The organism is Thalassospira sp. UBA848 (assembly GCF_002295455.1).
GTDB lineage: Bacteria > Pseudomonadota > Alphaproteobacteria > Rhodospirillales > Thalassospiraceae > Thalassospira.
The window spans coordinates 1-57,151 of sequence record NZ_DBGS01000116.1; the positions used below are offsets into that span (position 1 = coordinate 1).

The window sequence follows — 57,151 nt, forward strand, 5'->3', positions numbered from 1 at the left end:
GCCGATCCCAACCGCGATCAAAGCTATTTCCTGTTCACCACCACCCAGGAACAGCTCGATTTTCTGCGCTTCCCGCTGGGTCATTTGATGAGCAAGGCGGAAACCCGTGCCTTGGCCGCCAAATATGGTCTTGAAGTTGCCGATAAACCCGACAGTCAGGACATCTGCTTTGTCCCGGATGGCAAATATGCCCGTCTGGTCGAAAAGCTCCGTCCCGAAGCCGGTGAGCCGGGCGAGATCGTTGATCTTGATGGCAATGTGCTGGGCGATCATCGTGGCCTGATCCATTACACGGTCGGGCAGCGCCGTGGGCTTAACATCGGCGGCACGGCCGAACCGCTTTATGTCGTCAAACTCTCGCCGGAAAAACGTCAGGTCATTGTTGGCCCGAAGGCCGCACTTGCCAAGAAACTGGTTTATGTCCGCGAACTGAACTGGCTTGATGGCGACCAGATTGATGAAAACGGGGTAGAGGTCGAAGTCAAACTGCGCTCGGCCATGCAGCCGACCACAGCGACGATCTTCCCCGAAGCCGCTGGCGAAGCCCGCATTGAACTGCATGATGCCCAGTTTGGCATCGCACCGGGGCAGGCTGGTGTCTTCTATCAGGGCGAACGCGTTCTCGGCGGTGGCTGGATCACCCGCGAAGAGCTGATAGGCAACACAGCCAGTGCTGCCTGATCCATCACGCCTGATGACCAAATAAGGCGGGCGAGGGCAGATGTTCCTCGCCCGCTGGTTTTACGGGAATGTTTTTTGACAAAATCGTCAAAAAGGCGCTTGACGGGGACGGCTCCCTGACTTAAAAACCGCCTCGTTCCGCACCGTACGGAACACCATAAAATTGCTTGTGGCGGAGTAGCTCAGCTGGTTAGAGCAGCGGAATCATAATCCGCGTGTCGGGGGTTCAAGTCCCTCCTCCGCTACCAATTAAACAAGCCCTGCATCCATGATGCAGGGCTTGTTTCATTTCTACGCGCAGGATCGGGCTTGCCCCCGTGGGTTCGCGAGAAAGCGAAGCACGCAGCTTTCGAGAGACATCGCACCCCGTGCGATGGTCCGCCGGGCTCCGCCCAAGGATAAAAAGCAGCCCAAAGGCTGGTTTTTACAATTCCCGAATTAGCAACTAGTGAGTCCGCAGGCTTCGCCAAGTTTTTTTTGCGATGCAATTGTGGACTGCACTTTTTTGCGACCTAAAATTATGCTTCTCTGAAATACATCATATTATGAGTTGTAAGTTTTTAGGAAACCCAAATGCGGATTAGTAGCATCACCATTGAAAACTATCGCGCGGTGCAGCGACAAAAAGTAGAGCTTGGTGATCTGACAGCTTTTGTCGGAGCTAACGGAGCTGGAAAATCAACGGTGCTAAAAGCTCTTGACTTGTTCTACGCCACGAAAGCTCCGGCGATTGCACCAGACGATTTTTTCAATAGGAATACAAACAAGCCGATCTCAAAAACTGTGGAGTATCGAGATTTTTCTGCAGACGAGCAGCGCGAGTTTCAGTCAAAGATAAAAGACGGTAAAATGGCTGTTACTAGGATGTTCTTCTCCTCAGACTCAGATCGGCACGGTCTTTATCAAACTTCGTCTCTTCAGCACCGAGGGTTTGATGAAGTCAGAAAATCTGGAAAGGTTGGCGACAAAAGGAGCGCTTACAACGCGTTGCTAAACGATAGTCGGTATGCAGGTTCCTTAGAGCGTGCTTCAACTGCCGCAGACATCGAAGCCCAACTGGTTGGGTGGGAGTTGTCGAACCCTCAGGCTTGCGAGATGGGATTAGATGGAGGGAGTTTCTTTGGCTTGAAAGCGGTCGCCCAGAACAAGCTGACCCAACGAAGTAAGTGGATTTATATCCCTGCAGTTAAGGATGCTTCTTCTGAGACAGGAACAGCTAAGGGCTCCGCAATTGGCCAGTTAGTTGACTTGGTGGTGCGGTCAAAATTTGAAGGACGTAAAGAATATCGGGAATTTAGAGCTAGGTTTGAAGAACAGTATGCTGAGCTAACTAGTGTAGAAAATAACCCTGGGTTGGTGCGGTTGCAAGATGATCTCAGTTTGCACTTAAAGAGCTTTTATCCAACTGCGAATCTTGGCCTTGAACTGGGGTTCGGCTCCAGTTTGCAGCTTCCACCACCTGTGCATAATCTATCTATAAGTGACGAAGGCTTTGAAACATCGGTGGACCGCATGGGGCACGGATTGCAGCGTGCGCTGGTCATGGCCTTGGCTCAACAACTTGCTTTGACTCCGGAACAAGTAATGGATGAGGATGCAAGTGAAGAGGTGCGTCCAGATGATGAGCAAACGTTAATTCTGGCAATTGAAGAACCTGAAATTTATCAACATCCAGCAAAGCAGAGGCACTTCTATAAGGTGCTTCAAAACCTCTCACAGAATGGTGTTTCTGGCACTGGTTCGAAGGTTCAAGTGCTCTACACCACCCATTCTCCGCTTCTACTATCGGTTGAGCGCTTCGACGAGATCAGAATTGTAAAAAGAGACAACAACGCAGATGACGTAAGTTGTTCAGTGTCGTCTTCTTCGTCGGCTGATGACGTGTGCAAGATAATGAAGCACGCCAAGAATGAGGATTCCGTGATTGACGAGAGTTTTGTGCGAAAAGTTAAGAGTTCTCTTCATACTATGGAAGGGTATGTTTCGGAGGGGTTCTTTGCCAGAGCTGTTGTTTTAGTTGAGGGCAAGAGCGATCAAGCAATCTTGGAGGTTGTGGCCCAGAAGTTTGGAAAGGACTTAGGCGCCAAGGATATTTCGATTTTAAGTTTGGGTAGCAAGGGTAATTTCCTAAAAACCGCAGCAGTTTTCCAGGCTTTCTCAATACCAATTTTTCTTCTTTGGGATGGAGATGGCGGCGATCAAGAGAACGCAAATTTACTGCGGTTCTCTGGAGTTCCAGAACATCTTATTGATGTGAACGAAGAGAGGGTCTCTGAATTCTATGCTTGTTTTCGAGGGGACCTTGAAAAGCAAGTTAGCTCTCAATTGGGCGAGGAAAAATATGCTGCATACAAGCAAGAGGCTTTCGAATTCTTTGACGTTAAGGCAAGAGAGGCAATGAAGCGGCCAGCTGTTGCGAATTGGATTTTTGATAAAGCTTACAGCGATGGTGCATCATTCCCATTTGTAGAAGAAATCGTGAATAAAATTTACGAGTTGGTTTAATCATTGTCTCAGTGCTTGGCTAATAGGATTCTGTGATGCCTTATTTCAACTCCTCTGCGATTAATAGAGCTGAGTATGATCAAAAGACCTTGGTTCTTACCATTTGGTTTGTAGAGAGCGGCGGACCTTACTCCTATGACAATGTTCCTCCAGAAGTTTTTGAAGGTTTGTGTAACGCCTACTCGAAGGGGCGGTATTATAATGAATTCATAAGAGATAGGTTTTAACTCAACAGTCACGTTAGTTTTTCCGCATAACTAACTAGTTTTAGCCTTGGCCAGCCATAGCCTGCAACGCCCGCCAAATCTCACCCTTAACCCGGCCCATCGTCTGATCACGCCGTCTGATGGCGAAGACTTCTGTATGACGCGGGCGGAAACCTTCGATGTTAAGCGCAACAAGCTCGCCGTTTTTAAGTTCTTCCGCGATCATGTGTTCGGGCAGGCCGCCCCAGCCGTGGCCATTCATGATGACTGATTTCTTGGTGGCGAAATCCGAGACGGTCCAGCGTCGTCCACCGGCAAGCACATCGCGCGACTGATCGTAATCCGGGCCACCGGTGCCCGAGACAATGACCTGAACATAGCTTTGCATTTCCATGCGCGATCGCATGCCGCTGCGCCCGGCCACGGGGAAGCTGCGGTGGGCGACAGGGCGGATGACGACTGCGCCGACAGGCGTGGTTTCGACGTGGTCGATGTCGACCCCCTCCAACCCCGCGATGATCAGATCGGCTTCCCCCTTCATCAACCGGGCCAGCGGGCCGCCCATCATTTCGGTGGCAACCGCGATGTGGGTATTGGGGAATTTATCGCCGATTTCACCGAGAATTTTAAGGATCGGTTCGAGTGACATGGTTGCGGTCAGCGCAATGCGCACCAGCGGTTCCTGTGTGCTGCGCAGTTCCTGTGCCGTGGCCTGAAGCTTGTGAAATTGATCAAGTACGCGGGTGGCTTCACGCAGGAACACTTCGCCTTCTGATGACAGGCGGGGGCGGTAGTCTTCGCGCGAAAAGATGGCAAAGCCCAGCTCGTCTTCCAGTTTGCGCACCTGATGGCTGATGGCCGATTGCGCCTTGTTCAGGCGATCCGCGGCCCCGCGAAAGGTGCCGGTACTGACAACCGCGTCAACGGCGATGAGTTGTTCGAGGTTCATGTATGCCCCAAGATGATCTGATTTATAGATCATTACTATGAAAAGTCGATATTATCAATTGCTCGTCTGGTTTGGCATTAAGGCATCATAGATCAAACCAAAGGAGCTACCCATGAAACTCTATTACTTGCCCGGTGCCTGTTCGCTTGCCAGCCACATCATGTTGCATGAAGTGGGGGCGAAGTTTGACATCGAAAGCGTTGATGTTGCGCAAGGCCTGACCGAAACCGGCCGCACATATCGCGAAATCAGCCCGAATGGCTATGTCCCCGCCCTTGAGATCGAAACGGGGGATACCCTGACCGAAGGTGTCGCGATCTTGCAATACATCGCTGATACCCACCCGTACAGTGCCTTTTCGCCAAAGCCCGGTTCGGTTGCACGCGCGCGCCTGCAACAGTTTCTGAACTTTGCGGCGGCGGAATTGCATAAATCCTGGGGCCCGCTTTTCACCGATGGGTCGAGCGCGGCGGAACAGCTTGCGGCCAAGCAAAGGGTCGGAACCAAGTTCGATTATCTTGAAAGCGTATTGGCAGATGGCCGCGAATACCTTGTTGAAAACCGGTTCTCGGTGGCTGATGCCTATACCTTTGTTCTGGCGAACTGGGCGAATTTCAAGGAAATCGATCTGGGCAACTGGCCGAACCTTGCGACGTTTGTTGCGCGCATTCAGGCCCGCCCGGCAACGCTGGCTGCGATGAAGGCCGAAGGGCTTGTGTGATGAAATCATCTGATGAATTGCAGATCGACGCGTTGATGGAGCGCTATTTCGAAGGGCTTTATCACTCTGACAGTGCAGTCCTGCGCACCGTGTTCCACCCGGAACTTGCCTATGTCAATGCGACGGATGGCAATCACGAGTTCATGGACCTTGAGACGTACATGACGCGGATCGATAACCGTGACCCCCCGGCCAAACGCGGTGATCCCCGCCGCGAAAGCGTTGACCGGGTATCCCTGACGGGCCACCAGATGGGCCTGATCGAAGCCCGCATGACCATGATGGGCCGGGATTATCAAGACCTGCTGACACTGATCCATACCGATGACGGATGGCAGGTGATCACCAAGGTTTTCGCATATCGCGCAAAGGAGGACTGAGCAATGCCGTACGTCAATATCAAGGTCACCCGTGAAGGCGGGCCGGATGGAACCGGCCCAACACCGGAAGAAAAAGTGCAACTGATCAAGGGCGTAACTGATCTGCTTCAGAACGTCCTGAACAAGTCACCTGCGACAACTTTTGTTGTGATTGACGAGGTGTCTCTGGACGACTGGGGTATATCGGGCCGGTCCGTCCGAGATATCCGGTCAACCCAAAGCTAGCTCTGCATACCCTTAGCCCGCCTCAATGAAGAATCCCTGCACCATGGGATACAGGGATTCTTTTTCGTCTCGGACATTTTTAAAACTGTCAGCGTGACGCTCTATTTTGTGACGCTGGCCCTGCCAAGGACTTCATTATTGATGCACGATGCGTAAATCCAATCAGAGTCTGTCACGCCCAACTTGTTACACAGCGCCTGAGACGATGGATTATCAAGGCGCACACCTGTCATAAACCCTCTTGCTGCCTCTTTTTCCCACATATGGATGATTGCCATGGCGCCAAGAATTAGTCCGATTTTCTCACCGCGTCTGTCCCTGCGTGTGGCCAGCATTCCCCAAAACACATCGTTTGGTCTGGGGCCAGAGGCGTGATGCATGACAAATGACGATGCACTTGCAACAGGGACGCCAACCGAATCAATTGCTGCGAAGTTTATGCCGCGTCTGGCTTGACCACGCATGATGAACCCCGGAACGGGCATTACATCACAGGATTGGCAAAGTGCTGCAACATCAGCGACCAGTGCTGTCGGGGACGTTTCGTCAAGTGCGACAATCGATAGGTCATCTGGCAGGGTATGTTTATCAAGGATTTGACGGCTGGCATCATAAGCTGCTTTGCCACCCCAGTAGTGTTCATGGCGGTCGCTGGAAAAACCGCGCGCTTTCAGTTCAGAAAACAGACTGTCGACCTCGGACTTAGGGAAGTAATAGGCAACAGAAGCACCAAGAAGGCTTGCGATAGAGGTCAGCACATCGGCGGTATCATTCTGTGGATCAGAAAGGGAAATTGTTCGGCCGTAATACGCAAATCTTGGATTGTCCTGCATGAATGTCCAAAGGGCAGCACTCCTCTTCATCAGAGCGATGCTGCTTTCTGTCCCAAAAAACTCCTGATGATTATCCAACTTTGTTCCTTTGCATGGTTTGCCGAATTCGAACCGATTTCCGGGTTCGTTTAGCTGATAAAGGTTGCGTGGATTACTGCCACATCTGGTTAGATAGGGACGGTGTCATGCCCGGACAATATACCATCGTTCATGCCGATGCTGGTTCAGTCTGCTAAGATCGCAAGCCTAGTGGTGATCGAAACACGTGGGTTGTCTGGTGTAATGCCCGACGCTATAGGTCATAACCCTTTGGGAGGTTATTGCTTAAACAGGCACGGGTCGAAAGGAGCTCGATGAAACAGTATGTTGTAAAGAAATCAGAAATTGATGCGTTTGACGGCACGGCAAAGACCCATTTCCTCAATGAAAATGCAAAGCGCACAAACAAGTCCTTGGGCGATATGACCGGCCTGACCGGGCTTGGCTTTCATATCATCGACGTCCCGCCGGGCTGTTGGTCGACCGAGTATCACGTCCACCATTTCGAGGACGAATGCACCTATGTTCTTTCCGGGACAGGCACGGTTATAATCGGCGACGAAACCCATCCTATCGAAGCAGGCGATTTCATCGGCTATCGCAAGGGCGGACTGCCCCATACCATGAAGAATACAGGCCAAGACGTGCTTCGCTGCATTGTCGCCGGTGAAAGGCTTGACCACGACGTTGCGGATTACCCGAACAAAAAGAAGCGGATTTACCGTAATGCCGGTCAGAAGTGGGACCTTGTCGATCACGACGCCATTGCCAATCCGCAGGCCGGTAAGAAATAGACCTGACCCGTGCATAGGTTGCGCGGCTTGGTGCGGATCGCGGGCTTGAGATTGCGCTGATATCCTCCGCCCGGTTTTCCCTATCACCACTTTGATCAACTGGACTGGCATTTGGCTGATAAGGTAACGTAATACTAGCGTTTCTGACGAGAACCGGGAGTGGAACATGTCGGGCGGGCAAGATCAGACGCGTCGTCGGTCACTATTGCCATTTGCCTATTCGCTACAGGCATTGGTGCGCGGGCGACTTTGGTTGCAAGTTTTGGTCGGCATGGTGCTGGGAGTGGGGACCGGTCTGCTGATCGGTCCGACAACCGGGCTGCTGTCGCGCGAAACGGCATCGGTAGTGGGCAACTGGCTGGCCTTTCCCGGACATCTTTTCCTTGCGCTTATCCAGATGATCGTCATCCCGCTGGTGTTTTCATCGATCATTCGTGGCCTGTGTTCGTCGGATGATATTGATCAATTGCGCAGGCTTGGGGTTCGGGCGGTGCTGTTCTTTGTGCTGACGACCGCGATTGCTGTGACCATCGGGGTTGCCCTGGCCTTGTTTATCCGCCCCGGCGATTACGTGGATGCCACCAACCTTGGTCTGGCCAGTGCGATCGGGGCCCCGGCCGAGGCCGCTGGCAGCGGGCAGGCACGGCTACTTGATTTGCCGGCACATGTTTTAACGCTTCTGCCGTCCAATCCGCTGTCCTCGATGGTTGAAAGCAACATGCTGCAGATTGTTATATTTGCCAGCATTTTTGGTGTGGCGCTTGTCGTGATGCAACGCGACAAAGCCCGCCCGGTGCTTGATCTGCTGGCGAGCTTGCAGGAAGTCTGTTTGACCATCGTGAAATGGGCCATGTGGCTGGCGCCGCTTGCCGTCTTTGGTCTGATGGCGCGTCTGACTGCCGATACCGGGCCACAGGCATTGTTGGGTATGCTGGTCTATGTGGCGACGGTGCTGCTGGGCCTGGGGCTGATGCTTGGGATGTTGCTTGTGGTTGCGCGCATATACGGCGGTTTGCCACCACGCGTATTTATCGGTGCGGCCAAGGATGTCATGTTGCTGGCCTTTTCGACCTCAAGTTCGGCCGCTGTGATGCCGCTGTCGATCAAAACGGCCGAAGGGCCGCTCAAGGTCAAAAAACATATCAGCCAGTTTGTCATTCCGCTTGGTGCAACAATCAACATGAACGGCACGGCCTTGTATCAAGGCGTTGCTGCGATTTTCATCGCCCAGGTTTTTGGTGTCGAAATTGGCTCTGCCGGGTTGGTTCTGATTGTGCTGACGTCTGTGGGGGCGTCGATTGGTTCGCCGGCGACGCCCGGGGTCGGGATCGTCATCCTGTCGACCATTCTGGTGTCGATCGGTGTTCCGGCATCGGGGATCGCCCTGATCATGGGGGTGGACCGGCTTCTGGATATGAGCCGCACGGTGATCAATGTTTGCGGGGATCTGGTCGCCTGTATCGTGCTTGATCGCATGGATCAGACCGACACCGAAGTTACCGATGACCCGGCAGAACCATCCCGGGCAGAGGCCGAAACCACTTGATCGGCAGCGTGAAGGCGAGGAGCGACTTTCTGTGATCTTTGTTCCAAGTCATGGACAGAGACCCACTAAAGGCGAGATTGTTCCAAAGGTTAGATTCCAATTATACATTGGTATGTATATATTCAGCGTGACAAATTTACCCGGGAAAACCACGCCTGCCGATGACCTATGTCGACTATCTTTCCATTATGTTTGCGTTCGTTGCCGTTGGCGCATTGGCATATTCCGTCCATTCGCGCCGGCAGGCGCGGACGACGCTCAATGTATTCGATACCCTGATGGCGAACATTTCGGACGGTGTCGTGACGTTGGGCGCAGATGGATCGGTTCAGGCGCTGAACGCCGCAGCGGCAGAGATGTTTGATCAGCCGGAGGGCGCGGTTTCCGGGCTTCGTCTTACCGATCTTTTGCCTGATGGGCCTGAAAATACTGATAAAACGCAGGCAACCGAATACCGAAGCAACGCGATGCGCTCGAACGGGACGACTTTCCCGGTTGAGGTAAAGCGCCTCGTGCTCCGGGGTCAGAATGAACGTGTGCTGATCGTCCGTGATCTCTCACGTGTGCGACCGGACGCGCATGAGGAAGAGCAACGCTTCCAGCAAAGCCAGTATTTCGCGCGCATCGGGACTTGGGACTGGCGCGTGGATACCGACGAACTTTACTGGTCCGACGCCATTTACGGCATGTTCGGCTATAAACCGGGCGAGGTAACGCCGACCTATTCCCTGTTCTGTGATGCCGTACATCCCGACGACAAGGAACGTGTCCGCGAAGGTGAAATCCGCTGCATTGAAACCGGCCAGAACCATGACGAGGAATACCGCGTTGTCTGGCCGAACGGCACCATTCGATGGCTGCGCGAAACCGGCAACGTCATCAAGGATGAGGCCGGGGAAACCATCAAAATGATGGGCGTTGTGCGCGACATTACCGAGGAACGCGAAGAGGTCGATCAAATCCGCGACCTTGCGTTCCATGATCCACTCACCCGCTTGCCCAACCGGATCATCTTCGAGGACAGGCTCTCAAGGGCGATTGAGCGTGCAAACCGTCATCAAAAACAGGTTGCCGTTGTCTTTATCGATCTGGACGGTTTCAAGCTGATCAATGACGAACTTGGCCACGCTGCCGGAGACCGTGTTTTGGTCAATACCGGGCAGCGTCTGGTCAATGCTGTTCGGGCAACTGATACTGTTGCGCGCATCGGCGGTGATGAATTCACCATCATCCTTGAGGATCTGGATAACGACGCCGAGGTGCATGGTGTCGCCAAGAAGATCATTGGTACAGTGTCCACGCCGATGGAGCTCGGGGACGGCACGTATCATGTGGGGGCGAGCCTTGGTATTGCGATCTATCCCGAACATGCCCGAACGCTTGATACCCTGATCCATATCGCTGATCAGGCGATGTATGCCGCCAAGGCGACGGGAACGAACCTTTATCGTATCGGTTGGGAGATGGCAGACTGATGGCCGAGATGATCGAAATACGCCCCGCGACGGGTGCCGACCGGGATGCCTGGGCCGGCCTGTTTCGCGACTATATGGTGTTTTATGGCTGCGCGGTCTCTGAAACCGCACTTGATACGACATGGGGCTGGATCATCGAGCCTGACGGACCAATGGACTGCCTTTTGGCTCTCAGGGACGGTCAGGTGATCGGATTTGCCCAATACCGCGCCGTGCCGGAAACCCTGACGGGTAGCTGGTTCGGCCAACTTGACGATCTATACGTCACACCAGAAGCCCGAAGCCACGGAGTGGCTCAGGCCCTGATGCAGCGGCTGGGCGAAACTGCCCGCGATCGCGGCTGGTTCAAACTTGCCTGGATCACGGCAGAAGACAACGCGACAGCACGGCGGCTTTACGATCAGATCGGCAAGGCTTCTAACTGGGTGGTTTATGAGAAGCCAATTGAGGGCTAAGGTCTGAAAGGTCGCTATCCTCTCTTCCTTGGTATCAGTCGACCATCGATCATCGCCAGTCCTGCCCCAATCACCGTCATGCCGATGATATGTTGCATCATCAGTGTTTCCCCGAGAAAGCCAACACCCAACAGAATCGCACTGACCGGAATCAGGAAGGTCACAAGCAGAAGGTTGCTTGCCCCGGCACGCTTGAGGATGGCGAAGTAAAGGATATAGGCCAGCGCAGTGCTGAGTGTTGCAAAGCCGAGCACGGCAAGGATGGTGCTGGTGGTGGGAACGGGCAGTTGCCAGGGCTGATCAACGATGATTGAAAGTGGCAGGAGCATCAGGCTCGAAGCACTCGTCATCCCGGCTGCCGTCAGGATCGGCGGGGTGGTGGAAAAACGTCTGCCAAACACCCCGGCACAGCCATAGCTGAAGGCGGCAAGCAAAACGGCACCCGGCGCAAGCAGACCTATCGTGTTGCCAGATGTCGGAAGGCCGAAAATCACAACCACACCGCCAAACCCAATCAGCACGCCGATAGCTTTGCGCGCCGTCAGTTTTTCCGTATCTGTCGCAATGTGGGCAATCAGCAGGGTGAAAAGCGGGGTCGTGGCATTCAGGATGGCGGCAAGGCTGCTGGTGATTTGTGTCTGACTCCAGACAATCAGGCAAAAGGGCACAAGGTTATTAAGCCCGCCCATCACGGCAACGCCCGCCCAGAATTTCGGATTACGCGGTATGGCAATATCGCGCAACACCACCACCCACCACAGAACCATGGTCGCAATCGACACCCGACACAGCACAAGCGTCAGCGGCGGCAGATCGACAAGCGCGATTTTGGTAAAGAAAAACGACCCACCCCACAGGACCGATAGCGAAATCAGCATCAACCAGCTGATGCGGTCCATCGGTTGGGCAGGTGGTTGCTTGGGATGTAAGCCGCCTGCGGTAGAGAGGTTTCTTGGCCCATCAATACCACGATGTTTCGGGCGTGAAGCCAGTTCCATATCAAGCGATATCAAACGTGTGGTGTTTTCATGGGGCAGCATCGCGGGCTCCGTCGATCTGTTGGTGACCAACGAAGATTAGGAGGATTGGCTTTTTGCTGCTCGCCAGTTTCGGACTTTGACGAAAACGCCTGACTAGGGGCGCTTAAGATCGTTGTCACGTGCTTGGTATTGTTTGATAATTGAACAGGTTCAGGCGCCGTTAAAGAATTGCGGATTATTTTAGCATTCTTGTTGGCACGTCGTTTTCCATTGCTCAGGTGAGGTTTTAGGTGGTCAGTCCTTATGAAAATCTGGGAGACGAACGCTTCTGGCGGACCGGTGTCGCCAAGGAAAATCCGCGTAAGGTCAAGAACATACACCGACCACGTTGGGCAATATCCGAGACCGACACCATCGTCACGATGGGGAGCTGTTTTGCGCAGCATATCGCGACAGTTTTGCGCGAGCGCGGCCTTAATGTGCCATTCTTTGATACGACCGATAATATTAAATCGAAAACGTATTCTGCGAACTACGGGAACATTTATACGGTCAGCCAAGCCTTGCTGCTGATCGAAGAGGTGTCTGGTAAACGGCCCGTCATGGAAGAGTATTGGGCGCTCAAGGACGGTTATGTGGATGCAGTACGTCCGAATGTCTTCGAGCAACCAGTAAAGAGCAGAGATGAACTATCCGGTCTCCGCATGAAGCACCTTGCCGCTGTCAGGAGTGCTATCAATGAACTGGATATTTTGGTCTTTACACTCGGCCTTACTGAAGCATGGATTTTAAAGAATTCGGGCAGAACCCTGCCTGTTGCTCCAGGTGTTGTAGCTGGGGATTTTGATCCAGCATTACACACGTTCCACAACTTTACATATGATGAGATACTCTCAGATCTGAATGCGCTATGTAACGAAATCAAATCGCTACGTGGTGGCAAGGAATTCAAGCTGATACTGACTGTGTCACCTGTACCACTTACCGCGACATATGAAGATCAGCATGTCCTGAAATCGACGACCTATTCCAAGGCGGTTTTACGTGTTGTTGCCGAAGAATTTGTCCGCAAAAACATGTTTGCGGATTATTTCCCTTCTTTTGAACTCGTCAACAATCCTGCGGCAATGGCGAACTATTTCGAGGCGAATATGCGCTCGGTTCGGGCTGAGGCAGTCGACATTGTGATGTCGCATTTCCTCGCGGCGTATCTTCCGGCCAAAGAGGCACCAAAAGCAGAAAGTACAGACGTCGTTCCCGAACAGGCGAGGTCGATGGATGCCGATTGCGAAGAGGAGATGATTGAAGGTTACAAGGCTGAAAAGAACATCAATGCGTTCGTTCATGCCGATATGACGGTAATGTTTGGCGACAGCCATTTAACGTCGACATATAAAAATATGTTGGAGCGCCCGGAAGCCGAAGGGTTTGCTTTTGCGCCCATCCGGCTGTTGGCCAACAACCCTAATCAGGAACTTGGTGTACACGGTTTAAGAACGTTCATCTTCAAGAAAGAACATTCGAATTTCGAGGATTTCTTTGTGCAGAATCCGCGAGACCTCGTTGTCGTAGGGATGGGATTCTTTGGCGACAATATTGTTCGTGCGCATGGGGATATGCGCCCCGAGGTGGAGCAGCGTGCTAGAGAAGAGCTAACCCCTCAGTTGCCTCAGGTGACAGAGGTCACGCAAGAGTTGGTCCGTTTTTATGCCCTAAAGCTTCAGAATCAGATTAACTTCGCTGCCCGCCTGGAGAAGTTTACCAGTTATGAGCGCATCTTTTGGATTGTTTCCCCTGATATGCCGGAAACGACTGGACGTTTTCGGTTGGGGGACGCGTTCGTGGATGGCGGATCCTACAGGGTCCACAAGTCTGCCTATAAAATTGCATTCGATATGTGGGCGGACAAACTTGTGCGGACGAAATTTATCCAGCACCCATGGGATCAGCTATGTGCAGATAACGGGTTTACCAAGGATGATTACTTCATGGGCCCTCCTGGCAATATCCATTGTGCTCCTTCCTTCTATGATTCAACTCTAGATGAGTTAAGGCGTTTGCAGAAAGCCTGATCGGTGCATTCTAGTCGGAAGCTTAGCTTAAACCTAAGCGAGAACAGATCGTACAGGGGATTAACCCTATTCCGCCGCAATGGTTTTATTCCTCACACCAATGAATTTCGGAAGCTTTGCGAAAATCGTGATGTTGCCGAGCAACACCATCGCAAGCCCGGTTGCCCCGATCGGTGTCCACACATAGCCTTCAAGGAAGGTCGAGACCGTCAGCGCCACAACAGGGAACAGCACGGTGACATAGGCCGCTCGTCCGGCTCCGACGCGGTTGACCAGGGCGAGATAGGCGATGAAGGCCACGACCGAGCCCGGAATGGCGAGATACAGTAAGCCACCGATATAAAGCGGATCGGTTGGCAGGATCGGCGTCTGGCCGCGGAGCATGGCAAAGATGAACAACAATACCGTGCCATAAATCATGCCGCGCGCAACCGCATCGCGGTTGGGAATGCCCATGGCATGGAGTTTGACCGAAACCATGTTGCCGCAGCTAAAGACCGCTGTGCCGCACAGGGCGAATATCATTCCGGTAATCGCGTGTGGATTGTGAGACAGGGCATAGATCTGATTGGCAAACAGACACGCAATCCCGCCCAAACCAAAGGCTGCGCCAAAAACAAAGCGCAAGCCCGGGCGATTGCCGTAAAAGGCCCAGTTTCCCAGCGCATTGAAGATGGTCGAGGTGGTGAAGATGACCGCAACGATGCCGCTGGCGATATAGCCGGTTGCCGAATACATCAGGATAAAGTTGATGCCAAACAACCCGCAACCCAGAAGCACGATCCACGGATGCGCGCGCCATGGCACCGGGCGCCATTTACGGGTCAGCAACAAGAAACCGCACAGAACCGCGGCCGCTAGCGCAAAGCGATAGAAGATGGAAATTTCGACCGGGATCGGACCGATCTGAAGTTTGATCGCATACCAGGTAAATCCCCAGCAGGCGGTGACGATCACGAATAAAAGGGCTGTCATCATCGGGGCTTTCAAAACAGCACGTGCAAAGGCAGTGGTGGCACGAAGGGTTGCGCGAACCGGTCACGCGGGTTGGTGGCGCGCGGGGACCAATCAGGGAACGAATATTCAGGGGCATATCCGCAAACCGGTAATAGGCCACAATGAGCCTCGCGTGGCTTTCACGTTCTTGCGCTGTTTTTCATATTCTTGCGGGCGAGTTTGCCTCGCCAATAAAAAACGGGGCGGATACCGCAAGGTATCCGCCCCGTTCGATTTGAAGTGTCTGTTTAGGAAGACCGTGTCATTGCCGTTGATCGGTTGGTGGCCTCGGGGATCAGCCCCTTTGGCGCAAACCGCATCACGGTCAACAGGATCGCCCCCATCATCAGGTAACGCATATAGGCGGCACCAGCGACCAGATGCTGGGCAAGTTCCGACTCTTCACCAAGCGGTGCGGTCACGGTGGACATGAACCAGTTGCCAAACGGCTCTGCTTCGACCCACAGGAACCAGATGATGAAGCCGCCCAGGATCGAGCCCCAGTTGTTGCCCGAACCACCGAGGATCACCATCACCCAGATCAGGAAGGTGTAGCGCAGCGGAATATAGCTGGTTGGCGTCAACTGACCGTCAAGGGTGGTCAGCATCGCACCGGCAATCCCGCAAACGGCACAGCCCAGAACAAAGGTCTGCAGATGGCGACGTTTGACGTCCTTGCCCATTGCAGCAGCCGCATCACGGTTGTCACGGATGGCGCGCATCATGCGGCCCCATGGCGACTTCAATGCGCGTTCGGCAAACCACATGATGATTGCCAGCACGATGACAAACAGCACCGCATAGCACAGCTTAACAAACAGGCTGGCAGCATCGGAAATCTCGCTCGCCCCGAAGAAGTTCGCCAGATTGATGAACCATTCGCTTTCAACCAGGTTGACCTCATAGGGCACCGGACGCGGAATGCCGGTGACGTTCTTGACGCCACGTGACAGCCATTCTTCGTACTTGATGATCGCAATGATGATCTCGGAAATGCCAAGGGTGGCAATCGCCAGGTAATCCGCCCGCAGACCAAGCGCGATCCGCCCGATCAGCCAGCCTGCACCTGCTGCCACCAGACCGGCAAGCGGCCAGGCGACAAGGACCGGAAGTCCCGCACCACCAAGATAACCGCTCAGCGCCGGGTCGATGCTTTCAATCGCATCGGTTGCCGGACCAAAGAACACACCAATAAGGAAGTAGCCCGCCAGCAGAAGAACAAGCGTGACCGGAAGCTTCAAGACGGGCGGCACAACGCGGCGGGCGTAAATGACCGCAACGATGGTTCCCGCAAGGCTAAGCAAGGACAGGGCAATATCCCCGCCCGCAGCGGCCCAGGCGTCGCCCACAGGGGGCATCGAAACCAGAACAGCAGTCAGGCCACCAAGGGCGGTAAAGCCCATGACACCGACATTGAACAGGCCGGCATAGCCCCACTGCATGTTGACGCCGAGCGCCATTACCGCAGAGATCACACAAAGATTGAAAATGCCAAAGGCGACGTTCCAGCTTTGAAGAAAGCCGATCGCGATCAACACAAGGCACATCAGGCCATATAGGAGCGCAACTCTCTTCGTCATATCACTTTCCCACGAATAATACCGGTTGGTCGGATCAGAAGAACCGCGACCAGAATGATGAAGGAGACCGCGAACTTATAGTCAGTAGACAGCAGTTGCACGAGGCCTTCTGGCGCCCAGTCCGTGGGGCCAAGATAGGCGAGAAACTTCTTGAAGGCATAGGTCACGGTCACCTCGGAGAAGGCAACAATGAACGCGCCAAGGATCGCGCCAACCGGTTGACCAATGCCGCCCAGAATGGTGGCCGCAAAGATCGGCAGCAGGATCTGCAAGAAGATGAACGGCTTGTAGGTCTTATCAAGGCCGTAAAGCGTGCCAGCAATCGCTGCCAGTGCCGCTGCAATGACCCAGCAGATCGTCACCACGCGTTCCGGGTTGATGCCCGAAAGCAGTGCCAGATCCTCATCATCGGAATAAGCACGCATGGCCTTGCCCGAACGGGTTTTCTGCAAGAACCAGAACAGCCATGCAACGACAATGGCGGTCACAACAACGGTGATTACCTGGCTTTGCTTGATCGCAATGCCTTCATCAAGGCCAAGGGCCCGGCGGCTGTCAAATGCGCCGATGATGAAACGCTGGCCATCTGCAAAGCTCTGATCGGCCGGGCCGATGACGATACGGATGATGCCTGCAATCAGGAACATGACGCCAACAGACACGATAGCAAACACAATCGGGTTGGAGCGTTGCTTCCGATAGAACCGGAATACCATCCGGTCCGTGACAAGCGCCATACTGATTGCGGCCAATACACCAATCGGCAAGGCCAAAAGGGCGGTCGGGAAGGGGGCAATAGAGACGCCCATATTCTGCAGGAACCAGGTGACCAGGATGGTGATCATGGTGCCAAACGACATCAACTCGCCATGTGCGAAATTCGCAAACCGCAGGATGCCGAAAATGAGTGTGACGCCAAGCGCCCCAAGGGCGAGCTGCGCGCCATAGGCAGTCGCGGGAACGACCACGAAATTGGCAAACAGCGCAAGTGCGTTAAGGATTTCCATTCAATACCCCATTTACCCGCCCAGGAAGGACCGGCGGACTTCTTCGTTGGCGAGAAGGGCTTCGCCCGTATCGGTGAACCGGTTGCGTCCCTGTACGAGGACAAAACCGTGATCGGCGATTTCCAGTGCCTGACGGGCATTCTGTTCGACCATCAGGATGGCAACGCCGGTTCTGGCGACCTCCACGATCTTGTCAAACAGTTCATCCATCACGATTGGCGAGACACCAGCGGTTGGCTCATCAAGCATGAGAAGCTTTGGCTGGGTCATCAGTGCACGCCCCACAGCGACCTGCTGGCGCTGACCACCGGAAAGCTCGCCGGCTGGCTGATTGCGTTTTTCGCCAAGGATCGGGAACAGATCGAAAATCTGTTGTTTGGTTTCCTCGATCTTGTCGTCTTTGCGGATGAAGGCCCCCATATCGAGGTTTTCTTCCACCGTCATCGACACAAAGACGTTGCGGTTCTGCGGAACAAAACCCATGCCCTCGGGCACACGTTCCTGCGGGGCAAGATTGGTGATGTCCTTGCCGTCAAGAACGACAGACCCTTCACGCAGGTTCAGCATGCCGAACACCGCCTTCATGGCCGTTGACTTGCCCGCACCGTTCGGACCGACCACGACTGCGATCTCGCCTTTTTCGACAGTGATCGTACAGTCATGCAGAATATCGGACCCGCCATAGCCGCCGGTCATACCGGTTGCGCTTAAGAAACTCATGACGGTACCTTCCGTTCATGCTTGCGACCTGTCCCGAGATAGGCCTCGATGACCTCCTCGTTGTTTTTGACCTCTTCAATCGTGCCCTGGGTAAGGAGCTTGCCTTCGGCCATGACGATGACGGGGTCACACAGGCGTGCAATGAAGTCCATATCGTGCTCAATCAGGCAGAAGGTATAGCCGCGCTCTTCATTCAGGCGCTTGATCGAGGTCGCAATGGTGTTAAGCAGCGTGCGGTTCACACCGGCACCAACTTCATCAAGGAAGACGATCTTCGGCTCGACCATCATGGTGCGGCCCAGTTCCAGCAGTTTTTTCTGACCGCCGGAAAGGTTGCCTGCCAACTCATGCTTGATGTGGTCAATTTCAAGGAAATCGATGACTTCGAGCGCACGCTCGTAGTTCTGTGCCTCGACTTCCTTGACGCGAGAATAGTTGAACCAGCTGTGACGGAGTTGTTCGCCGGGCTGCTCGCCCGGAACCACCATCAGATTGTCCAGCACACTCAGCGTCGAGAATTCGTGCGCAATCTGGAAGGTACGCAGCAGGCCCTTGTGGAACAGTTCATGGGGTTCCAGTTCGGTAACGTCTTCGCCATCAAGGAAAATTTTCCCCGAAGACGGCGGGAAGACGCCCGCAATAATATTGAAAAGCGTGGTTTTTCCGGCCCCGTTCGGCCCGATCAGGCCGGTTATGGAGCCCTTTTCGATCGACAGCGATACGCCATCGACCGCCTGAATGCCGCCGAAATTCTTGGCGATGTTTTCGACCCGTATCATGGGGAGTTTTTGACCCTGTCATTCAATCAGTCCCGGGCATCCTTTCGCCAAGCGGCGCATAGGGCCCGGTAATAGAGGAACTGCCAGAGACCGAAGTCCCTGACAGTTCCAGCGTCGTTAGCGATCAAAGAATGATCGGCTTAGTGGTACATCTCCGTTTCCCACTTGCCGTCTTTGATTTCCGTTTCACGGAAGCTACCAGCGGACTCGCCCGGTGCGATCAGCTCAAGCGCGGTGCCACCGACATAGTCGATTTCGCCACCATCAGCCAGAATCTGAAGCGCTTTGGCCAGTTCACCCGGATAGATTTTCTCACCCGGTGCATTGGCAACTTTCATGATGTGGTCTTTGTAGACCGCGCTGTCGGTCGAACCTGCGGACTGCATGGCAAGAAGCAGCAGTGCAGATGCGTCATAAGCTTCGGGGACATACGGGTCGTCGCCCTTGAAGCCTTTACCCGAAGCGAGTTCTGCCAGCATCGATGCGCCCGGGCTGTCGGTGCCCGGGTTGGTGCCGATCGAACCGTCAAGTGCATCGCCGAAGTTATCGGTCAGTGCTTCACCAACCATGCCGTCCGGAAGAACGAAGGTTTCGAACGCACCGGTATCAAGCGATGCCTGGATGATGCCCTTGCCGCCCTGGTCAAGGTAACCAGCAACGATCAGAACTTCACCACCTGCAGATGCAAGGGTACCGATTTCAGCAGAATAGTCGGCTTTGCCGTCTTCATGTGCGGCAACAGCGGTGATTTTACCGCCTTTTGCTTCGTAAGCTGCCTGGATGGCGTCAGCAAGACCTTTACCATAGTCGTTGTTGGTGTAGGTCAGTGCTGCGGAGCCGATGCCGCGACGGTCAAGGATCTCAGCAATGATCTGGCCCTGACGCGCATCAGAAGGAGCGGTACGGAAGAAGTAGCCGTCATCTTCGATTTCGGTCAGCGCCGGCGAGGTCGCCGACGGAGAAATCATCACGATGCCGTTTGCACGGACAACGTTGTTCAGGATGGCAGTGGTCGCACCCGAGCAGGTTGCGCCATTGATGCCATGAACGCCATCAGACGTCACAAGACGATCAGCTGCGGCTGTGGCTGCTGCTGCATCGATACAGGTACTGTCACCGCGTACCGAAACAACTTCACGACCGCCAAGCAGAAGGCCGCTGTCGGAGACTTCCTGAATGGCCAATTCGCCGCCAAGTGCCATCGGCTTGACGAGTGATTCCGTCGGGCCGGTGAAGCCTTGAAGCATGCCGATCTTTACCTGTTCCTGTGCAGATGCGCCTGCGACGACAGCCGTCGAAAGTGCAGCCGAAAAGAGGAGGGTAGAGAGTTTTCCCATAGTGTAGCCTTCCCTGTTTTATTGGGCCTTTATATTCGTCGGGCAGTATACAGAAAACGCTACACGTTTCCAGTTTCTTAACTACAGGTTTTGAATTCTACACCTAATTCTTGCCGTTAAGTTCGAGATTCCAATGACTTCAGCCCTTGCGGGGCGGGCGATAGGTGCATTTCTGGGGTTGTTCTGCGGGTAAATATTTTCAGCGTTTGGTAGTCGGTTTTTCACTGGATTTTGTTGTCAAATGGCCAGATGAACCGAATCCTGATTCACGATGCGGATCATACGTCATGGAGGTGTGTGGACTAAGGTTGTGCAAGCCTTGGCGAACAGTCAGGCAAAGACCCGCATGCCGCGTTCGGAACTCTTGCGGAATCCGGCAACAACATGTTCAGCCAACGCGTCTTCAACGGGCCCGTGGCCGTCGCGTTTGGCAAGGGTCATGCGGTATTCACCGATTTCGGGCAGGCCATGTGCCGGGCCAAGATGCACCAGATCATCTGAAATCACGCTGATTGGCACTGCCGCAATCGCCAGATCGGCGCGCACGGCGGCAATCTGGGCCTGACAGAATTCACTGGTATAGGCGATGCGGTAATCCACCCCTGCATCGTCAAGCGCCTTGAGCGCCACTGTCCGCCAATAACAACCCGGTTCCGCCATCGACACAGGCAGCGGCCGTTTGTCAATTGCACTGCCATGTCGTGCCCCCAGCCAGACCAGCGGTTCGGCATGGATCGGCGGCTGGTGATCAAGTTCTGCATTATAGCTGAAGACCGCAATATCAAGATCGCCGGTTTCTACGCGCTCTCGCAGGGTGCGGGTCGGACCAAGATTGACGTCGATATCGACATGCGGATGGGTTTGCGCAAACCGTTTGAGAATTTCGGGAATGACAACCACACCCGTGTCATTGGGGACGCCAAGCCGCACGGTGCCAGAAAACTCCGGCGCATGGAAATGCGACATCGCTTCGTCATTGAGTTTGAGCAAACGGCGTGCATAGCCCAGCAAAATCTCGCCATCCTCGGTCACGGTGACCTTGCGGGTTTCGCGTTTGAACAATTCCCGCCCAATCATGGTTTCAAGCTTTTTGACCTGAAGACTGATCGCCGAGGCACTGCGGTGAACCTTTTCAGCCGCGCGCGAGAAATTCCCGGTCTCGCAGATCGCTACAAAGGTGCGGGCAAGATCGAGGTCAAGATTATGAACAACGCTTGTCGTGGAATTCATGACCGGCCTTTCAGGTTCAGAAATTCATATTTGTGAGTTTCGCTAATAGATAAGATTAAATCTTCTCGTTTGATTAATCAATGAGTCTTCCTCAATCTACAAAAAACATTGATTGGAGAAACTCATCATGAAAGCCATCACATCTTTCGAACATGCCCCTCTTGGCCTTGTGGGTCATCTACGTGTCGCGATTGAAGCCTGGCAGCAAGAACGCGCAGCGCATCGGGCAGGCACCTTTGCATCCAGTGCCGGAACACCTGCTGCCCAAAACTTGTCTTATCTGACGGCTGCAGAGTTGCATGAATACCAGCACGGCCAATCTGGCACCTTTTCAGAGACGGGTGACGTTTTGTCGGGACTGGTTCTGAATTGGCCATCCCCCTCTGGCAAAGGGCACTGATGGTGCCTGCTGCGATACCCGTTCATAAGCACCAAACCAGCTGGAATGCGCAATGACCATTGAAAACCCGTTGTTCAGACCGCTGGAGCTGCCCTGCGGTGCCATCCTTGAAAACCGGATTGCTAAATCGGCGATGTCGGATTCCCTTGGGGATGGCACCGGACATCCGACTGCTGGCCAGATGCATCTGTATCGTCGCTGGGCCGACGGCGGTGTTGCTGTTTCGATCATTGGCGAAGTGCAGGGGCATCCGGGATTTGCCGAAAAGCCCGGAAATCTTGTGCTTGATGATAATTCTGACCTTGAACGGTTTCGTGCTTTGGCGCGCCAAGGGACTGTCAATAACAGCAGTCTTTGGCTGCAGCTTGGTCATGCCGGGGCCTTGGCCTATACCCCGACCAGTACGCCAAAGGGCCCAAGTGCGCTTGATCTGCCGGGGCTGACCTGTGCGGCCCTGACGGATGGCGAAATTCGTGAAATTCCGGCCCGTTTCGCAAAGACCGCCAGGCTTGCCCGGGAAACCGGCTTTGGCGGTGTGCAGATTCATGCGGCGCACGGGTTCCTGCTTAGTCAGTTTCTATCGCCGTTATTCAATAAGCGACGTGATGAGTATGGCGGATCAATTGCCAATCGCATGCGCTTGCTTCTTGAAACGGTGCATGCCGTGCGTGCCGCGGTTGGACCGGATTTTGTGATCGCCATTAAGCTCAATGCCACCGACCAACTTGAAGGTGGTTTGTGCGAAGATGATGCACTTGCCGTCATTGCCGCACTTGATAATACCAGTATTGATCTGATCGATATCAGCGGCGGGACATATTTCCCCGGTGCCAAGTCGGCCTCTGACGGGGGTGGTGCCGAGCCGTATTTCCTGGGGTTTGCCAAGCGGGCCCGCGAAGTCACATCCAGGCCATTGATGTTGACCGGCGGCTTCAAAACCCGTGCCCAGGCTGAGGCCGCCGTTGCCAGCGGGGCAATTGATGTTGTTGGATTGGCCCGTGCGCTGGTTCTTGATCCGTCATTGCCGATGCATTGGAGACAATCCGCAGCACAAGACCCGGCCTTTCCCAGATTTACGAACGCCCCCGAAGGCGGCATTACTGCATGGTACACCATGCGTCTGACGGCCCTTGCAGAAGGAACGCAACGACCGGCATTCGATAACCCTTGTGATGCCCTTGCTGCCTATGAAGCACGGGATGCAGAAAGGACAAAGCTTTGGCTGCGTCATTTCACTGGTTAGGTGGCTGTCAATTTTTCAACGGTTTTCACATTCTTGCGCAAAACAGGGCAGCATTGCATTCGCCTTGCTTTGCAAAAGGTCACGGCAATGCGATGATAACGGCTTCAATGTCAGGAACAGGTTATGGAAGAGTCCGGCACCGCCTTTCAGCCCAACGGGCGTTACCAGAAGTTTGAAGTCTTCAATCAACTGATTGGGGATGCAAACCTGCTGCGTGCGGGCGATTTCGGCGACAGCATTTCGGCAGCCCATTGGCGTCGCAAGGCGGATGTCCTGACCCGCTACACGGATCCTGATCATCACACCATCAGCCTTTATGTGAATGGTGGAACGGGGATTCAGCGCAAAATCGGTGCCGATCCGCTGACGGGCGGCGGGCCTGGCCGTTGTTGCCTGATGCCGGCCCATCTGACATCGGACTGGGTTGTTCACGGCGAGGTGGAGCTGTTTCACCTTTATATACCGCATGCTTCTTGGGAACGCGCAGTGGTCGAAGCCTTTGATGTCGAACCCAATGCCGTGGAAGTCCCGGAAAAGACCTTTTTCCTTGATCCATTGATTGAGCAAACCGTGCGGCATGCGATGCTGCCCCTTGACTGGAATGTGCCGGCTGACCGGATGGCAATGTCCAATGCCGGACAACTTTTGCTGGGCCATATGCTGCACAGTTATTCCACCCGCCGTGATCTTGGCTTTAAGGTTCGGGGTGGGCTTTCGCCTGCGATCAAACGTAGTGTGCTTGATTTTATCGATGCCAACCTTGATCACGCATTGACCATTGAGGAACTGGCAGAAATCGCTGACTTGTCGTCCTATCACTTTGCGCGGATGTTTCGCAAAACCGTGGGCGAGGCACCGCACAAGTTTGTTCTGCGTCGGCGAATTGAACGCGCAATGCATATGCTGCGCGACGGCAACGCGCCGGTCGCGGAAATCGCGCTTGCGACGGGCTTTTCAAGTCAGGCGCACCTCACCACCCGGTTTAGCCGCTTTACCGGGCTGACACCGGCGAAATATCGCGCCATCTCCCGCTAGTTATTTCCATTATCTGCTGGCGCTGTTTTCAGTCCGATCAACTGTGTTGAGCGGACTGTTTTCGCATGCCCGGATCCATCTGTTTGTGGTTCCGTTCGGCCGTGTTTTTGGCATGCCCGGGAGCATTCATCTGTTCAAAATCATGTGGAAGTTGATGACAGGCAATTGTGTCAGGCGCGATTAATTCATCATAAGTTATTGTAAATACACAATTTAACAAGCTTGAGAAATCCGTTGACAAGAAGAGTGCGGGATATCTAGAATTTTAAAGCAACTAAAATATCAGTTTGGCAAAAGCCAATTCATCGGGAGGACATCCAAAATGAAGATCACAATGAAATCACTCGGACTGTGTGCCGTGCTTGCAGGTGCGGTGGCGGCAGCAATGCCGGCAGCGGCGGCGACAACTCTTCGCATCGGGACGGTTTTGGCACCGCATGATCCGATGGGACAGGGCCTTGAAAAGTTCAAGGCAGAAGTCGAAAAGGCGACCAACGGCGATGTGGAGATCGAGGTTTTCCACAATTCCCAGCTTGGTGACACCACTGAAATGATTGACCAGGCCCGTGCGGGTGCGGCTGTCGGGACGGTCACGGATGTGGCCCGTTTGTCGAGTTTTGTACCGTCACTGGCGATTATGTCTGCACCGTTCCTGTTCGATACCTATGAGCAGGCCGATAAATTTGCGCTTTCGGATGAATACATCGCCTGGGGCGAGGAGCTTCGCGAAAAATCCGGTCTCGTGATGATTGCCTCGAACTGGTATCAGGGTGCACGCCATGCCCTGACGCAAAAGCCGATTTCTGGTCCGGCGGACCTTTCGGGTGTGCGCATGCGTACCATCGGTGCGCCGGTCTGGATTGAAACCATCCGTGCGATGGGTGCTGAACCGACCCCGATTGCCTGGGGTGAGGTATATAGCGCGCTTCAGCTCGGCACGATTGATGGCGCCGAGGCACAGCCAACTGCCATCTGGAACGCCAAGCTTTATGAAGTCATCGAAAACGTCACCAAAACCGGCCATATCCAGTTGGTAACCGCGCTGGTCGTTGGCGCTGATGCCTGGGACGATATCTCGCCGGAAAACCAGAAAATCGTGCGCGATCTTGCGGTTGAAAATGGCCGCTATGCATCCGGCCTGACCATTGAACTTGGTGACAAGGCGCTTGAAGACGTTGCGGCAAGTGGTGTTACGGTTAGCGAAGTCGATCTGGCACCGTTCAAGGAAGCCGTTGCACCGGTATACGAGATGCTTGATCTCGAGGCAGAAGCCGCCATTGTTAACAAGGTTCTCGGGCGCTAAGACCCGGTACGGACACCCTGCCTTACGAAAGTGCGTTGCCTTAAGGGTTGGCAACGCACTTCAAACTTCACAATGGAAATTGAATTGATGCTCAAGCGGATTGAGTTTGCCTGTGGGGGCATGTTGCTTGTCGCCGTGGTCATCCTTGTGGCGGTGGCCTCTGTCGCGCGCGCCATGGGATCGCCGATCATCTGGTCAGTGGAAATGGCACAACTGATCTTTGCCTGGCTTTGTATGCTGGCGGCAGACATTGCCATGCAGGAAGACCGGCATTTCGGTCTTCAGTTTTTGCGTGAAATCTTGCCGGAACGAACAAGCCACTGGCTGGAGGTCATCAATATTCTGGTGATCATCGCCTTTCTTGTCTTTCTGCTGAATTACGCATGGACAAACATGATCCTGATGCATCCGCGTCTTGTCGGGGCAGCGCAAATCAATGCGTCTTATATTCATGCCTCGATGGTGGTGGGCATTCTTTTGATGATTAGAACCATGGTTTCGCAACTTATCCGTCGCGTCCGCAACAGAGGGGGCAACTGATGCTGTTGCTGATTGCAGGTCTGTTTACACTGTTTCTGGTTTGTGGGCTGCCAGTCGCATTTGCACTTGGTCTTGCGTCCATCCCGGTCTTTGTCATGACCGGTGCGATGCCGCCAACCGTTGTGATCCAGAAAATGGTCACCGCGACCCAAAGCTTCCCGCTTTTGGCTGTGCCGTTCTTTATCCTTGCCGGGAACCTGATGAATGTGACGGGCATTACCCACCGTCTTGTCAAATTCGCAAGTCTTCTGACGGGCTGGATGGCCGGTGGTCTGGCACAGGTTTCCATCGTGCTCAGTTTCATGATGGGGGGGATTTCCGGGTCGGCGGTTGCCGATGCCTCGATGGAGGCGCGCCTGCTTGGACCGAGCATGATCAAAAAGGGTTACTCCAAGGCCAATACGGCGGCGGTTCTGGCCTTTGGTTCGGTGATTACGGCAACCATCCCGCCCAGCATCGGTTTGATCCTGTTTGGCTTTGTAAACGAAGTTTCCATCGGCCGCCTGTTTTTGGCCGGGGTTCTGCCCGGTATTTTCCTGACCATTGTCCTGATGATTACATCCTGGCTGGTCGCGCGTAAAAACGGCTATACGCCGGATCTGCCGGAACTTCCCAAGTTCAAGGATCTGACGGCCAGCTTCTTTGAAAGCATCTGGGCTTTGGCTTTTCCGGTCATTCTGATCATCGGGTTCCGGTTTGGTATTTTTACCGCGACAGAGGCCGGGGCATTTTTGGTGTTCTATGCGCTGGGCGTTGGTTTGTTCATCTATCGCGAACTGAACTTTGCCCGGCTCAAGGAAGCCATTTTTGGTTCGATTTCTGATCTCGGCATGGTGATGTTGCTGATCATCATGGCGGCCGTGCTTGGCTATGCCATGACAATTGAACGTGCCCCGCAACAGATTACTGAATTTGTCACCACGCTTACCGAAAACAGAACGGCCATCCTGATGCTTGTGGTTGGTGTCCTGGTCGTTAGCGGCATGTTCCTTGAAGGGGCGGCAAACATCCTGCTTGTGACTCCGATTGTCATGCCGGTTTTGGTAAGTGCCGGTTATGACCCGGTGCATATGGGCATTTTGATTGTGACCCTGATCAACTTTGGCGGACTCACACCGCCCGTCGGTGTGATCATGTTTACCGTCTGCGGGATTTTGGGTGTCAAGACCGGCTCGTATACTCGGGCATCCATTCCGTTCTTTGTGGCGATGGTGCTGTTCTTTGTTCTGATGGCAGCCGTGCCAAGTTTGACATTGTTGTTGCCCAATACACTGATGTAATGACAGTTTCAGACGAATAGGGGCATATGCGCAAATGCCAGGGAGACACAAAAAATGAATACCACAACAGGTGGGCTGCTTGCGGTGCATGATGGCAATTTGAAAACAAACGCCCATGTTCCGGCCTCGGCATTGGTATATGAAGAAGTCCGCAACCGGATTATCTCGCTTTCGCTTCTGCCGGAAACGACGCTTGTCCGTGCTGAATTGGCTGAAAGTTTCAATGTCAGCCAGTCTCCGGTGCGTGAAGCCATCATGCGTCTTGAACAGGACGGGCTGGTTGTTTCCTATCCACAGTCGCGCACAGTTGTGACCAAGATCGATGTTGCCCGCATCCGCGAGGAGCATTTCCTGCGTGTTGCAGCAGAATGCGAAGTGGTCCGTCAGTTGGCTGAGGCCAAAGAGTCATCGGCCGTGGTCAAGGCCAAGGGCATTGTTAAGATGCAGGAAGCACTGGTTGGAGATATCGAGCAGATTGACCTTTTCAAGCAGCTTGATGAAACGTTTCATGCAGCCTTGTTTAACGGCGTGAGCCAGTCAAACCTGCATTTGCAGATCACCGCGCGCAGTGGTCATCTGGCCCGTGTGCGGACCCTTGATTTACCACGTGCCGGCAAGATGATTTCTGTTCTTGAAGGGCACAAGGCAATTATTGATGCCATTCAGTCAGGCGACGGTAATGCTGCAAGTGCCGAAATGCGACAGCACCTTTCAGGGACCATGGAACGCCTGCCACAGATCATTGGGGAAAACAAAACCCTGTTCTCGTAATCAACTCCGTGCGGTGGCACCGGGCAACCGAAAACCGGGACAAAGCACAGGTAAACGGCGCGTCGTAACCAAATCGACGCGCCGTTTGCATTTTGGGTCAGGCGCGTTTGGCGACGTCCCAGATACCCGTTCCGGCGACTTCTTCAACGAAGTTGCGCAGGCTGTTGGGTTGGCGTCCCAAGATCTCGTGTACATCGTTGGTCGGCTGACTGTTGCGGCCATCAAGGACTTCGGAAAACAGATAGCGGATCAATCCCCGGAAGTCATCGGGCAAGCCGTCTGCGGCAAGGGCAGCATCGAGTTCTTCAATGCTGATCGGCACGAAAGTGACCGGATGATTGGTAACGTCGGAAATCATCTTGGTGGCTTCGGCAAACGTCACCGCAGTCGGTCCAGACAGTTCATATGTCTTGCCGATATGACGGTCATCAAGCAGGCAGGCAACCGCGCACTCGGCAATGTCGTTGGCGTCGATGAACGGCTCGGGGATGTCTCCGGCGGGAAGGGCCAGTGTGCCTTGCTGGATATAGGGCAAGAACAGGTCTTCGTTGAAGTTCTGGAAAAACCAGTTGGCCCGCAACACAGTGACATCAGCGCCCGAAAGATGCAGGGCATGTTCGGCCTGATGGGCGGCATCTTCACCGCGACCCGACAGCATTACGATGCGTTTCACCCCATGAAGCAGGGCACACTTGGCGAAGTTTGCAATGATTTCGTCAGAACCCGGCACTGCGAGATCAGGCTGGAAGGTGACATATACAGCGTCGCGGTCACGCAAAACATCATCCCAGGTTTGCGGGTTGGTCCAGTCAAAGGCCAGCGTCGTACTGCGCGAAACCGCACGAACATCATGACCGAGAGAATTCAGCTTATCCGCAACACGGCGGCCGGTTTTTGCCGTCGCGCCCAGGACAAGAAAACGGGGATTGCTTGACATCAAAATAGCTCCTGATAGAGGTTTTCGAAATGTGAGTAATCCTCACATTTGCCAAATGTGATAAATCCTCATATTTTGATCGTCAAGTGTTCTAAGCCTTCAAAAGTGTGCTAAACCCGTGCAGATGTGTTTGGGCGTCATAAGAAAAAAGGATCTAAGCGATTGACTGATAACGTGAAAAAGATGCGCCGTGCGCCGACACAAAAAAGAAGTCGTGAACGGGTCAACAACATACTCAATGCGGCTTGTGATCTGATTTCGACCCACGGCAGTGATGCAATCAGGATGGGAGAACTGGCGGAAAAGGCCGGAGTCTCTATCGGATCGCTGTATCAGTACTTCCCGGACAAGGCGGCGATCATTCATGCGCTTGCTGATCGCTATAACGAGGAATCCCTGCACTGTATCGAAGAGGCACTGGCAGAAGTGAGTTCGGCCGAAGGTTTGCTCGCAGCTTTTGATAAGCTGATCGACACCTATTACGAACTGTTTCTGGCCGAGCCGGTGATTTGCGATATCTGGACCGGAACGCAAGCCGACAAGACGCTGCGCGACATGGAAATGGAAGTGAGCCGGACAAATGCAGAGCAATTGGCCAAGGCGATCTTGCGGGTGCGTGGCAATGATGGTGATTTTAAAACAATCGCCGCGCGGTGCCTGTTAATCATGTATTGCGGCGAAGCCACAATGCGCCTTGCCATTTCCGTACCGCGCGCCGAGGGGCGCGAAATCGTCGCAACTTACAAGCGGATGGTCGGGCGGGAACTTTCCGATATGAGCCGCATCTAGGGCGCGATCTGCGTGCTTAATCTGCCGTCACGGTGAACGGCGACGGGCCAGGGCGCCCCAACAAAAAGCCCTGCACATAGTCGACTTCATGACTGCGCAGGAATTCAAGTTCTTCGGTGCGTTCAATGCCTTCGGCAACGACTTCGATATCGAGTTGCTTGGCCAGGGCAATCAGTTTGCTGACAATTGCCTGCTTGAAATGGTCACGATCAACATGGTCAACCAGTTCTCGGTCGATCTTGATGATGTCCGGGCGCAGTTCAGGCAAAAGGTTCAGGGTGGAATAACCCGAACCAACATCATCAAGGGCAACCCGGAACCCCGACGCACGATAGCTTTCCAGAATGGCGCTCAGATGTGCGGTGCTGCGGACCTTTTCGGTTTCGATGACTTCGAAAACAACGTTGCTGCGGTCCAGATTGCATTGCTCGACCACCTCGATGGTGGACCGCAGGCAGGAATCCGGATCGTAGATCGAACTTGGCGTAAAGTTGATGAACAGATTGCCAGTGATCCCGGCCTTGTGCGCATTACGGACATTGGCTGCGCGCGCTGCCCGGTCAAGTTGGAACAACAGTGTCGCCGACTGCGCCGCATCAAAAAGCTGGCCGGGATTGATGACATCTCCTGACACGCTTTCACCCCGCACAAGGCATTCATGGGCATAAGGTTTCTTGAGATCACCAACAGAAAAAATTGGCTGAAACACTGAATTCAGCCGATTGTCGCGCAACAGATCGCCCAGCCATTCGGCACCGATTGCCGCACGGATCGCGCCAAGGCTTGTGATGTCTGCGATGTCATCAATTTCCGGGCGATCTGTACCAGGCATGATAAGGGCCTTGGTGTCAGATAGCTCTTCGGGCAGAAGGTCGCGCGAGATGACATCAATCAGCGCACTTAGTCCCGGACGATTATATTGAATGGACAGGGTGGTGGCTGACGGTGACTTTTCCACATCAACACCAATCGACTTCGCACCCTTTAGAATTTTGCCTGTCGTATGTGCGACAGGTGGCCAGAGATAGAGTGTCCCGTTTTCAGGTGCGATTTCAGGAACTGAATCACATTTTTCACAGTAGGTCACATCATTCTCCCCGGGTGTCGGTCGTGCTGCAGGCCTTTTGTCAGCTTGCTTTACTCTAATAATTTCAGCTCCTGACTCTAGCGTAACATATGGGTTTAAACGATAAAAAATCCAGCGTAGAACTTAATTCAATCAACGCATTGGCTCTATTGAATGTCTAATGCGCAAAGGTCCTTTGTTCCCGCTCAACCGGCACTGTGCGCGAAAGCGTTGGTTCTTGCGAACAGCACTGGTAATATTTGACGACAAACTGCCCGATAGAGGACCAGATGCACTACAGCATGCGGCAATACCGTGCCGAAGCGGAAAGCCACAGTCATAGCGATTTCCATCAGATCATCATTTCTGATCTTGGCCGTCTTGAGATGGAGGTCGAAGGTCGGGGTGGTGAGGTTTTTGGCCGTCAGATGGCCTTTGTTGAAGCGGGCAAGACCCATGCCTACCGGGCAGAGGGCCTGAACCGTTTTCTGGTTCTTGACGTGAATACGGACTTGGCGCGCCGCGCCGGATTAGAGGCACTTTGGTATCGCCATGGCGGGGCCTCAACCTATCTTGAAGTTCGAACCGGTCATCAACAGGGACTGGTCGGCTTGCTGGGCCATTTGTCAGCTGCGAATGAGGATGTCTGTCCAGACGGGCTGGAATGTCTGAAAACACTGTTGTTGCGCAGTCAGCGCGCAAGCGGTCTGGGGGCATTCGCCGCGCAGGCATTGCCGTCCCGTCTCCTTCGCGTGATGGCATGGGCCGAAGCCCGGCTGGGTGAAGACATTTCGATTGCTGATCTGGCAGCTGTTGCAACACAATCGGAAAGCAGCCTGTTTGAGGCATTCCAAAAGTATGTCGGGACAAGCCCGATGCGCTGGCTGACAGAGCAGCGTCTTGAAATGGCAATGGCGCTTTTGCGTGATCAAGAGGTCAGTCTTTCAATGTCAGACCTGGCGAGTGTGGTCGGGTTTTCCGATCAAAGTGCTTTTTCCCGCGCCTTTTCACGACGCTTTGGCTGTTCGCCAAGGGCTGCCAAGCGCAGCGCTCACGGCCTCACATACTAAAGCGTTTCTGTAAGAAACATTTTCATCATCTTTGTGGTTTTGCGCCGTTCTTGCCGCGAACTTCTGGAGTTTGGGCAAAGACCTGCCTGCTTTGAGCGGGCATCTTCCCCTGTGCAAGAAGCAGCAATGTGGGGCGATGTCGATGAATGTGGTGAATGGCAAGCGCAAGGCGACGTTGATCGGGGCGATAGCCGTTATTCTTTGGGCGCTGCTTGCGCTGTTTACAACCGAACTGGCATCCATCCCGCCATTTCAGCTGGTCAGCCTGTGTTTTGCCATCGCGACACTGTTTGGCGCCGCTTGGATTTCTCTGCGCGGGGGCAGTGTGGTGGGCGCGCTGCGTCAGCCACTTGGTGCTTGGCTTTTGGGTGTTGCGGGCCTGTTTGGCTATCACTTTTTCTATTTTGTGGCCTTGGCCAACGCGCCGGCGGTTGAGGCCAGTCTGATTGCCTATCTCTGGCCGCTCCTTATTGTTTTGTTTTCCGCGTTTTTGCCCGGTGAACGTTTGAAATGGCAGCATGTCGGGGGTGCTGTTCTTGGTTTGACGGGGGCAGTCCTTTTGATCGGCAAGGGGCAAGGCGTGTCGTTCGATCCGGCATTTGCGGCTGGATATGGTGCTGCGATCATCTGTTCACTGCTGTGGTCGGGATATTCCGTGTTGAACCGGCGTTATCGGAATGTGCCAGTTGGGGCTGTCTGCGGATTTTGTGCCGGTGCATCGCTTCTGGGGTTTGGAACGCATATTATTCTCGAAGCATGGGTGCAGCCGGATGCAACGCAGTGGTTGGCTATTCTGGGGCTTGGGCTGGGGCCGGTTGGTGCCGCCTTCTTTGTTTGGGACCATGGCACCAAGCACGGTGACATTCAGGTTCTTGGTGTTGCGGCCTATGGGGCACCGTTGCTCAGTACGTGTTTGTTGATTGCCTTTGGCAAAGCGCTCGCGACGCCTGCAACCATTGCGGGATGCTTGCTGATCGTTGGCGGTGCGGGTCTTGCTTCGTTAAACATCCGATTGCCCCGAAAAAACACCCGCGTCTCCGTAAAGTGACGCTCTGGCACGCGCAAACCAGATCGTCCTATTCACAAGCTTCCCGGTCGTGCGACTTATATTAGCCCATTCAATTGTTTGGCTTTTTCGGCTGGCGTTCCCCAAGCATGAATTTGTTTGCCGACGCAACATTAATTGCATTCACTTTTAGGTGACTTGTATTCGTTTAGGTTCCATTCTGGCCTTTGGAAGAATACAGTTATCGGGCTTAAGTTGGGCACTGCTCTCTAAAATGTGAGGCAAATAGCTGTATTGAGTGTTGTGCGACGCGGTATTAATGACTTATAGTCATGGTTTATCAGGTGGTTGCTAGTCGTTTAACGGGCGTAATTGGGGGCATTTGTGGCAAACGGGAATGCTGATGTGACAGCCGAAGTGAAAAAGGCCATGTCGGCTGGCGAATTCGCATCTGCTGCGGATGTTGGCGCTCGGCTGCTGAAAACGCATTCGCGTAACACCCTTTTGTCCGTCATGACATCTGTTGCGGAAATTCATGCAAAGCGGTTCTCGCGCGCTGGTGCGCGTCTCAAACGGTTAATTGCCGATGTATCGCCCAGCGATCAGTATTTTGCGCCCATTCTGCAAAACCTGCACGAGTATGCCCGTATTACGGGTGACTTTTCCGCCGTTGTTCAGGTGCTTGAAAGCAAACGCCAAAAGCAGAATGCGCATCCGATCTACTCGGAAGCGATTGCCAATTTGGTTCTGGAGCGTCTGAATCGGCAGGGGATGGCGCGCCTTTATTCGAAAGACATCTTTCACGCGATTGAATTGCTTGAAAAACTTCCAGCAGATTACCCGCGTGCACGTGAGGCAAAGGAAGTTCTGGCGCGTCTGTATGTCCATTGCGAAGTGACCGACAAGGCCTTTTCATTGTTGACCGAATTGGTCGCGGCCAATCCTGACGACCGGGCTTTGCGGCTGTTCCAGCTTTCGGCACTTGCCATTTCCGGTGAAGTAGAGGCTGCAAAAAAATGTGCGCTTTCTCTCATCGATGATTACACCGATATCGGTCCACGGCCCTATCTCGTGCTTTGTTATCTTTCCCCGCTAGCGTTACCCGAAAACAGCGAACAGGTTCTTGAGGCCTATTTGGCTGATACGCGGAACCCGGTTATTGATCGTTTTCAGGCCGCGTTTGCATTGGGTGCAATGGCGGAAAGTCGTAACGACATGAAAACCGCGTTTTCGCGCTATCAGACGGGACATGCAATCAGTGCGGCGATTGCGCCGTATGACATCAATAAAGATCTCACATCATTCGAACGTATTCGGGCGCTTCTGGACCAAACGGTTCAGCATGGCGAACCACGTTCCATGCATAAAGACGAAGCGCCGACCCCGATATTTATTGTTGGCATGCCGCGTTCTGCCTCCACATTGGCGGAAAGCATTCTTGGGGCCCATTCCGATGTTCACGGCGCCGGGGAAATTGGTGATTTTGCACATATCGTCTGGGAGGTAACGGGCGTTAAGGACGTTGCCGACCAGATGGCGAAGTTGGGCAAAGCCGAAATTCATGAAATTCGGCGGCGGTATCTTGCAGCACTTCGCGGTTACGCCCCGGATGCGCGGTTTGTAATTGACAAAAATTTGGGCAATCTCACGCGTGTTGGCTTGATCCGGATGATTTTCCCGACGGCTCCGATTGTCTATATGCGTCGGAATCCTGTCGCGACTTGCGTATCGATCTATACGACGCCGTTTGTCAATTCCATGCGCTACGCTGATAACCTTGATGATCTTGCAGCCTATTATCGGGCTGCTGAAGAATTGATGACCAAATTTGTCGACACGGATAAGCATAACACCGTGTTTGAACTGGAATACGAAACGTTGGTCGCCGAGCCGGAGACCGTCGGGCGGGCCCTGTTCACCCATTGCGGTATCAACTGGGATTCAAGTTGTCTTGAATTCTATCGGTCGGAAAAGGTATCGCGAACCGCAAGCATGTTGCAGGTCAGAAGGCCGCTAAATAGCGATTCTGTTGCCAAGTGGCGCCGCTTCGAACCCTATATCGGCCCACTTATGATGCTGGATGACGATCATGGCGCGGTTCAGAAAATGCGCGCGTCTTGATAGACGCAGTGGCACTGTAATGTCGAGGACAGATGGTCGCGATAAAACCTGATATTGCCTCGGAAATGAAACGGGCAATGTCGGCCGGGCAATTTAACCAAGCTGCCAAAATTGGTGCCCGGATTTTGCGCCTGCACCCCAAAAGAACCGATATCGAGATCATGACGGCCGTCAGTGAGTTGCAGGCAGGTTCGCTTGCAAACGCGGGTCGGCGGTTAAAGAGGCTGTTTCATGCGCTGCCCGTGAAAGACCGTTTCTTCGCGCCGGTTGCGCAAAATTTTCGCCAGTATGCCTACCAGTCAAATGACTTTGCGGCCTTGGAAACGGCAATAAGAAAGCGTCTGGGGACAGAGCCCGGGAACGGCATTCTGGCCTATATGCTGGCGGATGCCATATTTCAGGACGAGCTCAGCAAAAGTCCTGGAGTATGCGTCGCACCGCGGCTTGCGGAGGCAATTGATGCGCTTGGGCTGATTCCTGCGCAATCAGCACAATATGATGATGCACAACTTCTGCTGGCACGGATCCATTTTCATCAGGAACAGCACGCCCAAGCATTTGATGTGCTTGAAAAGTTTGTCGCACGATATCCGGATAATCTGGCTGTGCAGATGATGCTGGCTACGTCGTATGCTGCGGCCAATGAGGCGAGCAAGGCTGTGTCCACATGTCTCGCTATCATTTCAGCCAATCCACTCTATAGTGCGCAACCTTACCTGATCATCTCCTTTATGCGCCCCAAATCCATGCCAGACGGCGCAGTCGGTTATCTTGATGCCATGCTCGACAAGCAAGACCTTGCGAACGCGGAACGCTACAAGGCGGCCTTTGCGCGCGGCAGGATCGAAGAGGCCAAAGGAAATATGAAACAGGCCTTTGATTTCTATAAGCGAGGACATGCTGCAAACCGCGCAGAGCGCCCCTTTGACATAGTACATGAGCGTAAAGAGCTTGCGCGTTTGCGTGATATGGCGGGGGAAACGCCGGTTTGGGATCCTGCTGTGGCAGCGGAGGAAGATGGGCCACAGGCGATCTTTGTTGTCGGCATGCCGCGGTCCGGAACGACATTGACCGAACGTATTCTTGGTGCACATCCCGACGTGTATGCTGCAGGCGAGGTCGGCGATTTTGCCAAGGCGGTGATTGACGTGGTCGGAGTTGGTCCGATTTCAGAGCAGTTGGCAGGCATTGATCGCAAGGCTGCAGCCAGAATTCGCAAGCAATACCTTGACGCGTTAAAGGCCTACGCGCCCGAAAAACGCTTTGTCACCAACAAGACACCAGCCAATTTCATGCGGATTGAGATGATCCGGCGCGTTTTCCCCGATGCACCGATCATTCACACCCATCGTCACCCGCTTGCGACTTGTCTTTCGATTTATACAACGCCGTTCTCGGTTCCGATGCGCTACTCCGACGATCTTGGTGAATTGGCCGAGTATTATCGCGGCTATGTCGCGTTGATGAAGGCCAGTTTCGAAGCCGATGATCGTGGTCAGATGTATGACCTTTCTTACGAAGATCTGGTGTCTGATCCGGAAGCCGTGGCCCGGGATTATCTGGCGCATTGCGGGCTGGACTGGCATCCCGGATGCCTTGAGTTCTATCGAAGCGACAAAGCCGCCGCGACTGCCAGCATGATTCAGGTACGCCGTCCGATCAACCAGGACTCGGTGCAGAAATGGCAGCGCTTTGAGCCGTTTATCGGCCCACTGGCGGCACTGGCGGACGATGCGGAGATTCGTCAATGGCAGGCCGCTGTAAAATCATCGCGACGTGTTGTTGCCGCGTAGACCTTGCGGGGTGCTTCGGGTTAGAAGGTATCAGACGGAACTCAATACCAAGAAAACCGGAGCACGGCGATGAACAGCACCATTCCAAAGGCAGAGCTGCATTTGCATCTTGAAGGGGCGATGACGCCCACACTTGTGCGCAGCTTTGCCAAGCGCAATGGAATGACCTTGCCTGATGATATTTACGATGATCAGGATCGCTACATCTGGAACGACTTTCCCGAATTCCTCAATAGCTTCGACAAGGCAAGTGCCGCCATCCGCACCAAGCAGGATTACGCCGACCTGACCTATTTTTACCTGACAGAGCAGGCAAAGGCCGGCGCGATTTATGTCGAAATCTTCTGTTCCCCGACCCATGCGGCTGATTGTGGCTTGTCGTTTGATGATCATCTGGCAGCGGTGGTCGACGGCATTGACAGCGCCAACAAGGAAACCGGCATTGTCGGCCGCATCATCATGACCTGTGTGCGTCATATCGGACCGGATGTGGCGGTGAAGGTTGCCCGCGAAACCGTGGCCTGTGGTCATCCATACATTGTTGGATTTGGCATGGGCGGTAATGAAAGCATGTTCACGCAGGAAGATTTCTATCCGGCGTTCAGGGTCGCCCGTGATGGTGGTCTTGGTTGCACAACCCATGCTGGCGAAGTTCAGGGACCCCAAAGCGTCTGGGACGCGATTGAAAAGCTGCCAGTGACCCGTATTGGCCATGGCGTAAGATCGATTGAAGACCCGAAACTGGTCGAAACATTGGCCAAGCGCGACATCGTGCTGGAAGTTTGCCCGGGGTCAAACATCGCGCTTTCGGTGTTCCCCGACTATGTATCCCATCCATTGCGCAAATTCTATGATGCCGGTGTCAAGGTCACTCTGGGGTCGGATGATCCGCCTTTCTTCTTTACTTCGCTTGCGGCTGAATATCAGCGTGCTGAAGAGGTGTTTGGCTTTACCCCGGAAGAACTGAGGGGCCTGACCCGTACGGCCATCGAAGCTGCCTTTGTCGATGACGGTATTAAGGCGGATCTTTTCGCCAAGCTTTGATCGTCAAGCCGTCTGACAACGTGCGATATGGGCATCAAAGGCTTGCCAGAACTTGTCCCTGTAAAGGTCGCGCTCCTGAAGGATCTCGTGGCGGGCTTCCGGGATTTCCGTAATCGTCACGGACGGAACGCCGCCAAACAGGTCTTCGGTAATCTGATTGGAAACAACCTGATCGTTTCCGGCCAGCACCATCGTGATTGGTGGTAGCAACCATTGACCGGATTTCATCTGCTCTATGCGGTCTGAAACCGATGCCTGTGCCTTGAAACAGGCATCGAGCCAACCGGCAGATACACCGCCGACCACAAGGTTAGGGTGTTCTTTCAGGATCGCGACGTTGCGGGCATAACGGGTTGCATCCGACGTCAGGATGTTATCGGGCTCAAACTCTGCTAGCGGACTGAGCTTGGCTTGGCCGGGAAGATATTGTTTGTCGAACCCATACCGGCACATGCTGTCAGCAACGAATTGCGCTGCCAGCGACAACCAGTCATGCCCACCCAGCCCGAAAAACGGGGCGACCATCACGGCATTTTCCCAAAGACCGGGTTGATCAAGCATCATCGTCATGGCGACCAGCCCGCCGGTCGAGTGGGTCAGGACGCAAGGACATTCTATACCATGTGCCTGTTTGACATGCTCAATGACATGGTCCGTGTCGGCGATATAGTGCGCAACGTCACGGATGTAGCCCATCACAGGGTCATCGGTTTCACGTGACGAGCCGCCATGACCCCGAAAATCAAAAGTCACACAGCCAAATCCACGTGCTGCAAGCTCATCGGCGGTTTCCTGATAGCGTTCGATATATTCGCCGCGCCCTTGCAGGATCAGTATGTGCTGACCTGCGTTTTCAGGTGTTTGAACGCCAAAACGGAGCTTGATGCCATCCGGCGTTTCGAGGGTTTCGGTCGTAAATGTCATGCGCACATTTCGGGGTTATTCTTGGGCGGTCACAGATGTCGTGATGAAATCCTTCATCTTGTCCATCATGCCGGTGAAATCCGGATTGAACGTTCCGCGGCGAAGCGTGCCATCCGGGGCCGTATCAAACAGATTGCGTTCCGCATACATGACATCATTACCAGTCCGGCAGCGTGAAAGTGCGTCGGGATCGTCATAATGCCCGCAATCGGGGGCCGAGCCATCCAGGCCATAGATGGGATCATTCGGGCTCATGGTAATGGCCGTGTGCGCATGATTGAGTGTGCGCAACTGATCATTTTCCGAGCGCACAACATCAATCCCCGCACAGTCCGGAAGGTTCATGGCAGAGGTAATCCTGCCCTGATACCAGACCAATTGTTTTTGGGATGCAGTGACCTTGTTGCAATAAAAATCAAGCATGACATCGGGATTGATGGTCTGGTCGTCTGAGCTGACAACCCCGAACACCGGGATGTCAAAGTCAGGCAGGCTGCCTTCGCCATAGGGTTCGGTCAAAAGGTAAAACTCGGCGGCGGCATTCATTGCCATCGAGCCATATTTGCCCGGGTCGTTGTTTTCGCCCTGACCGACCCAGTCTTTGACATAGCGTACATAGGGCGTAAGCCACGCCTGACCGCTTTTGGCGGCAAGACCGGGCGACAGCATGACAAGTGCCGAGACCCGGTCTTTATCTGATTGCTCGCTATACACCCGGCCAATCAGGGCTGCGCCGGTGGAAAAGCCCATTGGGATGATGTGTTCAATATCATCGTCAAAGCTGTTCAACCCGAAACGAACCGTCTTAAGCCAGTCTTCATATTCCACATCAAGCAAGTCACCGGGAACCGTGCCGTGACCGGGCAGAAGTACACCGTAGAAGACCGCGCATGGGAAGCGATCACGCAAATTGTCGCGAATGTCACTTAGCCAATAGGGGCTGTCTGTAAGGCCATGAACCATCAGGAAGCCAAGGCCATTTCCCTGCAAAGCGGGATCGTTGCCAGTGCATGTGGCGCCAACTGGTCCAAGTGCATAGGGTGCGCGCATGTCGACAACCTGATTTAGGGTGTGTTCCCCAAACGGTTTCTCTTCCCCGGCAAAGCGTGTTCGGGAAATTACATCGCGCAGTTTCTGGCGGGTGGATTGGACGTAATCATCAAACGAAGTTCCCGGGGCAGGGGCCGTAATCGCCGCGCCAGACGGTTCAAGTGCCGTGTCGGGTGTTGCGCAGGCACCTGTCGCCAAAAGACCACAAAGGGCAAGGGATGCAAGCCCTGTATGAATGATGCGAGACGTGCCCATTGGTTTTGCTCCGATCCGTTTCCGGGTTTGAAGAGGTTTGTTATTTTGCCAACAGGGATGTTAACGCGCGTACCGGTATGGTGCGAGCAACAAAAAAGCGATCTGTGAACAGATCGCTTTTCTTTGGACAGTTGGCTTGGCCGAAACCGGCTATTCAATCAGTTCCCAGCTATGGGTGACTTCAGCGGCCTTTGAAAGCATGATCGAGGCAGAGCAATATTTTTCTGCCGACAATTCAACCGCACGGCCAACCTTTGTCTCATTCAGATCCTGGCCTTTGACCTTGAAGTGCAGGTGGATCTTGGTGAAGACCTTGGGATCGGTTTCCGCACGTTCTGCTTTGACATCGGTTTCAACATCCAGAACGTTTTCACGGCCCTTCTTGAGGATATGCACAACATCAATAGACGAGCAGCCACCAAGACCCAGCAGGAGCATCTCCATTGGACTTGGTCCAAAACCGTTATCCTTGTCGCCGTCCATGACGACGCCGTGGCCGGTGCCGCTGGTGCCGGTGAAGGTCAGATTCTCAAGCCACTTTACACGCGCTTCCATGATCGAATTCCCATCTGCAATAAACTGTTGCCTTAACCTCTAGCCCGCCTTGGATGTGCCTGCAAGGTGCGATCACGGGCAATCGGGGGCCGAAAGGTCGAAAATGCGACCATGGGTGGTAAGTTGTTATAGGAGTTTTTACTTTCCGGGCGGATAATGTTGCGATTATTCAGATTCCTATGGTGCAGGAGTTACGGACATGACACAGGACCCGACGCGTAGCAAAAGCCGTTTCATGATGGGCATGGAACATGTTCTGCGTGAGATCAATCACGAGATCATCAGTCCGGCTATCCCTGACATGTCCGTTGAAAATGCCGTTCCTCTGATGATTACGGTTGCGCGCCTGCGTGCGGAGTATCTGAAATTCGCTTTTCATCTTTGCGATGATCGGGCCGAAGAACACCCGACTGCCGAAGAACTGGCAAAGCTCAAGCATCTGCGTGAAAGTTTCCAGGAAATGCTGGCCGTGGCCAAGGAGCTCGAGCACTGCATTGATCGCGGCTACATTGATCTTCCGACCAAAAAATAGCGATATACGGGTAAACATTCCTGTTTGATATCTGTACAACAAGAAAAATAATGACTTATTCTCGAGTATATGCAATGGGTTGCGCATAAATATACAAGACCGACTTAAAAGGTCTGATTTGGGGCATCACATAAAACGCGTATAAAGGGAGAGCGCTGCTTTGCAGCGCGCCGGGTGTCTTGTCAGTCAGTGCGGATGTGGTGGCAACTGCGGCGTTGTCACGTGATAGCCTTATTTTTCTTGATCCGGACGGCCTAAAGGTCGTGCATGTCAATGCTGCTGGGCAAAAGCACCTAGCTGATGCCAAGTCCGTCTTGCGACCGGGCACAGAGATTAAGCAGCTTTTGGCCTATCTTGCCAAGAATGGCGAATTTACTGATGGTGATGCGGTCGGAGCAGTGCGAAATGCCCTTGCTGCGATTTCGTCGGGCACGCATTCCGAACTTCCTGCATTTCGTTTGGGCAAAATTCCGTTTGTTTGGCACTGCGATGAAGGTCCGTCCGGGACGATTGCGCTTGTATTGCGCGATGTTGGCCGCGCACAGGAACTTGCCAAAGCGCTGGCGGATCACAAAACCTTTATCCAGCACCTGATTGATGTTTTGCCGACCCCGGTTTACCTCAAAAATCGCGACGGGGTACTTACCCGGTGTAACGGTGCCTTTGCGGAACTGTTCGGCCTTGGGACAGAGGATGCAATCGGCAAGAGAATGGCCGATTTCGCGCCGAAATCACTTGCCAAAACCGTTGGTGAACTCGAAGCCCCCTTGCGCGATAAAGAAGGTCAGGTCCGCGACGAGATCAGCTTTGCCATCGCCGATCAGGAATGCGTTGCCCTGTTCGCTGCTTCAACGCTTAAGGGGCCAAGCGGGGCGATCGCCGGTACCATTGGCTCGTTGATTGACGTGACCAGCTTGAAAAAGGCCCAGGCAGAAGTCGCCGAAGCGTCCCAGCGCCTGACGGAACTGCTTGAAAGCGCGCCAATCGGGGTTGGGATTTCCAAACGCGATAGCGGTGTGTTTCGGTTCTTCAATACCACCTTTGCCAAAATGCTTGGTATCGAAGACGAAAAGGAACCATCTGACGCCATTCTGCTTTCAGAGCGCTATCGTGAAAAGTCGCTCAAGGATATGGATGCGCTCGGTGAATTGCAGGATGTCGAGATCCGCCTGCGCCGACCGAATATGGCAGATGCCCGTTGGCTCAAGACGTCAATTGAACCCCTTTCATTCGAAGGCGAAGACGCCGTTCTTTGGTGGACCAGTGACATCACCAAGCAAAAACACGCCGCGCGCGAACTGCAAAACAAGGCCAACAACGATGAACTGACCGGGTTGGCCAACCGCGCGCGTTTCATGCAGAAACTTGATCAGTGTGAAAATGTCCTGCGCGGGACAGATACCCCGGCGGCGATCTTTATTCTTGATCTTGATGGCTTCAAGCAGCTGAACGACACGCAAGGCCATGCGGCTGGTGACTGGGTGCTTGTGGAAACCGGCAAGCGCCTGAAGCGTGCGGCGCGCCGGGCAGAAGAAGTCGCACGCCTTGGCGGTGACGAGTTCACCTTGCTGTTCTTGAATAAGGGTGGCGAAAAGGAAATGAGCGCGGTGGCCGATGCCATACTTGCCGAAATGAGCCAGCCATTTGTCTGGGAAGGACATGACTGCGGCATATCGGCCTCAATTGGACTGTCTGTGTTTGACGGCGGTTCCTGCGATATGAGCGAGCAACTCCGCCGTGCCGACAAGGCAATGTACGAAGCCAAAGCAGCGGGCAAGGCGCAATATTGCTTGTATACCCCCGAACTGGAACCAGATCTCCATAGCGACGGCTAAGCGGGCAAAGCTGCGCGTTGCGTCTGTTGGTCAGTCGCGTGTTTCGATACCGAGGGCGGTCAGGAGCGGCTGGATATAGGGGGCGTAGGGCTTCCAGCGTTCAACGCTGGTTTGATAGATGCCCTGACGAACCTGCGCGGCACTCGCGGTTCGGACCAAACGTTCCGTCTTGTGGAAGTCAAGCACGGCATCATTCCAGGGCAGACCCAGAAATTCGATCAGTCTGCGGGCTTCAGGTTCGATATCGGCGACGAGGTCTTCGTAGGTTACCTCGATAAATCGGTCCTTGGGTAACACAGCGCGCCAATGTGCCATCAGGTCTTCATAAGCGCGATAGTAGTGACCCAGCTCGGTTTGGTCGTAGGCATAGACCTGCAGATTGGCGAAGCGCTTGGAATAGCAAGACAGGCACGTATCCACCGGGTTGCGGCGGCAATGAATGATCTTGGCGCCAGGCACCGAAAGCAGAATCAAGCCAGCCCAGGCGAAGTTCCCCAGCATCTTGTCGATAATGATTTTGGTCGTTGACGACGGCGTGAACATCGCCTGGACTTCGTCGCGATAAAGCTTCGCAAGTTCCGTCAGCATGGCCTGATTTCTGATCTTGGTATGGTCTTCGGGCTGACTGGGGAAGGTGGTGCCAAACAGCCGATCCTTGTATTTCGGCAAGCTGCGCAATTCGCCGGTGGGCAGCGTTTCGGGATGACTGCCAAGAATTTGCTCCGTTAGGGTGCTGCCACAGCGGGGCATGCCCACGATAAATGCGTGGTCCGGGCCATCACCGGTCTTTTCCGGCAGGTTTTCAAACAGTGTGGCTGGAAAGTAGTCTGCTATTGCGCGTACGCGTTCGCAGGCATTTTTTGAATCATAGGCCTTTCGCGTGGGGGTATCCTTGGCAAAATCCTGACGACGCAACGCATTGGCGCGATCAAGGTGAAAAATCGCCTGTTTGGGATTCTTGCTATCGATATAGGCCTTGCCCAGTGCGAAGCCGATCATTTCGCGGTCAACTTTGGCCAGTTTATCCTTATTTGCATTCAGGATATCGACCATCGCCGCGGTTTCGGGACTGTCTGGCTTAAACTTCGTCACATCTGCAAGATCATGCCATGCACGTCCCGACTTGGGGTTCTCGTCAATTGCTTTTCGGAAGTATTCCGCAGCACTGTCAAGATCACCCATATGACGTTTCGCTTCACCGATCTGAAGCAAGTTACTGATCCGGCGATCCGGTTCATCCGGGGCGAGTTCTTCTGCACGACCAAGATATTGCAGTGCTTCGCGCACACGTCCAACCTTGAGAAGTGCCGATCCCAGATTGGTAAGTGCACCCCAGTCATTGGGAGCGAGATTAACAGCCTTCTCGAGGATCGCTATGCCCTGGGTAATGTGATCACCCTGAATGAGGTAGACACCAAGGTCACTGTAAGTCTGGGCATGCGTGGGAAATTTCCGGATAGCCGCAAACAGGATCTGTTGCACCAGATCATACCGCTTGCTTGCAGCAAAAATACCAGCCAGCTCGCGGAAATATTCAATTTTTGTGTCGGGCAGGTTGCAGGCAGTCTGCAGGACTTTTGCCGCTTCATTCAGATTGCCCGTCGCACGGTAAATTTGGGCAGTAACCAGATGGGCAGCACCATAATCCGGAACCAGTGCCAATGCCTGTCGCGCATGTTCAAGAGCATCACCCACCTTGCCTGACGCCAATGCGCTTTGCGCGGCATGGATCAGTTTGTCGGCCTTTTGGCGATTGCGTTTTTCCGCGAAACTGGGCTTTGACGCTGCCTTGCTCATGGAGATGATTAAATCCTGATACGAAAGATCAGGTCAACCTTAAGCGCAAGGGGTAAGCAAACTGTTTAAGCTGAAACGAAAAACGCCCGGCCAACTGGCCGGGCGTTTCCCGTAAGCATGGTCTTCCAAAAGGAAGATTATGCGCTGTAGTACATGTCGAATTCGACCGGGTGCGGAGCCTGTTCGAAGCGAATGACTTCTTCCATTTTGAGCTCAATGTAAGCTTCAATCAGGTCGTCGGTCATGACGTCGCCTTTTTTCAGGAACTCGCGGTCTGCATCGAGGCTTTCAAGAGCTTCACGCAGCGAGCCGCAAACGGTCGGAACTTCTTTGAGCTCTTCCGGCGGAAGGTCATAGAGGTTTTTGTCCATTGCTTCGCCCGGGTGGATCTTGTTTTCGATACCGTCAAGGCCAGCCATCAGCATCGCGGTGAAGGCGAGGTACGGGTTGGCCATCGCATCCGGGAAGCGGATCTCGACGCGCTTGCCTTTCGGCGATGCGGTGTACGGGATACGGCAGGATGCAGAACGGTTACGTGCAGAATATGCCAGCAGAACCGGTGCTTCGAAGCCCGGGACCAGACGCTTGTAGGAGTTGGTCGACGGGTTGGTGAAGGCGTTCAGAGCCTTGGCATGCTTGATGATACCACCGATGTAGTACAGGGCGGTGTCAGACAGGTCAGCATAGCCGTTACCTGCGAACAGCGGCTTGCCTTCGTGCCAGATCGACTGGTGGGTATGCATGCCCGAACCGTTGTCACCGAAGATCGGCTTCGGCATGAAGGTTGCGGTTTTGCCATACTGGTGTGCAACCATCTGGATGCAGTACTTGTAGATCTGGATGGCGTCGGCATGTTCGATCAGGGTGCCGAATGCGATACCCAGTTCGTGCTGCGACGGAGCAACTTCGTGGTGGTGCTTTTCGCAACGCACGCCCATTTCGTTGATGTAGTTGACCATTTCGGCACGGATGTCGTTTGCCGAGTCAACCGGCGGGACCGGGAAGTAACCACCCTTCGGACCCGGACGGTGGCCGCGGTTGCCGCCTTCGAATTCGGTGCCGGTGTTGTACGGACCTTCTTCGGAGTCAAGCGCGTACGCCATGCTCTCCTGCGAGGTGCTCCAACGGACGTCGTCGAACAGGAAGAATTCCGGCTCTGCGCCGAAGAATGCGGTGTCGCCGATGCCAGCCGACTTCATATAAGCCAGTGCGCGTTTCGCGGTCGAACGCGGGCAACGCTCGTAACCCTGGCCGGTGGCCGGTTCGATAACGTCGCAGAACAGGATCAGGCAAGGCTGAGCGGTGAACGGATCAACAACAGCGGTTGCCGGATCCGGCATCAGAATCATGTCAGATTCGTTGATGTCTTTCCAACCGGCGATCGACGAACCGTCGAACATGATGCCGTCAACAAAGACGTCTTCGTCGATCGTGCAGATATCCTGCGCGGTGTGCTGCCATTTACCTTTGGAATCGGTAAAGCGCAGATCGACAAACTGGATGCCTTTTTCTTTGATCAGATTAAGTACAGAAGCAGCGTCAGACATGATGCAACCCTTTAAAACTCATAAACAGTTACCGTATGGTGTTCTTAGCGTGGCGTGACCGATCAGATCGCGTCGTTACCCCGTTCACCAGTACGAATACGGATCGCGTCCTCGAGTGAGGAAACGAAAATTTTACCGTCGCCGATACGCCCGGTATGAGCGGCTTGCTGGATTGCCTCAATCGCACGCTCAACCAGCGTGTCCTCGACAACGATTTCCAGCTTTACCTTCGGCAGAAAGTCCACAACGTATTCGGCGCCGCGATACAGCTCCGTATGACCTTTCTGACGTCCGAAACCTTTGGCTTCGGTAACGGTAATCCCTTTGAGACCGATCTCTTGAAGGGCCTCTTTTACCTCGTCAAGCTTGAACGGCTTGATGATGGCTTCAATTTTTTTCATTAGCGCCCTCTGCTTTTTGGCGAGAGTTGCGTTGAACTCTGTAAAGCGTAATGCTTCGCCCGCTGACTATTGCACGGACCATGCCAGTTTTTACCGGCCACGGCATTCTAAGGATTCTCGTTGCGAAAACCCAGCAAAACCCATGAAATTTTTACGATTTTCCACCTTGTCGCTGACTGCGTTTTAGGCAAGATGTTCAAAAAATATGCAAATGACCGATTTGACAGGCACGTGGGGGCATTTGATTGGTTCCGGACTTGCCAATCGGGGGCCATCATGCAACAGGATTTTCTATGAAAGGGTTCTATCAGATGCGAAAATGTGCACGATGATCGGGACTCGACCGGAGGCCACCATCCGGTGAACGACCATAATATAAAGGACGCCTCATGACCGAATTTGTCGGCAATCCGCTTTTCGCTTCTGGCGGGATTACAATCTTTGAAGTGATGAATGAGCTGGCCCTGAAGCACAAGGCCATCAATCTGGGGCAGGGCGCGCCAGATGAAGACGGCCCGGCCGATATCCGCGAGGTCGCGGCAAAATCACTGACCGATATGTCCAACCAATACCCGCCTTTGGCCGGTGTTCCGGAATTGCTTCAGGCGGTTGCCGATCACAACAAACGGTTTTATGGAATCGAGGTCGACCCCAAGAAAGAAGTGCTGGTCTCGGTCGGTGCGACCGAAGGTCTGGCCGATGTCATTCTTGGTCTGGTTGCACCGGGCGATGAAGTCATCCTGATCGAGCCGCTTTATGACAGCTACCTGCCGATGGTGAAACTGGCAGGCGGCATCCCCAAGCTGGTGCGTGTGACCCCGCCGGAATGGGAGCTGCCGCGCGAAGAGCTTGAAGCCGCGTTTTCCGACAAAACCAAGCTGATCTTGCTCAATTCGCCGCAAAACCCGTGCTCTAAAGTCTATCGCGAAGACGAGCTGCAATTCATCGCCGATCTGTGCATCAAGCATGACGTGATCGCGCTGTGTGACGAGGTCTACGAGCATCTTGTCTTTGACGGGCGCAAGCATACACCTTTGATGACGCTACCCGGGATGCATGAACGCACCGTGCGCATTGGATCAGCCGGCAAGACCTTTTCGCTTACGGGGTGGAAGATCGGCTATATTACGGCCTGCGCCAAACTGATGGAGCCGATCAAGAAGGCGCATCAGTTCCTTGTCTTTACCGTATCACCCGCCCTTCAGCATGGCGTGGCATTCGGTCTGAACAAGGACGACGCCTATTTCGAGAACTTCACCGCCGAAATGGAAGCCAAGCGCAATTACCTGATGAAGGGGCTGAAGGAGGTCGGGTTTGATGTGCTCGATTCCCAGGGCACTTACTTCATCACCTGTGATTTCCGTCCGCTTGGCTATGACTGCGATGATGTCGAGTTTTGCCAGATCATGATCAAGGAAGCCGGGGTGGTGGCGATCCCCGTCTCGGCCTTCTATCAGGGCGAAGATGGCGGGGTGCGCAACTTCGTGCGGTTCTGCTTCTGCAAGGACGAAGCCAAAATGGACGAAGCGATTGCACGCATGAAAAAGGCTTTTGCTCGTTAAATCAGGAGAGCGCCGTGGGGATACCAAAAGTCTATGGAGCTGAGATCCCCGCGCGCGGACTAACTCTTCTCGAAGGTTTGTATCCTATCGTTGAGGAGAGCCTGAAGGCTGATGATGGAAGAGGAAGTCTGACAGCTACATTTCTTTTGTCCATGGCAATGCCTATGATCATTCTGCCGTTTGAGCGTTTTGATCTAAAGCATGATCGTGCTCGAGAGATCGTTATAGATCGTGAAGCCGTGTCTGTGTTCCGTCGCGCCATGAAATTAAATATGAGTGATGTCGATTGGATACACTGCGGAAATTGGGCCTACTACAAAACTGAGCACAAGAAACCTCGAATTTTCTTGGTTCCTAATGGGCTTCCTGAATTCGTAGAAGTTGCGTTAAATGAGCAAGCTGCCATTGATGCTAAGAATGAGCTGACACTGGGGGATGTGGCAGAGTGTTTTCGCCATTCTTTAGCGCATGGAAACGTAGCGTATCTCGATGAGCATGGGAGAACTAGCTACGATGGACCTGCGTCCTATTTAGCTTTCGTTTGTGATTTGCGTAGAGGAGCGGGTAGTCAGATTCTTCGGCTTTCTCTGACTGATTTTCATCGGTTCTTGATTGGTTGGGGGCGTTGGTTGCAACGGCTCGTGAACTGACTTGTGTCATAACACGCAAGTTCACGGTTTGATTAATGAAAATACAACGGGCCGACATGAAAGTGTCGGCCCGTTTTGCTGACGCAGTGGGGGATTATGCGTTACGCGGTTTGTTCAAGTGCGCCTTGCCCCTGAAGCGGCAGGCCCGCTTCGCGCCAGTCACTTTTGCCTTCGTGGTAATCCCGCACATTGCTGTAACCAAGCTTGGTCAGTGCCATTCGGGCGATGCCGGAGTTCTTGCACGGACCATTGGCGCAATAAACAACAATCGGTGCATTCAAATCGGGCAGGATCTGCTTCACGTTTTCATCAATGCCGTCATGGGGGATGTTGATCGCGCCGGGCAGGTGGGCATCAACATAATACCGCGGCGGAAGCGCCTCGATCAGGGTGGGTGCGTTGGCGGTGCCAAGGGCGGCCTTGAGTTCGTCACGGGTGATTGTGTTGCTCATTTTCCAATCTCCATCTGGATTGTTGTTGGTGATGGGATCAGTATTGATGTGCAATGGTGCGAAGTAAATTTGTGATAATTCAAACATTGTGTGCAATAATGCGAATTGTTGGGCGGCGCAGTTGGAGGGGTGCACATGCTGGAATGGGATGATCTGAAACTGGTACTGGCGGTGGGGCGGGCACGCAGCATTACTCAGGCTGCCAGACAATGTGGTCTTCATCATTCCACATTGTTTCGGCGGATGGCCGACATCGAAAGTCGCCTTGGTGCCAAGCTGTTTGAGCGTCAGCAGGGCGACTATCAGCCGACCAGTTCCGGTCTGGCAGCGATGCAGACCGCTGAAAACCTTGAGGCGGAAATGGCCGTTCTTGCCCGTACCCTTGCGGGGCAGGATATCCGGCCAACCGGCACGGTGCGATTAACCACGACAGATACGTTGCTTCACGCGGTGCTGGCCGATGATCTGGCCGCTTTTGCCACGGCCTATCCTGAGATCACTGTACATGTCGTGACCGACAACCGGTTTTATGACCTGAACCGGCATGATGCCGATATCGCAATCCGGCCCAGCAATGCGCCGAATGAAAACCTTGTCGGGCGGCAAATCGCCCCGATCCGATCTGTGGTCTGTGCGGCAAAGGGCATGGGTGATCCCAAGGACGGTGATGGGCCATGGATCACTTGCGATGAAAGCCTTGCCCATATCAAGGCCGCCCAGTGGCGCGACAAGCATTTCCAGGAACAGCATGTCACGATGCGCAGCAATTCGCTTTTGAATGTTGCACGGCTGGTGAATGCCGGGGCGGGCTATGCGGTGCTGCCGATGTTTCTTGCCGGTGCGTTTTCCAATATCAGCATCCTTGGTGATGCGATTGACGGGCTTGATAATGATCTTTGGATCTTGATGCACCGCGATCTTAAGGCTGTGCCGCGCATTCGGGCGTTCAATGATTTCATGTTCCCGCGACTTAGGGCCAAATCCGCCCTGTTTGCGGGCGCATGACGGGCAAAGAAAAAGCCGGGTTTCCCCGGCTTTTGCTGTATCTTGATATTTGCACTGCGTTGATCAGGATTTGACCATTTCCCAGCTGCCGGTCTTTGCGGAGCGGGCAAAGGCATCGAGAATCTGCATATTGGCAATCGCGTCCTCGATTGGGTAATCGATCGGGCTGTCCCCCTTGAAGATCGCGGTGGCTGCCTCACCCTGCAGGGTGTAGTGGTTGCAAACCGGGAATTTGATTTCGCGTGCTTCGTCAAAGCCCGGTTGTTTCTGGCCCGCGACGCGAATGACGGCTTCGTTTTCCGACACGGGATTGAACGGCATCAGGATTTCAATCCGGCCTTCGGTACCAAGGATATGCACGCGCTGAACAGCGGCCGATTGTGTGCCGCACACAAAGCTTGCCTGCAGGCCCGAACCGAAATCGAGCATGCCCGATACCAGACGATCGGTTCCGAATTTCGGATCCTTGTCCATCAATGACACCACACGGATTGGTTCCTTGCCGGTGATGAAGCGCGGGCCGACAATGCAGTAGCAGCCGATATCAAGCAATCCGCCGCCGCCAATGTCCTTTTTGTTGCGCACATTATTCGGATCAGCATTGAAATAGGTAAAGATGCTTTGCACCGTGTTGAGCTGACCGATCTGGCCGCTTTCAACGATCTTGCGAGCCTCAAGCCATTGCGGATGGTGGCGGACCATGAAGGCCTCAAGCACCTGCTTGCCGCTTTTGTCACGCGCCTCGATCAGGCGTTTGGCGTCTTCGGTATGAAGGCCGATCGGCTTTTCACACAGAACATGTTTACCGGCCTCAAGCGCCTTGATTGACCATTCCACGTGCAAATGGTTGGGCAGGGGATTATAGATCGCCTCAATCGACGGATCGGCCAGCAGTTCTTCATACGAACCATAGGCGCGCGGAATGCGCATGTTTTCTGCGACCTCGCGGGTCTTTTCAAGATCGCGACCGGCAATGGCCAGGATTTCAAGCTGATCGCTTTCCTGCATGGCCGGAATAACCTTTTCCGTGCCGATCTTGGCGGTGCTAAGAACGCCCCACTTCATTCCGATACTCCGTCTGTTTTTCTCTTTTGTGGCCATTTCCACCTCAGGACAAGCAGGCAACCCTTTATATATGGGGGTTCTGACAGCCTGTGTTTTGGCAATGGCTTGTTATTGAACCAAATTAATTAAGGCATGTGGTCAGGGATGCAAGATGTTCAGACGGGTGGGGTGCCCATTTTACGGATAGGAATGGATGAAGAAACCGGTTGCGGATGGCTCAAGCCCGCAAAAATCGGCGCTTTGAACAACTTGGCCGAAATCAGGGGAAAAAATTGAAAATATGCGCTTGACGTTGAGGGCCTCGGGCCATATAAACCGCGCCACACGATGGCGGGTGTAGCTCAGGTGGTTAGAGCACCAGTTTGTGGCACTGGGGGCCGTGGGTTCAAGTCCCATCACTCGCCCCATTTGTGAAAAGGTCAGGCAGAAATGCCTGGCCTTTTGTCTTTTGCGGTCGATTTTGCCCCGGCCCGGTTGCCTTTGACGGTTTATCATCTAGACTGCCCGAAAACATCAAGGTTCGGGGTCGTATGGCGAAGCTCAAAGTTGATCAGGCAATGAAGCGCGCAAAGGCGCATATGCGCAAAGGCGAAATGGCCGAGGCGCGCGCCCTGTATGAGGCGATCCTTGCTGATTATCCGAAAAACGAACGCGTCAAAACGGCTCTGGCCGAGTTAAGCGGCCCTGTCAAACCGGCTATGGGTGCAAAGGGCGGCGCATCCGGGGCCGCAGGCGAACCCCCGGCTGAAGTCTTTGCCAAACTTTCACAAGCCTATCAGGCCGGTCGCCTGCAAGATGTCCATGCCATGACCGGGCAGCTTTTGGGCCAGTATGGCAAATCTGCCAAGCTTTGGAACTTTCGCGCAGCCGTCAGCAGCAATCTGAACCTGCTTGATGACGCCGAACAGGCCCTGCGTCAGGTTGTAAATCTGCAACCCGATATGGTTGCCGCCAAAAGCAATCTTGGTGTCATCCTTGAACGTCTTGGCAAGCTGTCTGAGGCAGAGCAGTGCTACCGCGCCGTCATTGCGGCCTCCCCGGAGTTTCCCGAGGCGCACAACAATCTGGGCAATATCCTTAAAGGTGCGGGCAAACTTGAAGAAGCCCAGAGCTGTTATATGAACGCGATTGCGCGCAAGGCCGATTATGTCGACGCGCACTATAATCTTGCCAATACGCTCCGCGAACGTGAACTGCTTGAGGACGCCAAACAGCAATATTTCAAGACGCTCAAGCTGCAACCGAAACTGGCCGAGGCCTGGTACGGACTGGGCCAAACGATGGCAGAGCTTAAATCCGGCCCAGAGGCGATTGAGGCCTATCAACGCGCCCTTGCGGTCAAGCCGGGTTATGTTTTGGCAATGGTCGAACAACTGCGTGAGCAAAGCCAATTGTGTGACTGGCGGGCGTGCGACCTGTTTGATCAATATGGTGCCGAGCTTGGTGTGACCGGCGAGGCGGCCCTGCCATTCCCGCTGTTGCCGTTTGAGGATCATCCCGCACATCAACTTGCCCGTTCGCGCAACTGGGCGAAAAGCCATTTCTCGGCGGCGGCCCCGGTATCGACGATCCAGCCGACCCCGGCGGACGGGCGCAAAATCAGGCTTGGCTATTTCTCGGCCGATTTTCATGATCATGCGACCATGTTCCTCATGGCAGGCATTTTGCGCCATCATGACAGATCAAAGTTCGAAATCTTCGTCTTCAGCTATGGCAAAAGCAAAACCGACGCACAGCGCGATCAGGTGCTTGAAAACGTTGATCAGTTCTTTGATGTGCAGGGCATCTCCGATGGTGATCTGACCAAGCTTGCCCGTGAACAGAACCTTGATATCGCGATTGATCTCAAGGGCTATACCCGCGATGGCCGCCTGGAACCGTTTGCCAAACGCCTGGCCCCCGTGCAGATCAGCTACCTTGGCTATCCCGGCACGCTTGGTGCGGATTTCATTGATTATATCGTGGCCGATCCGGTCGTCATTCCGCCCGAACAGCGCAGCGGTTATCACGAGAAGATCATTTATCTTCCCGATTGCTATCAGCCCAATGACAATACGCGCGAAATATCGAGCAAGCCGATAACACGTGCCGAGCTTGACCTGCCCGAAGATGGCTTTGTGTTTTGTTGTCTCAACAACAACTACAAAATCATGCCAAGCGAATTTGCCATCTGGATGCGGGTGATGAAGAAGGTGGAGGGCAGCGTGCTCTGGCTTTGGTGCAATAATGATGTCGCCAAGGCCAACCTGCGTGCGGCGGCGGAAAAGCACGGTATCTCGGGCGACCGGCTGATCTTTGCCGGTTACATGCCGCAATCCGAACATCTCGCCCGTTTGCGCCACGCCGATCTGTTTATCGATACCTTCAACGTCAACGCCCATACGACCGCCAGTGATGCGCTTTGGGCCGGGTTGCCGGTGGTGACTCTGGCGGGCAAACAGTTTGCCGCCCGTGTTGCCGCCAGCCTGCTTTCGGCCATTGGCCTGCCGGAGCTGATCACAGACACGCCAGAGGCCTATGAGGAGCTCATCCTCAAGCTCGCGCAAAATCCGGACATGCTGGCAGAACTGCGCACCAAACTTGCAGCCAACCGACAGACCAAGCCGCTGTTTGATACCGAAGGCTACACCCGCGGGTTTGAGCAGGGGCTGGAGCAGGCTTTTGCCCAAAGACTGGCAGGAGAAGCATTTTCGGATATTGCCGTGAGTATCTAGGCGTGTCCGATTGTGATCCGATGTCTCATTCCTGACGAATTAATTCCAGATAAGGAATATGTCTTCTGGCTTGTTTGGCTGGAAAGTTGAATGCGCATATGATCCCGACCGCCAAGGACTATTGGATATGTCGAGCGACAGACCACTTCCGATGCTGACCCGCCGTGCCTTCTCAGTGACCCTTCTGGGTGCTGCGGCCGCGCCCTTCGTGGGCCGGGCTTTCGCACAAACCGCGTCCGACATCCGTTCGCGAATTGCTGACATGTCCCAGCTTCATGCGATCCTGGTCCAACGCGGTGACGAGGTCATTGTTGCCGAGGCGCCGCGCGGGCCGGGCCTGGATCGGGTTGCGAACATCAAGTCCTGTTCGAAAAGCATCATCGGTCTGCTGACGGGCAACGCCATCGCAGACGGCGCGATCCCCTCGGTCAAAGCCACCATCGGCGACATCGCGCCGTCTATCATTCCAGCGGACGCAACCCCTGGTGTGGAAGATCTGACCATCGAAGATCTGGTGACGCTCCGGGCCGGGCTTGAGAGCACATCAGGGCGTAACTACGGCACTTGGGTCAATTCCGACAACTGGGTTTCCTTTGCACTGCGCCGACCGATGGTCGCAAGCCCGGGCGGGCGTATGATCTATTCCACCGGCACGACGCATATCCTTGGTGCGGTGCTGACGGTCGCGACAGGAAAAAGCCTGCTGGCGCAGGCGCGCGCTGTTCTTGGTCAGCCGCTCGGCATTGAAATTCCGGCTTGGACACGGGATCCGCAAGGCTATTATTTCGGCGGGAACCAGATGGCGATGACACCGCGCGGCATGTTGCGGATCGCGACCCTCATGCGCGATCAAGGCCGGTTCGATGGCGACCAAATCATTCCGGCCAACTGGATCGACCAGTCAACCCAAGCCCACACGCGATCACCTTATTCGGGTCTTGCCTATGGCTATGGCTGGTTCCTGAGCCGCAGCGGCTTCATCATTGCACGCGGCTATGGTGGCCAGATCATCGCGGCACATCCAGAGCGGGGCCTTGCGGTAGCAATCACCTCGGACCCGACGTCGCCCGCACGCTCAGGCGGATATTTCGGGCAACTGATGGATCTGCTTGAGGGGCCGGTGCTTTCGCTGGCCTGACAGAAGCGACAAAGAGCATTTAAAAAGCGAGGCGGACAGGATTGGGTCGAAAAATCAATCTGCCCCTTTTTTGCGTTATTGCGTATTTTCTTCAGGGGCTAAGTTGGTCCAGATACGCTTTTGAGTGCTCTGATATTTCTACAAAAAGTCTCTCAATGTTGCGCTTCTCTACTGAGCCTCTTTGGCTGAAAAGGTAATCGTAACTTTTCAGTAGCCTGCGTAAACTCATGTGAGCCTCACTGAGGCTATCTGTTACTATCTCATCTGGAACATAAGTCGGAAGCTCCTCTAATGCTGCTTTCACATATTCAAGAGAGGTTTGATCGCTTCGGTCATAGTCGTAGTACCCATTGAACATGCGGGTCTCTAGGTTGGGGGAAATAAAGTTGTCGGCTCTCAATTGAATTTTACCGACAATTGACTTGAGACGTATACGAAACGCCCGCTCTCTTTGTGTTTTTTCTTGGTTGCTTTGATGTTGAGCTGCCAAGAATGCGAAAGACCCGCCTGCCAACCCTAAAACACCAGCTAACAGGGTTTCCCAACTCACATCGGCACCTTCTTGTACAAGGTCGTATTCTAATATTTTGGGTAGTAGGACAAAGCCTAGAGTCAAACCCGTTAGAGAACCTGTACATAACAGAATTGCTGGATGAATACTTTCGCCTAGTCTCTTTGAGACACCGCTGCTCATTGCTCTATCCATTACATTGATGCTGGGTTAGAACTTCATAATTCCATAATTGCAAGCAATCTGCTAGGTAACGCTCCATATTTCCCAAACGGGTTCATTGCTTGCCAGGAGATCGCCGCATGTCGACCAACCGCATTACCCTTCGCCGTCCTGATGACTGGCATTTGCATTTGCGTGATGGCGAGATGTTGAAAGGTGTGATTGGCGAGACGTCCGAACATTTTGCCCGTGCGATCATCATGCCCAATCTGGTGCCGCCGGTGGTCAAGACGGCCGATGCGGTGGCCTATCGCGACCGGATTGCCGCGGCCATCCCGTCGGGCCATGATTTTACGCCGCTGATGACCCTGTATCTGACAGAGGGCAGCAATCCTGATGATATCGAGGAAGGCTACAAGGCCGGTGTGATCACAGCACTAAAGCTTTATCCGGCCGGGGCGACGACCAACTCGGACAGTGGTGTGCGCAATTTTGATAATGCCATGCCAGCGCTGGAGCGGATGGCAGAGCTTGGCATTCCGCTGTGTGTACACGGCGAAGTCACCGATCCGGACATTGATATTTTTGACCGTGAAGCGGTGTTTATCGACCGGGTTCTTGATCCGCTGCGCAAGCGTCTGCCGGAGCTTCGCGTGCTGATGGAGCACATCACGACCGAAGACGGTGTCGAGTATGTCAAAGCCAATGACAAGAACCTTGGTGCGACGATCACGACCCATCATCTGATCATTAACCGCAATGCCATTCTGGTCGGCGGCATTCATCCGCATATGTATTGCCTGCCGGTCGCCAAGCGTGAAAAGCACCGTCTGGCGCTGCGTGCGGCGGCGACGTCCGGTGATGCGCGGTTCTTCCTTGGCACGGATTCAGCCCCGCATACCGATGAACGCAAGGAAAGCCCGTGTGGATGCGCCGGGATCTTTACCGCCAACAACACCGTGCAGCTTCTGGCGCATGTGTTTGAGGAAGAAGGGGCACTGGACAAGCTTGAAGGCTTTGCGTCGATCCACGGGCCGCAATATTACGGCCTGCCATTGAATGGTGATCAGATCACGCTGGAAAAACGC

53 protein-coding genes and 2 tRNA genes (1 of these 55 cut by a window edge) are annotated in these 57,151 nt (G+C 53.9%); 34 read left to right on the forward strand and 21 right to left on the reverse strand.

Features of this window, described 5'->3' with window-relative positions:
• The 4 genes from B2R48_RS16065 to B2R48_RS20375 all read left to right on the forward strand — a co-directional run.
• On the forward strand, positions 1-681 hold a 681-nt coding region (locus tag B2R48_RS16065; protein WP_349676153.1), incomplete at its 5' end, for an MnmA/TRMU family protein.
• A gap of 171 nt (positions 682-852) precedes the next feature.
• A tRNA-Met gene (locus tag B2R48_RS16070) sits at positions 853-929 on the forward strand.
• Positions 930-1,254: 325 nt separating this feature from the next.
• The gene (locus B2R48_RS16075; RefSeq protein WP_297002460.1) at positions 1,255-3,186 is read left to right on the forward strand and encodes an ATP-dependent nuclease; all 1,932 of its coding nucleotides are present in this window, start codon (positions 1,255-1,257) and stop codon (positions 3,184-3,186) included.
• 35 nt (positions 3,187-3,221) lie between these two features.
• A complete protein-coding gene (locus B2R48_RS20375) occupies positions 3,222-3,413 on the forward strand; it encodes a KTSC domain-containing protein (protein WP_414716197.1) in 192 nt (63 codons plus the stop codon).
• 40 nt (positions 3,414-3,453) lie between these two features.
• Here the strand turns inward: B2R48_RS20375 and B2R48_RS16080 are convergent, their stop codons facing one another.
• Positions 3,454-4,341, reverse strand: a complete 888-nt coding sequence (locus tag B2R48_RS16080) for a LysR family transcriptional regulator (RefSeq protein WP_297002463.1) — start codon at positions 4,339-4,341, stop codon at positions 3,454-3,456.
• 112 nt (positions 4,342-4,453) lie between these two features.
• Between B2R48_RS16080 and B2R48_RS16085 the strand changes: the two genes are divergently transcribed.
• From B2R48_RS16085 to B2R48_RS16095, 3 genes are read left to right on the forward strand one after another with little or no spacing between them, the layout of a single operon-like run.
• Positions 4,454-5,062 (forward strand): glutathione binding-like protein, encoded by a 609-nt coding sequence (locus tag B2R48_RS16085; protein ID WP_297002466.1) that lies wholly within the window; start codon positions 4,454-4,456, stop codon positions 5,060-5,062.
• Positions 5,062-5,442 carry a nuclear transport factor 2 family protein gene (locus B2R48_RS16090; RefSeq protein ID WP_297002469.1) on the forward strand — a complete coding sequence of 127 codons (381 nt, stop codon included), beginning with the start codon at positions 5,062-5,064 and terminating at the stop codon, positions 5,440-5,442. Before B2R48_RS16085 ends, B2R48_RS16090 begins: the two co-directional genes overlap by 1 nt.
• 3 nt (positions 5,443-5,445) lie before the next feature.
• Positions 5,446-5,667: a tautomerase family protein gene (locus tag B2R48_RS16095; RefSeq protein WP_297002472.1), complete on the forward strand. Its 222-nt coding sequence runs from the start codon at positions 5,446-5,448 to the stop codon at positions 5,665-5,667.
• A gap of 101 nt (positions 5,668-5,768) precedes the next feature.
• On the opposite strand, the gene B2R48_RS16100 is transcribed toward B2R48_RS16095, so the two are convergent.
• The gene (locus tag B2R48_RS16100) at positions 5,769-6,578 is read right to left on the reverse strand and encodes a hypothetical protein (protein WP_297002475.1); all 810 of its coding nucleotides are present in this window, start codon (positions 6,576-6,578) and stop codon (positions 5,769-5,771) included.
• A 275-nt stretch (positions 6,579-6,853) separates the two neighbouring features.
• Here B2R48_RS16100 and B2R48_RS16105 point away from each other — a divergent pair, with 275 nt between their 5' ends.
• The 4 genes from B2R48_RS16105 (at position 6,854) to B2R48_RS16120 (ending at position 10,809) form a co-directional block, all read left to right on the forward strand.
• Positions 6,854-7,333 (forward strand): cupin domain-containing protein, encoded by a 480-nt coding sequence (locus B2R48_RS16105; protein ID WP_297002478.1) that lies wholly within the window; start codon positions 6,854-6,856, stop codon positions 7,331-7,333.
• 166 nt (positions 7,334-7,499) lie between these two features.
• Positions 7,500-8,879 carry a dicarboxylate/amino acid:cation symporter gene (locus tag B2R48_RS16110; protein WP_084272169.1) on the forward strand — a complete coding sequence of 460 codons (1,380 nt, stop codon included), beginning with the start codon at positions 7,500-7,502 and terminating at the stop codon, positions 8,877-8,879.
• Between the two features lie 161 nt (positions 8,880-9,040).
• Positions 9,041-10,354 carry a diguanylate cyclase domain-containing protein gene (locus B2R48_RS16115; RefSeq protein ID WP_297002487.1) on the forward strand — a complete coding sequence of 438 codons (1,314 nt, stop codon included), beginning with the start codon at positions 9,041-9,043 and terminating at the stop codon, positions 10,352-10,354.
• A complete protein-coding gene (locus B2R48_RS16120; RefSeq protein WP_297002493.1) occupies positions 10,354-10,809 on the forward strand; it encodes a GNAT family N-acetyltransferase in 456 nt (151 codons plus the stop codon). The genes B2R48_RS16115 and B2R48_RS16120 overlap by 1 nt, the downstream gene beginning before the upstream one ends.
• Before the next feature lie 14 nt (positions 10,810-10,823).
• Here B2R48_RS16120 and B2R48_RS16125 read toward each other — a convergent pair whose 3' ends face one another.
• Positions 10,824-11,849: a DMT family transporter gene (locus B2R48_RS16125; protein ID WP_297002496.1), complete on the reverse strand. Its 1,026-nt coding sequence runs from the start codon at positions 11,847-11,849 to the stop codon at positions 10,824-10,826.
• A gap of 230 nt (positions 11,850-12,079) precedes the next feature.
• Here B2R48_RS16125 and B2R48_RS16130 point away from each other — a divergent pair, with 230 nt between their 5' ends.
• Entirely contained in the window at positions 12,080-13,861 is a 1,782-nt protein-coding gene (locus B2R48_RS16130; protein WP_297002498.1) for a GSCFA domain-containing protein, read from the forward strand.
• 66 nt (positions 13,862-13,927) lie between these two features.
• Here B2R48_RS16130 and B2R48_RS16135 read toward each other — a convergent pair whose 3' ends face one another.
• From B2R48_RS16135 to B2R48_RS16165, 7 genes are all read right to left on the reverse strand, one after another.
• A complete protein-coding gene (locus tag B2R48_RS16135; protein ID WP_297002501.1) occupies positions 13,928-14,839 on the reverse strand; it encodes a DMT family transporter in 912 nt (303 codons plus the stop codon).
• A 266-nt stretch (positions 14,840-15,105) separates the two neighbouring features.
• Positions 15,106-16,437, reverse strand: a complete 1,332-nt coding sequence (locus tag B2R48_RS16140; RefSeq protein WP_297002503.1) for a branched-chain amino acid ABC transporter permease — start codon at positions 16,435-16,437, stop codon at positions 15,106-15,108.
• A complete protein-coding gene (locus B2R48_RS16145; protein WP_062957849.1) occupies positions 16,434-17,444 on the reverse strand; it encodes a branched-chain amino acid ABC transporter permease in 1,011 nt (336 codons plus the stop codon). The genes B2R48_RS16140 and B2R48_RS16145 overlap by 4 nt, the downstream gene beginning before the upstream one ends.
• A 12-nt stretch (positions 17,445-17,456) precedes the next feature.
• Positions 17,457-18,164: an ABC transporter ATP-binding protein gene (locus B2R48_RS16150; protein ID WP_008890664.1), complete on the reverse strand. Its 708-nt coding sequence runs from the start codon at positions 18,162-18,164 to the stop codon at positions 17,457-17,459.
• Positions 18,161-18,943 (reverse strand): ABC transporter ATP-binding protein, encoded by a 783-nt coding sequence (locus B2R48_RS16155; protein WP_062957850.1) that lies wholly within the window; start codon positions 18,941-18,943, stop codon positions 18,161-18,163. Before B2R48_RS16155 ends, B2R48_RS16150 begins: the two co-directional genes overlap by 4 nt.
• A gap of 140 nt (positions 18,944-19,083) precedes the next feature.
• Complete coding sequence (locus B2R48_RS16160) at positions 19,084-20,280, reverse strand: ABC transporter substrate-binding protein (protein ID WP_062957851.1); 1,197 nt, start codon at positions 20,278-20,280, stop codon at positions 19,084-19,086.
• Between the two features lie 330 nt (positions 20,281-20,610).
• Entirely contained in the window at positions 20,611-21,510 is a 900-nt protein-coding gene (locus B2R48_RS16165; RefSeq protein ID WP_297002507.1) for a LysR substrate-binding domain-containing protein, read from the reverse strand.
• A gap of 127 nt (positions 21,511-21,637) precedes the next feature.
• On the opposite strand from B2R48_RS16165, the gene B2R48_RS16170 reads away from it, so the two are divergent.
• The 7 genes from B2R48_RS16170 (at position 21,638) to B2R48_RS16200 (ending at position 28,082) form a co-directional block, all read left to right on the forward strand.
• A complete protein-coding gene (locus B2R48_RS16170) occupies positions 21,638-21,910 on the forward strand; it encodes a hypothetical protein (RefSeq protein WP_297002510.1) in 273 nt (90 codons plus the stop codon).
• A 52-nt stretch (positions 21,911-21,962) separates the two neighbouring features.
• Positions 21,963-23,153, forward strand: coding sequence for an NADH:flavin oxidoreductase/NADH oxidase family protein (locus tag B2R48_RS16175; RefSeq protein ID WP_297002513.1), 1,191 nt, complete (start codon positions 21,963-21,965; stop codon positions 23,151-23,153).
• Between the two features lie 123 nt (positions 23,154-23,276).
• Positions 23,277-24,188 (forward strand): helix-turn-helix domain-containing protein, encoded by a 912-nt coding sequence (locus tag B2R48_RS16180; RefSeq protein WP_297002515.1) that lies wholly within the window; start codon positions 23,277-23,279, stop codon positions 24,186-24,188.
• 322 nt (positions 24,189-24,510) lie between these two features.
• A complete protein-coding gene (locus B2R48_RS16185) occupies positions 24,511-25,491 on the forward strand; it encodes a C4-dicarboxylate TRAP transporter substrate-binding protein (protein WP_062957856.1) in 981 nt (326 codons plus the stop codon).
• Between the two features lie 87 nt (positions 25,492-25,578).
• Positions 25,579-26,031: a TRAP transporter small permease gene (locus B2R48_RS16190; RefSeq protein WP_232310748.1), complete on the forward strand. Its 453-nt coding sequence runs from the start codon at positions 25,579-25,581 to the stop codon at positions 26,029-26,031.
• Complete coding sequence (locus B2R48_RS16195; protein ID WP_084272172.1) at positions 26,031-27,311, forward strand: TRAP transporter large permease; 1,281 nt, start codon at positions 26,031-26,033, stop codon at positions 27,309-27,311. Before B2R48_RS16190 ends, B2R48_RS16195 begins: the two co-directional genes overlap by 1 nt.
• A 54-nt stretch (positions 27,312-27,365) precedes the next feature.
• Positions 27,366-28,082 carry a GntR family transcriptional regulator gene (locus B2R48_RS16200; protein ID WP_297002524.1) on the forward strand — a complete coding sequence of 239 codons (717 nt, stop codon included), beginning with the start codon at positions 27,366-27,368 and terminating at the stop codon, positions 28,080-28,082.
• Between the two features lie 97 nt (positions 28,083-28,179).
• Here B2R48_RS16200 and B2R48_RS16205 read toward each other — a convergent pair whose 3' ends face one another.
• Positions 28,180-29,019: an NAD(P)H-binding protein gene (locus B2R48_RS16205; protein ID WP_297002527.1), complete on the reverse strand. Its 840-nt coding sequence runs from the start codon at positions 29,017-29,019 to the stop codon at positions 28,180-28,182.
• 162 nt (positions 29,020-29,181) lie between these two features.
• On the opposite strand from B2R48_RS16205, the gene B2R48_RS16210 reads away from it, so the two are divergent.
• Positions 29,182-29,808 (forward strand): TetR/AcrR family transcriptional regulator, encoded by a 627-nt coding sequence (locus B2R48_RS16210; RefSeq protein ID WP_297002530.1) that lies wholly within the window; start codon positions 29,182-29,184, stop codon positions 29,806-29,808.
• Positions 29,809-29,824: 16 nt separating this feature from the next.
• On the opposite strand, the gene B2R48_RS16215 is transcribed toward B2R48_RS16210, so the two are convergent.
• Complete coding sequence (locus B2R48_RS16215) at positions 29,825-30,895, reverse strand: EAL domain-containing protein (protein WP_297002533.1); 1,071 nt, start codon at positions 30,893-30,895, stop codon at positions 29,825-29,827.
• A gap of 269 nt (positions 30,896-31,164) precedes the next feature.
• Here B2R48_RS16215 and B2R48_RS16220 point away from each other — a divergent pair, with 269 nt between their 5' ends.
• From B2R48_RS16220 to B2R48_RS16240, 5 genes are all read left to right on the forward strand, one after another.
• Positions 31,165-31,944, forward strand: a complete 780-nt coding sequence (locus tag B2R48_RS16220; RefSeq protein WP_297002535.1) for a helix-turn-helix domain-containing protein — start codon at positions 31,165-31,167, stop codon at positions 31,942-31,944.
• 142 nt (positions 31,945-32,086) lie between these two features.
• Positions 32,087-32,992, forward strand: a complete 906-nt coding sequence (locus tag B2R48_RS16225) for a DMT family transporter (RefSeq protein WP_297002640.1) — start codon at positions 32,087-32,089, stop codon at positions 32,990-32,992.
• A 363-nt stretch (positions 32,993-33,355) separates the two neighbouring features.
• Entirely contained in the window at positions 33,356-35,071 is a 1,716-nt protein-coding gene (locus B2R48_RS16230) for a tetratricopeptide repeat-containing sulfotransferase family protein (protein WP_297002540.1), read from the forward strand.
• 32 nt (positions 35,072-35,103) lie between these two features.
• Positions 35,104-36,864 carry a tetratricopeptide repeat-containing sulfotransferase family protein gene (locus tag B2R48_RS16235; protein WP_297002543.1) on the forward strand — a complete coding sequence of 587 codons (1,761 nt, stop codon included), beginning with the start codon at positions 35,104-35,106 and terminating at the stop codon, positions 36,862-36,864.
• 69 nt (positions 36,865-36,933) lie between these two features.
• Entirely contained in the window at positions 36,934-37,908 is a 975-nt protein-coding gene (locus B2R48_RS16240; RefSeq protein ID WP_297002544.1) for an adenosine deaminase, read from the forward strand.
• Positions 37,909-37,911: 3 nt separating this feature from the next.
• On the opposite strand, the gene B2R48_RS16245 is transcribed toward B2R48_RS16240, so the two are convergent.
• From B2R48_RS16245 to B2R48_RS16255, 3 genes are all read right to left on the reverse strand, one after another.
• Positions 37,912-38,832, reverse strand: a complete 921-nt coding sequence (locus tag B2R48_RS16245; protein WP_297002545.1) for an alpha/beta fold hydrolase — start codon at positions 38,830-38,832, stop codon at positions 37,912-37,914.
• Between the two features lie 15 nt (positions 38,833-38,847).
• Positions 38,848-40,137 (reverse strand): alpha/beta hydrolase, encoded by a 1,290-nt coding sequence (locus B2R48_RS16250; protein WP_297002546.1) that lies wholly within the window; start codon positions 40,135-40,137, stop codon positions 38,848-38,850.
• Between the two features lie 150 nt (positions 40,138-40,287).
• Positions 40,288-40,692 carry an OsmC family protein gene (locus tag B2R48_RS16255; RefSeq protein WP_213474537.1) on the reverse strand — a complete coding sequence of 135 codons (405 nt, stop codon included), beginning with the start codon at positions 40,690-40,692 and terminating at the stop codon, positions 40,288-40,290.
• Between the two features lie 199 nt (positions 40,693-40,891).
• Here B2R48_RS16255 and B2R48_RS16260 point away from each other — a divergent pair, with 199 nt between their 5' ends.
• Together B2R48_RS16260 and B2R48_RS16265 are read left to right on the forward strand one after the other, a co-directional pair.
• Positions 40,892-41,224, forward strand: a complete 333-nt coding sequence (locus B2R48_RS16260) for a hypothetical protein (protein WP_062957869.1) — start codon at positions 40,892-40,894, stop codon at positions 41,222-41,224.
• Positions 41,225-41,403: 179 nt separating this feature from the next.
• Positions 41,404-43,059: a diguanylate cyclase domain-containing protein gene (locus B2R48_RS16265; protein ID WP_297002547.1), complete on the forward strand. Its 1,656-nt coding sequence runs from the start codon at positions 41,404-41,406 to the stop codon at positions 43,057-43,059.
• A gap of 30 nt (positions 43,060-43,089) precedes the next feature.
• On the opposite strand, the gene B2R48_RS16270 is transcribed toward B2R48_RS16265, so the two are convergent.
• The 3 genes from B2R48_RS16270 to B2R48_RS16280 form a co-directional block, all read right to left on the reverse strand.
• Complete coding sequence (locus tag B2R48_RS16270) at positions 43,090-44,856, reverse strand: tetratricopeptide repeat-containing sulfotransferase family protein (RefSeq protein ID WP_297002548.1); 1,767 nt, start codon at positions 44,854-44,856, stop codon at positions 43,090-43,092.
• A 137-nt stretch (positions 44,857-44,993) separates the two neighbouring features.
• Positions 44,994-46,403 carry a type I glutamate--ammonia ligase gene (glnA, locus tag B2R48_RS16275; RefSeq protein WP_062957872.1) on the reverse strand — a complete coding sequence of 470 codons (1,410 nt, stop codon included), beginning with the start codon at positions 46,401-46,403 and terminating at the stop codon, positions 44,994-44,996.
• Between the two features lie 62 nt (positions 46,404-46,465).
• Positions 46,466-46,804 (reverse strand): P-II family nitrogen regulator, encoded by a 339-nt coding sequence (locus tag B2R48_RS16280; RefSeq protein WP_007091888.1) that lies wholly within the window; start codon positions 46,802-46,804, stop codon positions 46,466-46,468.
• 389 nt (positions 46,805-47,193) lie between these two features.
• Here B2R48_RS16280 and B2R48_RS16285 point away from each other — a divergent pair, with 389 nt between their 5' ends.
• Both B2R48_RS16285 and B2R48_RS16290 read left to right on the forward strand, forming a co-directional pair.
• Entirely contained in the window at positions 47,194-48,366 is a 1,173-nt protein-coding gene (locus B2R48_RS16285; protein WP_297002549.1) for an aminotransferase, read from the forward strand.
• Between the two features lie 14 nt (positions 48,367-48,380).
• On the forward strand, positions 48,381-49,016 hold the full coding sequence (locus B2R48_RS16290) for a hypothetical protein (RefSeq protein WP_297002551.1): 636 nt from the start codon (positions 48,381-48,383) through the stop codon (positions 49,014-49,016).
• A gap of 101 nt (positions 49,017-49,117) precedes the next feature.
• Here the strand turns inward: B2R48_RS16290 and B2R48_RS16295 are convergent, their stop codons facing one another.
• Positions 49,118-49,468 carry a rhodanese-like domain-containing protein gene (locus B2R48_RS16295; RefSeq protein ID WP_297002553.1) on the reverse strand — a complete coding sequence of 117 codons (351 nt, stop codon included), beginning with the start codon at positions 49,466-49,468 and terminating at the stop codon, positions 49,118-49,120.
• A 135-nt stretch (positions 49,469-49,603) separates the two neighbouring features.
• Here B2R48_RS16295 and B2R48_RS16300 point away from each other — a divergent pair, with 135 nt between their 5' ends.
• On the forward strand, positions 49,604-50,473 hold the full coding sequence (locus B2R48_RS16300; protein WP_297002555.1) for a LysR family transcriptional regulator: 870 nt from the start codon (positions 49,604-49,606) through the stop codon (positions 50,471-50,473).
• Positions 50,474-50,536: 63 nt separating this feature from the next.
• Here the strand turns inward: B2R48_RS16300 and B2R48_RS16305 are convergent, their stop codons facing one another.
• Positions 50,537-51,538 carry a Gfo/Idh/MocA family protein gene (locus B2R48_RS16305; RefSeq protein WP_297002557.1) on the reverse strand — a complete coding sequence of 334 codons (1,002 nt, stop codon included), beginning with the start codon at positions 51,536-51,538 and terminating at the stop codon, positions 50,537-50,539.
• A 330-nt stretch (positions 51,539-51,868) separates the two neighbouring features.
• On the opposite strand from B2R48_RS16305, the gene B2R48_RS16310 reads away from it, so the two are divergent.
• The 3 genes from B2R48_RS16310 (at position 51,869) to B2R48_RS16320 (ending at position 55,390) form a co-directional block, all read left to right on the forward strand.
• Positions 51,869-51,945, forward strand: a tRNA-His gene (locus B2R48_RS16310).
• A gap of 123 nt (positions 51,946-52,068) precedes the next feature.
• Complete coding sequence (locus B2R48_RS16315; protein WP_297002559.1) at positions 52,069-54,252, forward strand: tetratricopeptide repeat protein; 2,184 nt, start codon at positions 52,069-52,071, stop codon at positions 54,250-54,252.
• Between the two features lie 127 nt (positions 54,253-54,379).
• The gene (locus B2R48_RS16320) at positions 54,380-55,390 is read left to right on the forward strand and encodes a serine hydrolase domain-containing protein (RefSeq protein ID WP_297002561.1); all 1,011 of its coding nucleotides are present in this window, start codon (positions 54,380-54,382) and stop codon (positions 55,388-55,390) included.
• A gap of 91 nt (positions 55,391-55,481) precedes the next feature.
• Here the strand turns inward: B2R48_RS16320 and B2R48_RS16325 are convergent, their stop codons facing one another.
• On the reverse strand, positions 55,482-56,084 hold the full coding sequence (locus tag B2R48_RS16325; protein WP_297002562.1) for a hypothetical protein: 603 nt from the start codon (positions 56,082-56,084) through the stop codon (positions 55,482-55,484).
• A gap of 119 nt (positions 56,085-56,203) precedes the next feature.
• On the opposite strand from B2R48_RS16325, the gene pyrC reads away from it, so the two are divergent.
• Positions 56,204-57,151, forward strand: the 5' portion of a protein-coding gene (gene pyrC / locus B2R48_RS16330; protein ID WP_297002564.1) for a dihydroorotase. It continues 96 nt past the right edge of the window; the window shows 948 of its 1,044 coding nt (coding positions 1-948); the start codon lies at positions 56,204-56,206; its stop codon lies beyond the right edge, outside the window.

What these genes read in the sequence shown, in the direction of transcription:
- B2R48_RS16075 (WP_297002460.1), top strand. Translation starts at nt 1,255, where the DNA reads ATGCGGATTAGTAGCATCACCATTGAAAACTATCGCGCGGTGCAGCGA.
- B2R48_RS20375 (WP_414716197.1), top strand. Translation starts at nt 3,222, where the DNA reads ATGCCTTATTTCAACTCCTCTGCGATTAATAGAGCTGAGTATGATCAA.
- B2R48_RS16080 (WP_297002463.1), bottom strand. Translation starts at nt 4,341, where the DNA reads ATGAACCTCGAACAACTCATCGCCGTTGACGCGGTTGTCAGTACCGGC.
- B2R48_RS16085 (WP_297002466.1), top strand. Translation starts at nt 4,454, where the DNA reads ATGAAACTCTATTACTTGCCCGGTGCCTGTTCGCTTGCCAGCCACATC.
- B2R48_RS16090 (WP_297002469.1), top strand. Translation starts at nt 5,062, where the DNA reads ATGAAATCATCTGATGAATTGCAGATCGACGCGTTGATGGAGCGCTAT.
- B2R48_RS16095 (WP_297002472.1), top strand. Translation starts at nt 5,446, where the DNA reads ATGCCGTACGTCAATATCAAGGTCACCCGTGAAGGCGGGCCGGATGGA.
- B2R48_RS16105 (WP_297002478.1), top strand. Translation starts at nt 6,854, where the DNA reads ATGAAACAGTATGTTGTAAAGAAATCAGAAATTGATGCGTTTGACGGC.
- B2R48_RS16110 (WP_084272169.1), top strand. Translation starts at nt 7,500, where the DNA reads ATGTCGGGCGGGCAAGATCAGACGCGTCGTCGGTCACTATTGCCATTT.
- B2R48_RS16115 (WP_297002487.1), top strand. Translation starts at nt 9,041, where the DNA reads ATGACCTATGTCGACTATCTTTCCATTATGTTTGCGTTCGTTGCCGTT.
- B2R48_RS16120 (WP_297002493.1), top strand. Translation starts at nt 10,354, where the DNA reads ATGGCCGAGATGATCGAAATACGCCCCGCGACGGGTGCCGACCGGGAT.
- B2R48_RS16125 (WP_297002496.1), bottom strand. Translation starts at nt 11,849, where the DNA reads ATGCTGCCCCATGAAAACACCACACGTTTGATATCGCTTGATATGGAA.
- B2R48_RS16135 (WP_297002501.1), bottom strand. Translation starts at nt 14,839, where the DNA reads ATGATGACAGCCCTTTTATTCGTGATCGTCACCGCCTGCTGGGGATTT.
- B2R48_RS16140 (WP_297002503.1), bottom strand. Translation starts at nt 16,437, where the DNA reads ATGACGAAGAGAGTTGCGCTCCTATATGGCCTGATGTGCCTTGTGTTG.
- B2R48_RS16145 (WP_062957849.1), bottom strand. Translation starts at nt 17,444, where the DNA reads ATGGAAATCCTTAACGCACTTGCGCTGTTTGCCAATTTCGTGGTCGTT.
- B2R48_RS16150 (WP_008890664.1), bottom strand. Translation starts at nt 18,164, where the DNA reads ATGAGTTTCTTAAGCGCAACCGGTATGACCGGCGGCTATGGCGGGTCC.
- B2R48_RS16155 (WP_062957850.1), bottom strand. Translation starts at nt 18,943, where the DNA reads ATGATACGGGTCGAAAACATCGCCAAGAATTTCGGCGGCATTCAGGCG.
- B2R48_RS16160 (WP_062957851.1), bottom strand. Translation starts at nt 20,280, where the DNA reads ATGGGAAAACTCTCTACCCTCCTCTTTTCGGCTGCACTTTCGACGGCT.
- B2R48_RS16165 (WP_297002507.1), bottom strand. Translation starts at nt 21,510, where the DNA reads ATGAATTCCACGACAAGCGTTGTTCATAATCTTGACCTCGATCTTGCC.
- B2R48_RS16170 (WP_297002510.1), top strand. Translation starts at nt 21,638, where the DNA reads ATGAAAGCCATCACATCTTTCGAACATGCCCCTCTTGGCCTTGTGGGT.
- B2R48_RS16175 (WP_297002513.1), top strand. Translation starts at nt 21,963, where the DNA reads ATGACCATTGAAAACCCGTTGTTCAGACCGCTGGAGCTGCCCTGCGGT.
- B2R48_RS16180 (WP_297002515.1), top strand. Translation starts at nt 23,277, where the DNA reads ATGGAAGAGTCCGGCACCGCCTTTCAGCCCAACGGGCGTTACCAGAAG.
- B2R48_RS16185 (WP_062957856.1), top strand. Translation starts at nt 24,511, where the DNA reads ATGAAGATCACAATGAAATCACTCGGACTGTGTGCCGTGCTTGCAGGT.
- B2R48_RS16190 (WP_232310748.1), top strand. Translation starts at nt 25,579, where the DNA reads ATGCTCAAGCGGATTGAGTTTGCCTGTGGGGGCATGTTGCTTGTCGCC.
- B2R48_RS16195 (WP_084272172.1), top strand. Translation starts at nt 26,031, where the DNA reads ATGCTGTTGCTGATTGCAGGTCTGTTTACACTGTTTCTGGTTTGTGGG.
- B2R48_RS16200 (WP_297002524.1), top strand. Translation starts at nt 27,366, where the DNA reads ATGAATACCACAACAGGTGGGCTGCTTGCGGTGCATGATGGCAATTTG.
- B2R48_RS16205 (WP_297002527.1), bottom strand. Translation starts at nt 29,019, where the DNA reads ATGTCAAGCAATCCCCGTTTTCTTGTCCTGGGCGCGACGGCAAAAACC.
- B2R48_RS16220 (WP_297002535.1), top strand. Translation starts at nt 31,165, where the DNA reads ATGCACTACAGCATGCGGCAATACCGTGCCGAAGCGGAAAGCCACAGT.
- B2R48_RS16225 (WP_297002640.1), top strand. Translation starts at nt 32,087, where the DNA reads ATGAATGTGGTGAATGGCAAGCGCAAGGCGACGTTGATCGGGGCGATA.
- B2R48_RS16235 (WP_297002543.1), top strand. Translation starts at nt 35,104, where the DNA reads ATGGTCGCGATAAAACCTGATATTGCCTCGGAAATGAAACGGGCAATG.
- B2R48_RS16240 (WP_297002544.1), top strand. Translation starts at nt 36,934, where the DNA reads ATGAACAGCACCATTCCAAAGGCAGAGCTGCATTTGCATCTTGAAGGG.
- B2R48_RS16245 (WP_297002545.1), bottom strand. Translation starts at nt 38,832, where the DNA reads ATGACATTTACGACCGAAACCCTCGAAACGCCGGATGGCATCAAGCTC.
- B2R48_RS16250 (WP_297002546.1), bottom strand. Translation starts at nt 40,137, where the DNA reads ATGGGCACGTCTCGCATCATTCATACAGGGCTTGCATCCCTTGCCCTT.
- B2R48_RS16255 (WP_213474537.1), bottom strand. Translation starts at nt 40,692, where the DNA reads ATGGAAGCGCGTGTAAAGTGGCTTGAGAATCTGACCTTCACCGGCACC.
- B2R48_RS16260 (WP_062957869.1), top strand. Translation starts at nt 40,892, where the DNA reads ATGACACAGGACCCGACGCGTAGCAAAAGCCGTTTCATGATGGGCATG.
- B2R48_RS16270 (WP_297002548.1), bottom strand. Translation starts at nt 44,856, where the DNA reads ATGAGCAAGGCAGCGTCAAAGCCCAGTTTCGCGGAAAAACGCAATCGC.
- glnA (WP_062957872.1), bottom strand. Translation starts at nt 46,403, where the DNA reads ATGTCTGACGCTGCTTCTGTACTTAATCTGATCAAAGAAAAAGGCATC.
- B2R48_RS16280 (WP_007091888.1), bottom strand. Translation starts at nt 46,804, where the DNA reads ATGAAAAAAATTGAAGCCATCATCAAGCCGTTCAAGCTTGACGAGGTA.
- B2R48_RS16285 (WP_297002549.1), top strand. Translation starts at nt 47,194, where the DNA reads ATGACCGAATTTGTCGGCAATCCGCTTTTCGCTTCTGGCGGGATTACA.
- B2R48_RS16295 (WP_297002553.1), bottom strand. Translation starts at nt 49,468, where the DNA reads ATGAGCAACACAATCACCCGTGACGAACTCAAGGCCGCCCTTGGCACC.
- B2R48_RS16300 (WP_297002555.1), top strand. Translation starts at nt 49,604, where the DNA reads ATGCTGGAATGGGATGATCTGAAACTGGTACTGGCGGTGGGGCGGGCA.
- B2R48_RS16305 (WP_297002557.1), bottom strand. Translation starts at nt 51,538, where the DNA reads ATGAAGTGGGGCGTTCTTAGCACCGCCAAGATCGGCACGGAAAAGGTT.
- B2R48_RS16315 (WP_297002559.1), top strand. Translation starts at nt 52,069, where the DNA reads ATGGCGAAGCTCAAAGTTGATCAGGCAATGAAGCGCGCAAAGGCGCAT.
- B2R48_RS16320 (WP_297002561.1), top strand. Translation starts at nt 54,380, where the DNA reads ATGTCGAGCGACAGACCACTTCCGATGCTGACCCGCCGTGCCTTCTCA.
- B2R48_RS16325 (WP_297002562.1), bottom strand. Translation starts at nt 56,084, where the DNA reads ATGAGCAGCGGTGTCTCAAAGAGACTAGGCGAAAGTATTCATCCAGCA.